52 protein-coding genes and 1 pseudogene (2 of these 53 running past the window's edge) are annotated in these 56,040 nt (G+C 67.8%); 26 read left to right on the forward strand and 27 right to left on the reverse strand.

Annotated features, from left to right (window positions below):
- From gspF to ilvA, 15 genes are all read right to left on the reverse strand, one after another.
- Positions 1-1,209, reverse strand: the 5' portion of a protein-coding gene (gene gspF, locus MMF98_RS17090; RefSeq protein ID WP_243307915.1) for a type II secretion system inner membrane protein GspF. 30 nt of this gene lie to the left of the window's left edge; 1,209 of the gene's 1,239 nt are visible here — the first part of the coding sequence; it begins with the start codon at positions 1,207-1,209; its stop codon lies beyond the left edge, outside the window.
- 16 nt (positions 1,210-1,225) lie between these two features.
- Positions 1,226-2,614: a GspE/PulE family protein gene (locus MMF98_RS17095; RefSeq protein ID WP_243307916.1), complete on the reverse strand. Its 1,389-nt coding sequence runs from the start codon at positions 2,612-2,614 to the stop codon at positions 1,226-1,228.
- A gap of 12 nt (positions 2,615-2,626) precedes the next feature.
- Positions 2,627-4,738 (reverse strand): type II secretion system secretin GspD, encoded by a 2,112-nt coding sequence (gspD, locus tag MMF98_RS17100; protein WP_243307917.1) that lies wholly within the window; start codon positions 4,736-4,738, stop codon positions 2,627-2,629.
- Positions 4,739-4,748: 10 nt separating this feature from the next.
- Positions 4,749-5,546 carry a type II secretion system protein N gene (gene gspN / locus MMF98_RS17105; RefSeq protein ID WP_423837651.1) on the reverse strand — a complete coding sequence of 266 codons (798 nt, stop codon included), beginning with the start codon at positions 5,544-5,546 and terminating at the stop codon, positions 4,749-4,751.
- Between the two features lie 23 nt (positions 5,547-5,569).
- Positions 5,570-6,055: a type II secretion system protein GspM gene (gene gspM / locus MMF98_RS17110; protein WP_243307920.1), complete on the reverse strand. Its 486-nt coding sequence runs from the start codon at positions 6,053-6,055 to the stop codon at positions 5,570-5,572.
- On the reverse strand, positions 6,052-7,263 hold the full coding sequence (gspL, locus tag MMF98_RS17115) for a type II secretion system protein GspL (protein WP_243307921.1): 1,212 nt from the start codon (positions 7,261-7,263) through the stop codon (positions 6,052-6,054). Before gspL ends, gspM begins: the two co-directional genes overlap by 4 nt.
- 46 nt (positions 7,264-7,309) lie before the next feature.
- Positions 7,310-8,293 carry a type II secretion system minor pseudopilin GspK gene (gspK, locus tag MMF98_RS17120; RefSeq protein WP_243307923.1) on the reverse strand — a complete coding sequence of 328 codons (984 nt, stop codon included), beginning with the start codon at positions 8,291-8,293 and terminating at the stop codon, positions 7,310-7,312.
- Positions 8,290-8,949 (reverse strand): PulJ/GspJ family protein, encoded by a 660-nt coding sequence (locus MMF98_RS17125; RefSeq protein WP_243308661.1) that lies wholly within the window; start codon positions 8,947-8,949, stop codon positions 8,290-8,292. Before MMF98_RS17125 ends, gspK begins: the two co-directional genes overlap by 4 nt.
- Positions 8,950-9,003: 54 nt before the next feature.
- Entirely contained in the window at positions 9,004-9,369 is a 366-nt protein-coding gene (gene gspI / locus MMF98_RS17130; protein WP_243308662.1) for a type II secretion system minor pseudopilin GspI, read from the reverse strand.
- 11 nt (positions 9,370-9,380) lie between these two features.
- A complete protein-coding gene (locus MMF98_RS17135; RefSeq protein ID WP_279343713.1) occupies positions 9,381-9,908 on the reverse strand; it encodes a prepilin-type N-terminal cleavage/methylation domain-containing protein in 528 nt (175 codons plus the stop codon).
- 27 nt (positions 9,909-9,935) lie between these two features.
- On the reverse strand, positions 9,936-10,373 hold the full coding sequence (gspG, locus tag MMF98_RS17140; RefSeq protein WP_243307924.1) for a type II secretion system major pseudopilin GspG: 438 nt from the start codon (positions 10,371-10,373) through the stop codon (positions 9,936-9,938).
- Between the two features lie 484 nt (positions 10,374-10,857).
- On the reverse strand, positions 10,858-11,436 hold the full coding sequence (locus tag MMF98_RS17150; protein WP_243307926.1) for a histidine phosphatase family protein: 579 nt from the start codon (positions 11,434-11,436) through the stop codon (positions 10,858-10,860).
- 17 nt (positions 11,437-11,453) lie between these two features.
- A complete protein-coding gene (locus tag MMF98_RS17155; protein WP_243307928.1) occupies positions 11,454-12,254 on the reverse strand; it encodes an adenosylcobinamide-GDP ribazoletransferase in 801 nt (266 codons plus the stop codon).
- A 47-nt stretch (positions 12,255-12,301) separates the two neighbouring features.
- Positions 12,302-13,252, reverse strand: coding sequence for a DegV family protein (locus tag MMF98_RS17160; protein ID WP_243307930.1), 951 nt, complete (start codon positions 13,250-13,252; stop codon positions 12,302-12,304).
- 127 nt (positions 13,253-13,379) lie between these two features.
- A complete protein-coding gene (gene ilvA, locus MMF98_RS17165; RefSeq protein WP_243307932.1) occupies positions 13,380-14,924 on the reverse strand; it encodes a threonine ammonia-lyase, biosynthetic in 1,545 nt (514 codons plus the stop codon).
- 233 nt (positions 14,925-15,157) lie between these two features.
- On the opposite strand from ilvA, the gene MMF98_RS17170 reads away from it, so the two are divergent.
- Positions 15,158-15,592 carry an OsmC family protein gene (locus MMF98_RS17170; RefSeq protein ID WP_243308664.1) on the forward strand — a complete coding sequence of 145 codons (435 nt, stop codon included), beginning with the start codon at positions 15,158-15,160 and terminating at the stop codon, positions 15,590-15,592.
- Between the two features lie 84 nt (positions 15,593-15,676).
- Here the strand turns inward: MMF98_RS17170 and coq7 are convergent, their stop codons facing one another.
- The gene (gene coq7, locus MMF98_RS17175; RefSeq protein WP_243307934.1) at positions 15,677-16,306 is read right to left on the reverse strand and encodes a 2-polyprenyl-3-methyl-6-methoxy-1,4-benzoquinone monooxygenase; all 630 of its coding nucleotides are present in this window, start codon (positions 16,304-16,306) and stop codon (positions 15,677-15,679) included.
- A gap of 352 nt (positions 16,307-16,658) precedes the next feature.
- Between coq7 and MMF98_RS17180 the strand changes: the two genes are divergently transcribed.
- The 8 genes from MMF98_RS17180 to MMF98_RS17215 all read left to right on the forward strand — a co-directional run bounded on the left by MMF98_RS17180 (position 16,659) and on the right by MMF98_RS17215 (position 25,713).
- Entirely contained in the window at positions 16,659-17,753 is a 1,095-nt protein-coding gene (locus MMF98_RS17180) for a porin (RefSeq protein WP_243307936.1), read from the forward strand.
- Positions 17,754-18,005: 252 nt separating this feature from the next.
- Positions 18,006-18,683 carry a DUF3047 domain-containing protein gene (locus MMF98_RS17185; protein WP_243307937.1) on the forward strand — a complete coding sequence of 226 codons (678 nt, stop codon included), beginning with the start codon at positions 18,006-18,008 and terminating at the stop codon, positions 18,681-18,683.
- A 213-nt stretch (positions 18,684-18,896) separates the two neighbouring features.
- The gene (locus MMF98_RS17190; RefSeq protein ID WP_243307938.1) at positions 18,897-19,877 is read left to right on the forward strand and encodes an ABC transporter permease; all 981 of its coding nucleotides are present in this window, start codon (positions 18,897-18,899) and stop codon (positions 19,875-19,877) included.
- Positions 19,877-21,124: a M20 aminoacylase family protein gene (locus MMF98_RS17195; protein ID WP_243307939.1), complete on the forward strand. Its 1,248-nt coding sequence runs from the start codon at positions 19,877-19,879 to the stop codon at positions 21,122-21,124. The genes MMF98_RS17190 and MMF98_RS17195 overlap by 1 nt, the downstream gene beginning before the upstream one ends.
- 24 nt (positions 21,125-21,148) lie before the next feature.
- Positions 21,149-22,729: an ABC transporter substrate-binding protein gene (locus tag MMF98_RS17200; RefSeq protein ID WP_243307940.1), complete on the forward strand. Its 1,581-nt coding sequence runs from the start codon at positions 21,149-21,151 to the stop codon at positions 22,727-22,729.
- A gap of 89 nt (positions 22,730-22,818) precedes the next feature.
- The gene (locus tag MMF98_RS17205; RefSeq protein WP_243307941.1) at positions 22,819-23,739 is read left to right on the forward strand and encodes an ABC transporter permease; all 921 of its coding nucleotides are present in this window, start codon (positions 22,819-22,821) and stop codon (positions 23,737-23,739) included.
- Positions 23,740-23,752: 13 nt separating this feature from the next.
- Positions 23,753-24,721 carry an ABC transporter ATP-binding protein gene (locus MMF98_RS17210; RefSeq protein ID WP_243307942.1) on the forward strand — a complete coding sequence of 323 codons (969 nt, stop codon included), beginning with the start codon at positions 23,753-23,755 and terminating at the stop codon, positions 24,719-24,721.
- Positions 24,718-25,713, forward strand: coding sequence for an ABC transporter ATP-binding protein (locus tag MMF98_RS17215; protein ID WP_243307943.1), 996 nt, complete (start codon positions 24,718-24,720; stop codon positions 25,711-25,713). The genes MMF98_RS17210 and MMF98_RS17215 overlap by 4 nt, the downstream gene beginning before the upstream one ends.
- 104 nt (positions 25,714-25,817) lie before the next feature.
- Here the strand turns inward: MMF98_RS17215 and MMF98_RS17220 are convergent, their stop codons facing one another.
- Both MMF98_RS17220 and zwf read right to left on the reverse strand, forming a co-directional pair.
- On the reverse strand, positions 25,818-26,663 hold the full coding sequence (locus MMF98_RS17220) for a MurR/RpiR family transcriptional regulator (RefSeq protein ID WP_243307944.1): 846 nt from the start codon (positions 26,661-26,663) through the stop codon (positions 25,818-25,820).
- 139 nt (positions 26,664-26,802) lie between these two features.
- The gene (gene zwf, locus MMF98_RS17225; protein WP_243307945.1) at positions 26,803-28,257 is read right to left on the reverse strand and encodes a glucose-6-phosphate dehydrogenase; all 1,455 of its coding nucleotides are present in this window, start codon (positions 28,255-28,257) and stop codon (positions 26,803-26,805) included.
- A 174-nt stretch (positions 28,258-28,431) separates the two neighbouring features.
- On the opposite strand from zwf, the gene MMF98_RS17230 reads away from it, so the two are divergent.
- The 7 genes and pseudogenes from MMF98_RS17230 to MMF98_RS17260 all read left to right on the forward strand — a co-directional run.
- Positions 28,432-29,445 (forward strand): ABC transporter substrate-binding protein, encoded by a 1,014-nt coding sequence (locus MMF98_RS17230; RefSeq protein ID WP_243307946.1) that lies wholly within the window; start codon positions 28,432-28,434, stop codon positions 29,443-29,445.
- A complete protein-coding gene (locus MMF98_RS17235) occupies positions 29,445-31,712 on the forward strand; it encodes an ABC transporter permease (RefSeq protein ID WP_243307947.1) in 2,268 nt (755 codons plus the stop codon). The genes MMF98_RS17230 and MMF98_RS17235 overlap by 1 nt, the downstream gene beginning before the upstream one ends.
- A 45-nt stretch (positions 31,713-31,757) precedes the next feature.
- Complete coding sequence (locus MMF98_RS17240; protein ID WP_243307948.1) at positions 31,758-32,801, forward strand: ABC transporter ATP-binding protein; 1,044 nt, start codon at positions 31,758-31,760, stop codon at positions 32,799-32,801.
- Between the two features lie 45 nt (positions 32,802-32,846).
- A complete protein-coding gene (gene tal, locus MMF98_RS17245; protein ID WP_243307949.1) occupies positions 32,847-33,794 on the forward strand; it encodes a transaldolase in 948 nt (315 codons plus the stop codon).
- Positions 33,795-33,804: 10 nt separating this feature from the next.
- Positions 33,805-35,373, forward strand: coding sequence for a glucose-6-phosphate isomerase (gene pgi, locus MMF98_RS17250; RefSeq protein WP_243307950.1), 1,569 nt, complete (start codon positions 33,805-33,807; stop codon positions 35,371-35,373).
- Positions 35,374-35,430: 57 nt separating this feature from the next.
- The gene (locus MMF98_RS17255) at positions 35,431-36,087 is read left to right on the forward strand and encodes a phosphatase PAP2 family protein (protein ID WP_243307951.1); all 657 of its coding nucleotides are present in this window, start codon (positions 35,431-35,433) and stop codon (positions 36,085-36,087) included.
- A 228-nt stretch (positions 36,088-36,315) separates the two neighbouring features.
- Positions 36,316-36,624, forward strand: a pseudogene (locus tag MMF98_RS17260) (DUF805 domain-containing protein); the annotation flags it as partial.
- Between the two features lie 208 nt (positions 36,625-36,832).
- Here the strand turns inward: MMF98_RS17260 and groL are convergent.
- A complete protein-coding gene (groL, locus tag MMF98_RS17265) occupies positions 36,833-38,482 on the reverse strand; it encodes a chaperonin GroEL (protein ID WP_243307952.1) in 1,650 nt (549 codons plus the stop codon).
- A gap of 65 nt (positions 38,483-38,547) precedes the next feature.
- Complete coding sequence (locus MMF98_RS17270) at positions 38,548-38,841, reverse strand: co-chaperone GroES (RefSeq protein WP_243307953.1); 294 nt, start codon at positions 38,839-38,841, stop codon at positions 38,548-38,550.
- Positions 38,842-39,099: 258 nt separating this feature from the next.
- Here MMF98_RS17270 and MMF98_RS17275 point away from each other — a divergent pair, with 258 nt between their 5' ends.
- Positions 39,100-39,537, forward strand: a complete 438-nt coding sequence (locus MMF98_RS17275) for a YciI family protein (protein ID WP_243307954.1) — start codon at positions 39,100-39,102, stop codon at positions 39,535-39,537.
- Between the two features lie 97 nt (positions 39,538-39,634).
- On the opposite strand, the gene metK is transcribed toward MMF98_RS17275, so the two are convergent.
- Positions 39,635-40,822 carry a methionine adenosyltransferase gene (gene metK, locus MMF98_RS17280; protein ID WP_243307955.1) on the reverse strand — a complete coding sequence of 396 codons (1,188 nt, stop codon included), beginning with the start codon at positions 40,820-40,822 and terminating at the stop codon, positions 39,635-39,637.
- 133 nt (positions 40,823-40,955) lie between these two features.
- Between metK and MMF98_RS17285 the strand changes: the two genes are divergently transcribed.
- Positions 40,956-41,798 (forward strand): lysophospholipid acyltransferase family protein, encoded by an 843-nt coding sequence (locus MMF98_RS17285; RefSeq protein WP_243307956.1) that lies wholly within the window; start codon positions 40,956-40,958, stop codon positions 41,796-41,798.
- Between the two features lie 12 nt (positions 41,799-41,810).
- Positions 41,811-42,677, forward strand: coding sequence for an LpxL/LpxP family acyltransferase (locus MMF98_RS17290; RefSeq protein WP_243307957.1), 867 nt, complete (start codon positions 41,811-41,813; stop codon positions 42,675-42,677).
- A gap of 49 nt (positions 42,678-42,726) precedes the next feature.
- Here MMF98_RS17290 and MMF98_RS17295 read toward each other — a convergent pair whose 3' ends face one another.
- Together MMF98_RS17295 and yihA are read right to left on the reverse strand one after the other, a co-directional pair.
- On the reverse strand, positions 42,727-43,641 hold the full coding sequence (locus MMF98_RS17295; protein ID WP_243307958.1) for an alpha/beta fold hydrolase: 915 nt from the start codon (positions 43,639-43,641) through the stop codon (positions 42,727-42,729).
- A gap of 87 nt (positions 43,642-43,728) precedes the next feature.
- Positions 43,729-44,403, reverse strand: a complete 675-nt coding sequence (gene yihA / locus MMF98_RS17300; protein ID WP_243307959.1) for a ribosome biogenesis GTP-binding protein YihA/YsxC — start codon at positions 44,401-44,403, stop codon at positions 43,729-43,731.
- A 79-nt stretch (positions 44,404-44,482) separates the two neighbouring features.
- Between yihA and MMF98_RS17305 the strand changes: the two genes are divergently transcribed.
- The 5 genes from MMF98_RS17305 (at position 44,483) to MMF98_RS17325 (ending at position 50,408) form a co-directional block, all read left to right on the forward strand.
- Positions 44,483-45,136 (forward strand): c-type cytochrome, encoded by a 654-nt coding sequence (locus MMF98_RS17305; protein WP_243307960.1) that lies wholly within the window; start codon positions 44,483-44,485, stop codon positions 45,134-45,136.
- 105 nt (positions 45,137-45,241) lie between these two features.
- Complete coding sequence (locus MMF98_RS17310; protein WP_243307961.1) at positions 45,242-47,359, forward strand: cytochrome c biogenesis protein ResB; 2,118 nt, start codon at positions 45,242-45,244, stop codon at positions 47,357-47,359.
- Positions 47,356-48,696, forward strand: a complete 1,341-nt coding sequence (gene ccsB / locus MMF98_RS17315) for a c-type cytochrome biogenesis protein CcsB (RefSeq protein WP_243307963.1) — start codon at positions 47,356-47,358, stop codon at positions 48,694-48,696. Before MMF98_RS17310 ends, ccsB begins: the two co-directional genes overlap by 4 nt.
- 69 nt (positions 48,697-48,765) lie before the next feature.
- Positions 48,766-49,761: a protein-methionine-sulfoxide reductase catalytic subunit MsrP gene (gene msrP / locus MMF98_RS17320; protein ID WP_243307965.1), complete on the forward strand. Its 996-nt coding sequence runs from the start codon at positions 48,766-48,768 to the stop codon at positions 49,759-49,761.
- Positions 49,761-50,408, forward strand: coding sequence for a protein-methionine-sulfoxide reductase heme-binding subunit MsrQ (locus MMF98_RS17325; protein WP_243307966.1), 648 nt, complete (start codon positions 49,761-49,763; stop codon positions 50,406-50,408). The genes msrP and MMF98_RS17325 overlap by 1 nt, the downstream gene beginning before the upstream one ends.
- Here the strand turns inward: MMF98_RS17325 and MMF98_RS17330 are convergent.
- The 3 genes from MMF98_RS17330 to lptM form a co-directional block, all read right to left on the reverse strand.
- A complete protein-coding gene (locus MMF98_RS17330; RefSeq protein ID WP_243307968.1) occupies positions 50,398-51,228 on the reverse strand; it encodes an oxygen-binding di-iron domain-containing protein in 831 nt (276 codons plus the stop codon). The genes MMF98_RS17325 and MMF98_RS17330 overlap by 11 nt on opposite strands.
- Before the next feature lie 84 nt (positions 51,229-51,312).
- Positions 51,313-52,593, reverse strand: a complete 1,281-nt coding sequence (gene lysA / locus MMF98_RS17335) for a diaminopimelate decarboxylase (protein WP_243307969.1) — start codon at positions 52,591-52,593, stop codon at positions 51,313-51,315.
- Positions 52,594-52,734: 141 nt separating this feature from the next.
- On the reverse strand, positions 52,735-52,956 hold the full coding sequence (gene lptM / locus MMF98_RS17340) for an LPS translocon maturation chaperone LptM (protein WP_243307972.1): 222 nt from the start codon (positions 52,954-52,956) through the stop codon (positions 52,735-52,737).
- Positions 52,957-52,968: 12 nt separating this feature from the next.
- Here lptM and cyaY point away from each other — a divergent pair, with 12 nt between their 5' ends.
- Entirely contained in the window at positions 52,969-53,298 is a 330-nt protein-coding gene (cyaY, locus tag MMF98_RS17345) for an iron donor protein CyaY (protein WP_243307973.1), read from the forward strand.
- 9 nt (positions 53,299-53,307) lie between these two features.
- Here cyaY and MMF98_RS17350 read toward each other — a convergent pair whose 3' ends face one another.
- Positions 53,308-55,716 (reverse strand): penicillin-binding protein 1A, encoded by a 2,409-nt coding sequence (locus MMF98_RS17350; protein ID WP_243307974.1) that lies wholly within the window; start codon positions 55,714-55,716, stop codon positions 53,308-53,310.
- Positions 55,717-55,985: 269 nt separating this feature from the next.
- Here MMF98_RS17350 and MMF98_RS17355 point away from each other — a divergent pair, with 269 nt between their 5' ends.
- Positions 55,986-56,040 carry the 5' end (the start) of a pilus assembly protein PilM gene (locus MMF98_RS17355; RefSeq protein WP_243307976.1) on the forward strand. 1,025 nt of this gene lie beyond the right edge of the window, so only the first 55 of its 1,080 coding nucleotides appear in the window; the start codon lies at positions 55,986-55,988; its stop codon lies off the right edge, out of view.

Raw genomic sequence — 56,040 nt, forward strand, 5'->3', positions numbered from 1 at the left:
CGGCAGCAGCACGGCCAGCACGATCAGCATCACGACCAGGCCCATGGCCACGATCAGCAGCGGCTCCAGGATGGTGGCCAGCTGCATGGCGCGGCGCTGCACTTCGGTGCTGAGCTGGGTGGCGGCGCGCTGCAGCATCAGCGGCAGCGTGCCGGTCTGTTCGCCGAGCCGGGCAAACATGCCCACCAGCCCGGGAAAGCGCTTCTTCTGCGCCATGGCCGAGGCCAGCGGCGCGCCCTCGCGCACCAGCACCAGCGCGTCCAGCGCATCGGCGCGCATGGCGCGGTTGGACAGCGTCTCGGCCGCGGCCTGCAGGGCCTTGAGGATGGGCACGCCGGCGGCCGCCAGCATGGCCAGCGTGCTGGCGAAGCGCGCCGCGTTGTAGCCGCGCGCCAGCTTGCCCACCAGCGGCAGGTTCAGCCACGCGGCGTCGAATTTCTCGCGGAATGTGTCGATGGTCAAGGCGTAGCGGACGCCGATAGCTATCAAAACTATAGCAATCAGCATGGCCCAGCCGTAGTGGCGCACGCCGTCGCTGACGGCCAGCATGGCCACCGTCAGCACCGGCAGCGCGCGCTTGGTGCCCGCGAACACGTTGGCCACCTGCGGCACCACATAGCCCACCAGGAACAGCACGATCACGATGGCCACCATCGTCACGATGGCCGGATAGAGCGCCGCGCCCACCAGCTTGGCCTTGAGCGCCTGACGCTCTTCGAGGTCGTCCGCCAGGCGTTCCAGCACCAGGCCGAGGTTGCCGCTTTGCTCGCCGGCGCCGATCACGGCGGTGTAGATCGGCGAGAACTCGCGCGGGTGCTGCGACAGCGCCTTGGCGAAGGCGGCGCCGGCATTGACCTCGGCGCGCAGCGCCGCCACCAGGTTGCGCTGCTTCTCGTCCTCGGCCTCGTCGGTCAGCGCCGTCAGGGCGCGCTCCAGCGGCAGGCCGGACGACACCAGGCCCGCGAGCTGGCGCGTCCAGATGGCCAGGCCGGTGGTGCTGAACACGCGCGCGGCGAACAGGGTGCTGTGGAGGCCGAAGCGGCCCTCGTTGGCTGCCTGCGCGCCGCCGGTGGCGACCGGCGCGACCGACAGCGGCACCAGCGACTGCGCGCGCAGCAGGCCGCGCGCCGCCTTGGCGGTGTCGGCCTCCATCACGCCCTTGCGGGTCTGGCCCTGGGCGTCGAGTGCTTCGAAGGAATAGGCGGGCATGGGGCGGACTGCGGGCTCAGTCGCGCGTGACGCGCACCAACTCTTCGCGCGAGGTGATGCCGGCGCGCACCAGGCGCTCGCCGTCGTCGCGCATCAGCGTCATGCCGGTCTTGAGGGCGGTGTTGCGGATCTCCGCCTCCGATGCCTGGTTGTGGATCTGGGCGCGGATGTCCTCGTCGGTCACCAGCATCTCGAACACGCCGGTGCGGCCCGCGTAGCCGGTATGGCCGCATTCCGTGCAGCCCGCGCCCTGGCAATGCACGCACAGCTTGCGCACCAGGCGCTGGGCCAGCACGCCGAGCAGCGACGAGCTCAGCAGGAATGGCTCCACCCCCATGTCGGTCAGGCGCGTGATGGCGCTGGCGGCGTCGTTGGTGTGCAGCGTGGCCAGCACCAGGTGGCCCGTGAGCGAGGCCTGGATCGCGATCTGCGCGGTCTCGAAGTCGCGGATTTCGCCGATCATGATCACGTCCGGGTCCTGCCGCAGGATGGCGCGCAGGGCCTTGGCGAAGGTGAGGTCGATCTTGGCGTTGACCTGGGTCTGGCCGATGCCGGGCAGCTCGTACTCGATCGGGTCTTCCACCGTCATGATGTTGCTGCGCCCGGCGTCCAGGCAGCTCAGCGCGGCGTACAGCGTGGTGGTCTTGCCCGAGCCGGTGGGGCCGGTCACCAGGATGATGCCGTGCGGCTGGGCGATCAGGCCCTTGAAGCGGGCCAGCACGTCGCCCTGCATGCCCACGGCTTCGAGGCTGATCTTCTCGCCCGATTTGTCGAGCAGGCGCAGCACGGCGCGCTCGCCGTGGGCGCTGGGCAGCGTGGAGACGCGCACGTCGACCGCGCGGGTGCCGATGCGCAGCGAGATGCGGCCGTCCTGCGGCAGGCGCTTCTCGGAGATGTCGAGGTCGGCCATGATCTTCAGGCGCGAGATCAGCGCCGCGTGCAGCGCCCGGTTGGGCTGCACCACCTCGCGCAGCGTGCCGTCGACCCGGAAGCGCACCGAGGAATGGCGCTCGTAGGGCTCGATGTGGATGTCGCTGGCACCGTCGCGCGCGGCCTGCGTGAGCAGGGCGTTGAGCATGCGGATGATGGGTGCGTCGTCGGAGGTCTCCAGCAGGTCTTCCACCGCGGGCAGCTCCTGCATCATGCGCGACAGGTCGGCGTCGGATTCGACCTCGCTGACCACCGTGGCGGCGCTCGACTCGCCCTGCGCATAGGCGGCGCTGATGCGCTGCGCCAACGCGGCGGCTTCCGCCTGCTGCAGGCTGCGCACCTCGTACTTGCGCAGGACTTCGCCCCAGGCGCCGGCGTCGGGCGCGGCGGCGTGCCACAGCGTGAGCTCGTGGCCGTCGTCCTCGAGCAGCAGCTGGTGGGTGCGCGCAAAGGCGTAAGGCAGGGGGTGGCGCATCGCAGCGGCCTCTTACTTGGCGGCCGGTGCTGCCGGCGCGGGCACGGCGCGCTGCGGCATCACCGGGGCCTCGTTGACCTGCAGCACCGAACTCTGCACGGGCTGGGCGTTCTGCTGCATGGAGCGCATCAGGCCGTAGCGGTCCAGCGACAGGGCTTCGCTGGTCTGCGCGTCGCGCACCACCACCGGGCGCAGGAACACCATCAGGTTGGTCTTGTTGCGCGTGCGGCTCTGGCTCTTGAACAGGTTGCCGAGCACCGGCACGTCGCCCAGGCCGGGCACCTTGTCCTCGTTGCCCGAGTACTGGTCCTGCAGCAGGCCGCCCAGCACCACGATGGAGCCGTCGTCCACCAGCACGGTGGATTCGATCGATCGCTTGGTGGTGGTGGGGCCGTTGGAGGCGTTCTCGGTGCCGGCCTTGACGGCGGAGGTTTCCTGGTAGATCACCATCTTGATGGTGCCGTTCTCGTTGATCTGCGGCTTGACCCGCAGCGTCAGGCCCACGTCCTTGCGCTCGATGGTCTGGAACGGGTTGACGGTGCCGCTGCCGGTGGCGTTGTTGTTGGTGTACTGGCCGGTCACGAAGGGCACGTTCTCGCCGATCAGGATCTTGGCTTCCTCGTTGTCCAGCGTCAGCAGGTTGGGGGTGGACAGCACGTTGCCGTCGCCGGTGGTCTGCAGGAAGTTGGCCAGCGCACCCAGCACGTAGACGCCGTTGATGTTCTTGAACAGCCCGAAGTTGAAGCCCGACGAGGGCGTGACGCTGCCGCTGGCGCCCTGGGTCGCCAGGCCGATGATGTTGGTGGTGTTGCCGGTGCCGAAGTTGGTGCCGATCACGCCAATGGCGCTGTCGCCCTTGTTGCCCAGCACGCCCTGCCACTGGATGCCGAACTGCGAGGCCTTGTTGGCGTTGACCTCGGCGATCATGCTTTCCACCAGCACCTGGGCGCGGCGCCCGTCGAGCTTGTCGATCACGGCGCGCAACTGCCGGTACTGCGGCTCGGGAGCCGTGATGATGAGCGAGTTGGTCGAGGGGTCGGCCTGGATCTGCCCGCCGGTGGAGGGCTGGTTGCTGTTCTGGTTCAGGCTTGGGCCCGACGATTGCAGGCCGGCGCTGTTCATGCCGCTGGTGTTGCCCACGCCGGTGCTGGACAGCGGCGTGCTGCCGCTGCCGCTCGTCGTGCCGGTGATGCCCGAGGCGCCGCCGATCGATCCGGCCGAGAGGGCCGCGCGCAGCGTGGCCGCCAGCTTCACGGCGTCGGCGTTGCGCAGGTAGACCACATGGATGTTGCCGCCGTCGCCCTGCGCGCCCGGCTGGTCGAGCTGGCTGATCAGCAGGCGCACCTGGGCCAGCCGCGCCGGGTTGGCCGCGCGCAGGATCAGCGAATTGCTGCGCGACTCGGCCACCACGGTGGTCTTGAACGAGGTGTCGGACTGGCCCTGGCCGGCCGCTGCCGCGCCGGCGCCGGCGGCACCGGATTCGATCAGGCGCTGCACCAGCGGCACCAGGTCGGAGGCGATGGCGTTCTTCAGCGGGATGACTTCCACGTCGGAGGCGCTGGACACGTCCAGCGCCGCGATGATGCGGGCCAGGCGCTGCAGGTTGTCGGCGTAGTCGGTGATCACCAGCGAGTTGTTGCCGGGGTTCACGTTGATCGTGTTGTTGGGGCTGATCAGCGGGCGCAGCACCGGCACCAGGTTGTTGGCGGTCTCGTAGTTGAGCTTGAAGATCTGCGTGACGATCAGGCTGCCGCCCTGCGTGACGGGGCCGGCGTTCACCGGGCCGCCCTGCAGCTTGGCGTCGGCCTCGGGCACCACCTTGTACAGGCCGGCGGCTTCCACCACCGTGTAGCCCGACAGCCGCAGCGTCGCGAGGAACTGGTCGAACGCCACCGACGGCGCCACCGGGCGCTCGGTCGAGAGGTTGATCGTGCCCTTCACGCGCGGGTCCACCACCAGGTTGCGGCCGGTGATGGCGGCCATGGTGCGGGCCACCGCCTCGATCTCGGCGTTGACGAAGTTCAGGGTGATGGGCTCACCCGCCTTTTGGGCATGCAAAACCGCGGGGGTCCCCGTCAGCAGGACGCTGACAGCTATGGAAATAATAGCAAGACGATGCTTCATGAGGTGCTTCTTAGCCCACGGTGATGATGGAGCGCGCGCCATTGCGCCGTCCGATGATGTTCAGGAGGTTGGACAGCGCCGCCTCGCGCTCGGGCTCGGCGCTGGCCGTGCCCTCGAAGCGCAGCCGCGAGCCGACCCAGCGGCCGCTGCCGGTGAGCTGGAGGCTGCCTTCCAGCGTGTCCAGTTGAAGGGTCGACACAGGACCTCCGTTGAGGGTGATGCGATAGCTACCCATGGGCCTCAAGGTGGACAGGCGCGACGAGATCCGGGCTGCTTCCAGTTGGGCGCGTCCTGCCATCGCAAGCCGGCCCTCGATCCATTCTACTGAAAGCCCTTGCGTGGACAGCATCAGCGCCCCCTCGGGCTGCAGCGTGTTCCAGGGCGTGCCCAGGCCCGCCAGCAGCGCGGCCGGCCACTGCGACTGGCCGTCGGCCAGCACCAGCCGCAGGCCGCCCCAGCGCGGCGCGGCCTGCAGTTGCAGGGGTTGCGGCGTGCAGCAGGGTGCGCTGAGGAAGGCCGTCAGGCCGGTCCAGCCCGGACGCAGCCGCCAGCTCACGCGGCCGGGTAGCGCCGCGGCATCGCGGCTGCCCGCGCCGCCGGCCAGCACCAGCTGGGCCGAGCCGTCCCAGACCGTGCCGCGCGCCTCGGCCAGCAGCACATGGCCGGCGGAGGCCTGCTGCACGGCGGCCGCCAGCCAGCGGGCGGGCGCGAACAGGACGAGGGCCAGCAGCGCGCCGGCCACCAGGCCGGCCCAGCCCCAGCGCCAAAGAGATGCGGGCAGGGCGGGGGAGGTCAGGCGTGCCACGATGAGCTCATGCGGGGGGCGGTGGATCAGCGGGCGGGCAGGCTCAGCACCAGGGTGCCGTCCCAGCTCGCGCCGGCCGCGGTGCGCGTGAGGCGCGCATCGGTGGGCAGGGCACGGGCATTGATGCGGGCCTGCGCCAGCCACTGCGCAAGCGCATCGGCCGGCGTGCCCCGGAGCGTGACCGTGGCCCGGTCGCCCAGCACGCTGAGCTGGGCGGTGGCGCCCAGCCGCTGCTTGACTGAGGTTTCGAGTGCGCGCAGCGCCTCGTCGTAGCCCAGTTTCGGCTGCGACTGCAGGGCTTGCGCCTGGGCCTGTAGGCTGAGCATGTGCTGCAGCTGCGCGTCGAGGCTGCGGTGCTGCGCTTCGGCGGCGCCCAGCGTGCGCAGCGCCGGGGCCAGCGCGAGCCACCACAGCAGGGCGGCGGCCACCAGCGCGGCGGCGCCCAGCAGCAGGCTCTTTTCCCGGACGGCCAGGGCGTTCCAGCGGGCTTGTACGGCGGGCGGCAGCTTCATGGCGCGGTCTCCTGGCGAACGACCAGGCTGTCGCCGTCGGCGCGCGCGGCATAGCCCTGCGCCTGCAGCTTGCCTGCGAGCGCCGAGATGTCTTCCGCGCTCAGGCCCAGGCCCTTGAGGCGCGTTTCGCCGGCGCTGAATTCGATGGCGCTGGCGGAGCGGTCGGCGGGCACCGCGCTGCTCAGGGCGCCCAGCATGGCTTCGAGGTCGCGGCCCGAGGCGGCGCCCGTGGCCTGGCGCAGCGCGGCCACTTCGCGCTCCATCTGCACCGGGGCGTCCACCACCACCTTGACCTGGGGGAACGTGGTGGTCAGCACCTCGCGAACGGCATCGCGCTTGGACGCCAGCGCCGAGTTCTCTTTCCAGGCCCAGGCGTTGAGGCCGATCAGATTCGCGCCTACCAGCAGAGCGGCGCCCCAGCGCGCGGCCTGCCAGCGCGGCGCGTGCCGCCACTCGTTCCAGCCGGCGGTCAGTTGCTTGAGCGCGCGCGTGCGGCCCGACGAAGCCAGATCGAACTGGGCCAGATCCCAGCCGGCTTGCGCGGCCTCCAGGCTGCGCTGTGCGGCCTGGCGCAGCGTGACCTGGCGCTGCAGCAGTTGCTCGGCCAGCGCGGCGACGCCGGGCTCGGCCATCACCGGGGTGTCTTCGGGCAGGCCCTGCACCAGGGCCAGCGCCGGCGGCGCGAGCGGCACCCGGGTCACGCCCTCGCCGCTGGTGCTCACCAGCCAGGCATCCTGTGGTTCGCCCAGGGCATGCAGCACCGCCGGGCCGGCATCGGGAGCGAACTCCGGCACGATGCGCGAGACCGGGTGGCCTGCGGCCTCCAGGGCCTGCAGCGCGGCGTGCAGCCAGGCCTTGTCGCACACCGCCACCCAGGCCGGCGTGCCGGCCTGGGCCTGCGGCTCGAGCGCGAAGTGCAGCGATTCGGGTTCGTCCAGCAGGCGGTCTTCCAGCAGGCCGTCGAGCACGGCGCGCAGCCGCGTGGTGCTGCCGGTGCTGCCCTTGGGCAGCTCCACCCGGTGCCACGACAGCGCCCGGACCGGCACCACGGCCACCACCTCGGCGCCCGATGTGCCGGGCTGCGGCAACAGGGCCGCCGGGGCGCTGGCATGCGCCGCCATGGTGCGGCCGTCGGGCGTGAGCACGTAGCTGTAGTCCGTGGCCGTGCCGGGTGGCGACAGGGGAAGGGTGACGATCAGTGTGGTCATGGGCAGGCGGTGATTGTAGAGAGGTGCGATGACGCGCCAGGCCGGCTCAGCGCGAGGCCTGGGCCGCGGGGTCGGCCACGCCGCGCTCGCGCCACAGGGTTTTCACGTCGATGCCGTCGCGCTGCAGCACCGAGCGCTCCTGCACCACGGTCTGCTCCAGCCGCAGGCGCCCGTACACCTCGAAGAAGCGCGTGGCCACGGCATGCTGGCCTTCGCTGAGGCGGCTGGCCAGGTCGCCGATCAGCTTGCCCGCGTCGGACAGCGTGCGAAAGTGCGCGCGGTCGCGCTCGGCCACCAGGCGCTGGGCGTCGGCCAGCTCGAGGCCGGGCACGCTGGCGTAGATCACTTCCGCGCTCGCGGTATTGATGTTGACCGGCGTGCGCGCGGGCAGCAGCGTGATGTAGGGCTGCAGCACCGCCACGACCTGGGGCGACAGGCCGAGCCAGACCAACTGCTCCACGCGCTGCGGCGCCAGCGGCGCGGCGGCGCCCGCGCTGCTTTCGGTGCTCAGGGCCAGGCGCAGGTTGCCGGCCAGCGTCATCAGCTGCTGCGGCGGCAGGCCCAGCAGCTCGAACAGCTTGGCGAAGGCCTTGAAGTCCGGCTCCGAGACCTGGTTGTTGTTGACCAGGTTGAACACGTTCAGGCGCGACTGCAGGTCGGTGATCTGGCCCGACAGGAAGGCGTCCTGCATGTCGGTGGTGTTGTCGGCCGCCTTGTCCTGGTCGGCGGCCAGAAAGCTCGACAGGCGCGCCTCCTTCAGCGGCACGGCCCAGGGTTCGGCCAGGTGGTCGGCGCCGCCCGAGCGCGCGTCCTCGCGCAGGATCAGGCGGGCCCAGTCGAGCGCGCCGGTCAGCACCCAGGCGGCCTGCACGCGCGCGCGTTCGGCCGTTTCCACCTCCACGTTGCGCCACTGCTGCCACAGCGCGGCGGCGGCGAAGGTGGCGACCAGCGTCACGGTGAGCATGGCCGCCAGCAGGGCGGCGCCGCGCTGCGCCCGGGCGCGGCCAGCATGGGGGCTGCTTCCCGTCATGACTTGCCTCCTCCCACGATGGGCCGCACCCAGTCGCGCACGAGCGTGCCGCTCAGGGCCTGGCCCGGCGGCAGCGTCAGCACCAGCCGCACGCCATCGGGCACTGCGGCCGTCGTGGTGCCGGTCGTGGGCGGCGTGCCCGGAGGCGTGGTGCCGCCCGAGGGCGGGGTGGTGCCGTCGCTGGACAGCGGGTTGGTCCAGGCGTCGCTGCGGTAATAGAAGATCTGCCACTGCTCCAGCGGCACGATGGCGACTTCGCGCTTCTTTTCTTCGTCGCTGGGGTTTTGCGCCCACAGGGCCGCCCGGTCCCAGGCGTCCTGCAGGTCGCCGCGCGTGAGCAGGGCTGGCGACTGCCAGCGCAGCCACTGGCTGCCGCTGGCCGTGTTGCGGCGCGCCCAGGCCACCACCAGCGCGCCGTCGTAGGGAGAGACGGTGCTGCGCCGCGTCAGGCGCAGCACGCGGCCATCCCAGTTGATGGCGTCGAACTGCGGCAGCTGCACCATCGCGTCGAGGTCGGCGCCCCACTGGTCCAGGCCGGCCTGCAGGGTCAGCACCTCGTCGGCCCGCAGCTGGGTCTGGGCCTGCGCGCGCGTCATGCCGTCCAGGCCGCGCCAGCTCAGCACCGCCAGCAGGGCCATCACGGCGATCGCCACCATGAGCTCGATCAGCGTGAAGCCGCGTTCTGTTCGCGCAGCGCCGTTGGGCTTCACCTAGAACCTTCCAACGATGGTGGACAGCCGCAGCACGGGCGCGGCGCCGTCCAGCACCTGCGCGTCCACGCGCCGGAAGCTGGGGTTGGGGGTGGGCCGCACCGAGACGGTGACGTTGAAGCTGCGCCCGGCCTGCTCGCAGACCCCGCTGCTGTCGCCGACGCCGGGCATCTGGCGCGACAGGCGCACCTTGACCAGCTCGTTTTCGGCGCACAGGTGCGCCAGCAGCGTGTCGGACTGGCGCTGGGCGTTGTGCGTCAGGGCGCTGGTGGCCTGCATCCCGGCCAAAAGCGCGATGGCGACGATGCTCAGCGCCACCAGCACTTCGATCAGGGTGAAGCCCCGTGCGGGGCGCGGCGCGGCCATCATGCGGGGTTCTACGGCGTCACGGCGAACGGCCGCAGTCCGTCCGTGGCCACGCGCAGCGTGCGGCCGCCCTGGGCCTGCGAGCCGAGCACGACTTCCTGCCGGCCGATGATGGGTTCGGGGCCGAGCTGCAGGGTGGCGGAGCCGTTCACGAGGGTATCGGCACCGAGCCAGCGCTCGGGCAGGGCCTGCGCGGGCAGGCCCTCGAACCGGAAGCCCTGCGCCGTGGCGCGCCAGCGCACCGGCACGCCGGTCGCGCGCGACTGGGCCCGGGCCGATTCGAGCAAGGCGGCCAGCCGCTGGGCGTCGCGCTCGAGCTGGGTCTGCGAGGAGTCGCGCAGGGCGAAGCTCACGCCGGCCGTGGCCACCGCGATGATGGACACCACGACCAGCAGTTCGAGAAGGGTAAACCCCCCCACCGCTGCGCGCGGGCGGGCGCCGCCGGCGGGCTGGCGAAGCCCGCTTCGCGGCTGCCACGCACGGGCCTCGCTGCGCTGGCCCTCGGGGGGAGGAGGCGTTGCTCTATGCACGGCGTGCATGACAAGCGGGGATGGGAGGCTAGTGGTTCACTGCCAGCTGCCGATGTCCGCATTCTTGCCTTCGCCGCCCGACTGCCCGTCGGCACCGAAGGACATGACGTCGATCTCGCCCTTCACGCCGGGATTGAGGTACTGGTAGGGACGGCCCCAGGGGTCGTTGGGCAGCTTTTCGAGGTAGGGCTTCCAGTTGGACGGGATCGGGCCGCTGGTGGGCTTGGCAATCAGGGCCTGCAGACCCTGCTCGGCCGTGGGGTAGCGCTGGTTGTCGAGCTTGTAGAGCTTGAGCGCCTGCATCAGGTTGTTGACGTCGGTGCGGGCGGCGGTGGCGCGCGCGTCGTCGGCGCGGTCCAGCACGTTGGGCACGATCAGCGCGGCCAGCACGCCGATGATGACCAGCACCACCATGAGTTCGATCAGGGTGAAGCCGCGCTGCACGCGCTGTCGGAAGGGTTTCAGGTATTTCATGAGGCTCGCGGAATCGGTTGGTTTGCGCTGAATGATAATCGCCGGATGTTGACAAACTCGCAAGGCACCTGGCGGCTGCGTCTGGTCACGTTCCTCATCTGGGCGGTGGCGGCGGCCTGCGTGGTCTATTGGGGCCTCAAGCTGACGGGGCGCTCGACGGCTCCGGCAGCGGCGGTGGTCGCGCCCAGCGTGGCGCAGACCGATGCCGAAGCCGTGGCCCGCCTGCTGGGAATGACGCAAGCCGTGGCGCCCGTGGCGCAGCAGCTGGCCAGCGTGTCGAGCCGGTTCGGCCTGATGGGTGTGGCGGCGGGCCTGTCCCGCGCCGGGGTCGCGCTGATCGCCGTGGACGGCAAGCCGGCCAAGCCGTTTCGGGTGGGCAGCAAGGTCGACGAGGGCTATGTGCTGCAGTCGGTGGGCGCGCGGTTCGCGGTGCTGGCCGCGGGCATGGACGCCCCGGCCGCCGTGACGCTCGAGCTGCGGCCGCTCAGCGGCGGCGCGGCGGCGTCTGGGGTGCGACCTGCAACGGCTGCCACTGCCCCCACGCCAGCCCCTGCGCTGGCCAGTCCCGGGCTTCCAGCTCACGGCCAGCCCTCCCCTGGTTCAGCAGGCCCACGGCCTTGATGACGCCGGCGTGGGTGATCCACGCCCGGTCCTGCGCGCCGCTGCGAGCCTCCTCCAGCGCGGCAGCCACCCGCTCCATGAACTGATGGACTGATTCGCCGGTGCCGCCGGCGCGGTATTGCGCGAACTGCCCGGTCCAGGCGTCGAGTTCGGCGCGTGGAATGGCATCCCAGGCCCGGCCTTCCCAGGCGCCGAAATCCATCTCGGCCAGCCGCGCGTCGCTGCGGGCGCCCAGGTCGGGGCGCCGCGCGAGCAGGGCGTCGGCCAGTTGCCGGCAGCGCTGCAGCGGCGAGGTGATCACGGCCAGGCCCGCCGGCAGCGCATCGGCCAGGGCGTGGGCGGCCTGCGAGGTGGCGGCCGCATCAGCCGGCAGGTCGAGCCTGCCGTAGCAGACGCCGCTGTCGACCTGCGGCCGGGCGTGGCGGATCAGCCAGAGTCGCATGAGGGTGAGCGCGGGCCCTAGACGGCGGCGAAGGCCGCGCCCAGGTAGAACGCGATTTCGCAGACTTGCTGCGTGGCGCCCAGCGCATCGCCGGTGAAGCCCTGCAGCCGGCGCTCGAACAGCCGCCCCATCCAGAACAGGGCCAGCCCGGCGCAGGCGCCGCCTGCTATGAAAAATGTAGCATCCAAGGTCCACGCGACAAGGACCATGGCCCCAAAACACCATAAAAACGCCGCGGCGAGGGCGGGTCCTGAAATCTGGTCGGCCAGCGGCTTGGATTTGGAGCTGGCCGCGTCCCCCACATGGGGCAGCACGCGGATCAGCACCAGCGGCAGGCCGCGCGACAGCACATGGCCGGCCAGCAAGGCGGCGCAGGCCAGCAGCAGGTCGCTGGCGCCCAGCATGGCCAGCAGGCTGACCTTGGCCAGCAGCGCCAGCATCAGCGCCATCGCGCCGAAGGCGCCGACGCGCGAGTCCTTCATGATCTCGAGCGCGCGCTGGCGGTCGGCGCTGCCGCCCAGGCCGTCGGCCACGTCGGCCAGCCCGTCCTCGTGGAAGCCGCCGGTGAGGAGCACGCTGGCCACGGTGCTGAGGACAGCGGCCACCAGCGGCGTGAAGAGGGTGTCGGGCAGCGCCATGAACACCAGCGCATACACGCCGGCCGCCACGCCGCCCACCAGCCAGCCCACGCCCGGAAAGTGGGCGGCGCTGGCGCGCAGCATGGCGGTGCTGAAGCCGGTCCACTGCGCCAGCCGCCCGGTGATGGGGATGCGCGTGAAGAACTGGACGGCCAGCAGGTAGTGGCGGATGAAGTTCATCCGCCGATGTTAGCGGGGCCCGGTGAACGCGGCCCGGCCGGCACGGCCTACAGCTCGGCCTCGTGCGGCTGCCCGATGAAGCCGACCGAGAGCGCGTTGGCGCCCACGTTGACCGAGTTGGTGGGCGACATTTCCTGCAGCGACACCTGCACGCCCTTGGCCTCGGCCTCGCGTACCAGCGCGCGGTATTCGTCGATGGCCTGCACATCGGCGATGTCGCCGGAGTAGCTCACGTTCACGAACGGGGCGAGCAGCCCGCGCTCCAGCTCGCGCCGCGCCAGGTTCAGCACATGCTGGCGCACGGCCGGCACGCCGCGGACCTTGGCCACGGCTTCGGTGCGGCCCTGGAAGCCCCGCAACACGGGCTGGATGCCCAGCATCTTGGCGGCGGCCTGGCCGAGCATGCCGACGCTCTTGTCGCCGCGGGCGCGCGCCCGGGTGAGCAGGAAGTCGAGCTGGCTTGGCGCCATGTAGCCGTAGGCGCTGCGGCTGAGCTCCTGCAGGTGGGTGCGGATGTTGGCCACCAGCGGCTCGGCCTCGAACTTGCGCAGGGCTTCCAGCACCTGCACGCCGTAGCCGGAAAACAGGTTCAGGCTGTCGTAGCACTCCACCAGCAGCGGGCCCTTGATGCCGGCGCGCATGCGCACCGGCATCGAGTCGGTGATCACGCGCGAGGCGGCCGCGAAGGCGCTCTTGAAAATGGGCGAGCGGGTCGAGGCGACGAACAGGCCGAACACGTGGTCGAAGTCGGTCGAGACCTGCTCCAGCAGGAACTTGCGGATCTCCACTTCGTCGGGGGGCAGCGAGCGCGAGACCTCGGCGGTTCTCAGGTCGAGCAGCCTGGCATTGAAGTCGCGCGTAGCGGCGGGCTTGCGCTCGTCCACGTAGCGCTTCTCGTCGATGCCGATCCTGACGGGCAGCAGGCGCACGTGCGGATTGTCCAGAACGGCCTGCGGCACTTCGGCCGCGGAGTCGATCACGATTCCGAGTCTGAGCATGGCCTGTCTCCTCTTTGTTCTTGGCGGCGGAGGACGGCGCGGCTGTGCCTGTCCGCGCGCCCGTTCCAGGCCCGGCGCGCGGTGCCGGTGGCCCGGCAGGGACGCTCAGCGCAAGGCCTGGCCCATGCTACGTCTGCAGGAACAATCGGTAAACAGGGTTGTTGGTTTCTTCCACATAGGGATAACCCAATGTGTCCAGAAACGAATTGAATGCTTTGTGATCACTCGGCGGCACCTGCAGCCCGACCAGGATGCGGCCGTAGTCGGCGCCCTGGTTGCGGTAGTGGAACAGGCTGATGTTCCAGCCCGGCCGCATCAGGCTCAGGAACTTGAGCAGCGCGCCCGGCCGCTCGGGAAAGACGAAGCGCAGCAGGCGCTCGTCCCGCGCCAGGGCGGAGTGGCCGCCAACCATGTGGCGGATGTGCTCCTTGGCGAGTTCGTCGTGCGTGAGGTCCAGCGCCTCGAAGCCGTGCTTGCTGAAATTGGCCGCGATCTTCAGCGACTCGCCCCGGGCCGAGGTGGTCAGGCCGACGAACACGTGGGCGCTGGCGGCGTCGCTGATGCGGTAGTTGAACTCGGTCACGTTGCGCGGGCCGCCGGGCAGCTCGCCGATGAGCTCGCAGAAGCGCCGGAAGCTGCCGCGTTCCTCGGGGATGGTCACGGCGAACAGCGCCTCGCGTTCCTCGCCGACCTCGGCGCGCTCGGCCACGAAGCGCAGGCGGTCGAAATTCATGTTGGCGCCGCACAGGATGGCGGCATAGGTCTCGCCCTTGGTCTTGTGGCTGGCCACGTACTGCTTGATGGCGGCCACCGCCAGCGCGCCCGAGGGCTCGACGATGCTGCGGGTGTCGGTGAAGACGTCCTTGATGGCCGCGCACACGGCGTCGGTGTCGACGGTGATGAACTCGTCCACCAGGTCGCGGCTGATGCGGAACGTTTCTTCGCCCACCAGCTTGACGGCCGTGCCGTCGGAGAACAGGCCCACGTCGGCCAGCGTGACGCGCTTGCCGGCGGTGACCGAGCGGATCATCGCGTCCGAGTCGTTCATCTGCACGCCGATGACCTTGACCTCGGGCCGCACCGCCTTGATGTAGTTGGCCACGCCCGAGATCAACCCGCCGCCGCCGATGGCGACGAACACGGCATGCAGCGGGCCCTGGTGCTGGCGCAGGATTTCCATGGCGATCGTGCCCTGGCCCGCGATCACGTCGGGGTCGTCGAACGGGTGCACGAAGGTCAGGCCCTGCTGCTGCTCCAGTTCGGTCGAATGCTGGTAGGCGTCCGAATAGCTGTCGCCGTGCAGAACGACCTCGCCGCCCAGCGCCTTGACCGCGTCGATCTTGACCTGCGGCGTGGTGACCGGCATCACGATCACGGCGCGCGTGCCGAGCTTGTGGGCGCCCAGCGCCACGCCCTGCGCGTGGTTGCCGGCGGAAGCGCAGATCACGCCCTTCTGGAGCTGCTCCGGCGTCAGCTGCACCATCTTGTTGTAGGCGCCGCGCAGCTTGAAGCTGAACACGGGCTGCTGGTCCTCGCGCTTGAGCAGGACCTTGTTGTGCAGGCGGCGGCTCAGGTTCTTCGCGGGCTCCAGGCTGGACTCCACGGCCACGTCATAGACGCGGGCGGTCAGGATCTTCTTGAGGTAGTCGGCGGGTTGGAGGTGCTTTTTCATGAACGGCTGATGATAGCGACCCAAGAAAAAAGCCCCGAATCTTGCGATTCGGGGCTAAATCCACCAAAGGAGGAGGGTGGAGGAGACAACCGGTGCATGAAAATATGCGATGAGTGCAGTATAGCCAAACTTGCTGCAATGCAACATGAGAGCTGTCTCAACTTGAGACTCTTGCGGCTCTATTAGCTGAATTTATTCTCGCAAAGAGATTTTGATAAAGGTGTGATGAAATGATGGAATGCACGGTGAGTTGGACGGGCGCGACGGGCTCGCGCTCGGGCATGAGTTTTCTGGCGGAAACCGGGAGCGGGCATACGCTGGCGATGGACGGCGCGCCCGACGGCGGCGGCGCCAACCTCGCGCCCCGGCCGATGGAGACCGTGCTGGCCGGCACCGGCGGCTGCACGGCCTATGACGTGGTGCTGATCCTCAAGCGCGGGCGCCATGAGGTGCGGGGCTGCAGCGTCAAGCTCACCACCGAGCGGGCGGAGGCCGATCCCAAGGTGTTCACCAAGATCCATATGCATTTCACGGTGACCGGCCGGGGCATTCCCGCAGCGGCCGTGGAGCGTGCCATCGCCATGAGCCACGACAAGTACTGCTCGGCCAGCATCATGCTGGGCAAGACGGCCGACATCACGACCGGTTTCGAGGTGATTGAGGCCTGAAAGTGCCAAAGGTCCTTGTCGCACGGTCGTCTGGTGCTATCAATTAAATAGCGACCGGGGTGTGACCAGTCTGTTTTGGAGGCGCTAGATATAGTGCGCCGTGGTCGTCATGACCTTGGCTGCCGCCCTCATCAGGGCCTTGGCGGGCGGCGGCAGTTCCAGCGCGCCGGCGTCGAGCGCCTGTGCGGCATGCCGGGCCTCGTCGTCCTTCATCTGCGCGACGATGGCGCGCGAGGCGTGGTCGGCGGCGGGCAGGCGTTCCAGATGGCTCTGAAGGTGCGCTTCCACCTGTTTTTCCGTTTCCACCACGAAACCCAGGCTGACCCGGTCGCCCAGCCGCCCGGCCAGCAAGCCCAGGCCGAAGGCGCCGGCATACCAGAGCGGGTTCAGCAGGGATGGGCGGTCGCCCAGTTCCTCCAGCCGCGTCTGGGTCCAGGCCAGATGGTCGGTTTCCTCGCGCGCAGCCTGTTCCATCTGCGTCCGCAACGCGGGATCCCGGGTGGCCAGGGCCTGCGCCGTGTACAGCGCCTGGGCGCAAACCTCGCCCACATGGTTGACCCGCATCAGCGCCCCCGCTTCCCGCTTCTCGCGCGCCTCCAGCGAACTGGGCTCGGCCGGCAGCGTGGGGCAGGGCTGGCTGGCCTTGGGCGTGGCAAACAGGGTGCGCAATGCCGCATCGGCGGCGGTAAGGAGGGGATCCAAGGGGTGGCTCATGATGCGATACGGGTGGCCGGGGAGGAGATCAATATCTTGGCATTCTGCCGCAGCAGAGGAAAGTGGGTGATTTGGGTACGATTTTTGCTTGGATTTTGCCGAAATAGTGACTGCATCAATCTGTGGTGCAGGTCCCACGTCTGCTCTGCAAGTTGTTGCAGGGGTGCAACGGAATGGCAGTTTCCCGGTTAATTCCTTTGCGAAAGAAGGCCGGCTCTGGTGCAATAACGACAACTTCCCAAAAGGAGGTTGGCCCGGGGAACCGGCGGGAGCATATCGAGAAATGTTGCTTGCAACTCTCACATGAGCCCTTCGCACCGGAGCCCTATGTTTAACCTTGGAGAAACTTGCAATGAAAAAATCTCTGATTGCTCTGGCTGTGCTGGCTGCTGCTGGCGCCGCTTCTGCTCAATCTTCCGTGACCCTGTTCGGCGTGGTTGACGTTGGCCTGCAAAGCGTTCGCGCTGACGGCAGCGGCTCCGTTCTCAAGATGGGCACCGGCCTGAACAGCTCCAGCCGCCTGGGCTTCCGCGGCACCGAAGACCTCGGTGGTGGCATGTCCGCCAGCTTCTGGCTCGAAGCCGGCATGAACTATGACGACGGCTCTGGTCAGGCTGGCCCCAGCCTCAACAACCAAGCTGCCGGCGCTGCCAACGGCGGCGGCCTGTCCTTCCAGCGTCGTTCGACCGTCAGCTTGGCTGGCAACTTCGGTGAACTGCGTCTGGGCCGTGACTATGTTCCGTCGTTCTGGAACCACACCGTGTTCGATCCGTTCGGCACCGTGGGTTCGGGCGCAGCCACGAACCTGCGTCTGAAGCTGGGTAACTCCAACGGGATCCAGACCACCACTCGTGCTTCCAACAGCATCGGCTACTTCCTGCCGGGCAACCTGGGCGGCTTCTATGGCCAGTTCATGTACGCTATGGGTGAGAACAACTCCAACGCTGCCAACTCCAGCGACGGCCGTTACACCGGCCTGCGTCTCGGCTACGCTAACGGCCCGGTCAACGTGGCCTACAGCTATGGTCAAACCAAGGTTCTGGCCCGGAACGACTACAAAGACCAGAGCATCGCAGGCTCCTACAACTTTGGTAGCTTCACGCTGATGGGTCAGTGGGGTCAGGAAAAGCTGGGTAACGCTACTGGCCTCGGTGGCTTCACCAAGAACTCGGCCTGGATGCTGGGTGGTTCCGTGCCGGTTGGCGCTGGCGAGATCAAGGCTTCCTACGGCCGCGCCAAGCTTGATGGCGCCGCTGGCACCCCGAAGGGTTCCCAGTTCGCTGTCGGCTATGTGTACAACCTGTCCAAGCGTACCGCTGTTTACACGACCTACTCCCGCGTTTCCAACGACGCTGGCGTGGGCGCGGTCTTCTTCACCGGCCTCGGAGCGAGCGCGACCGGCACCAGCTCGTCTGGTCTGGACATCGGCCTGCGCCACAACTTCTAATCACTTGCTGGCCTAGTGCCAGCTGTGATGAGAATCTTGAAATCCGCCAAGCCTTCGGGCCTGGCGGATTTTTTCTTTTGAGTGAGAGCGCAAAAACGGCAAGCAGAAGCAACGGCGCCATGGCAGGGATTGCTCGTTTCTGTGGGGTGTTGTGTGCGCATGGTTCATGGTTGTGGATGGCTGCTGGTTTTTTCGGTGCTGCTTCAGTTGGCGGCGTGCTCGTCGGCGCCCAAGCCTGCTGACGGAGCCGCTGTGACCGCCACGCCCTGGGCGTTGGCTTCTGCCAGCACGCGGGATGCATCGCCGCAATGGCAGCATTACAAGCTGCCGGGCAAGCAGCCCACACAGTTCTCCTACATGCGCATGGACGGGCGCGATGCCATGGCCGTGACGGCGGTGTCCTCGGCCAGCATGCTGCGGCATGCCGTGCGGATCGAGCCGGAGGCCCTGGGCCAGGTCCGTTTTTCCTGGAAGGTGCCGGCGCTGATCGCGGAGGCCGACATGTCCCAGCGCGAAACGGACGACTCGCCGGTGCGCATCGTGCTGGCTTTCGAGGGAGATCGCTCGAAGTTCTCGGCCAAGAACGCCATGCTGTCGGAGCTGGCCCATCTGCTGACCGGTGAGGAAATGCCCTACGCCACGCTGATGTACGTGTGGTGCAACAAGCAGGAGCCGGGCAGCGTCATCATCAATCCGCGCACCGACCGCATCCGCAAGCTGGTGATGGAGTCGGGGCCGAAAAAACTCAACCGGTGGCTCGACTACGAGCGCGACATCCGGGCGGACTACGAGAAAGCCTTTGGCGAAGCGCCGGGGGCGCTGGTTGGCATCGGCATCATGACCGATACCGACAACACGCGCACCACGGCACGGGCCTGGTATGGCCCGGTGCGCCTGATGCCGGCGTCGACGGCGGCGCTCGCGAACTGATGTAGGGGCAACAGCGCCTGCCGCCTATGAACGGGTGCCGCAGCAAACGGAAGTCCTTTCGGTGAAGGCGAGGGGCTTGGCGAAAAGCCGCGGCCTGCCGGCCCTGGCGAGGCTCTGCGGACAGCGGTCCTGCCCGCGACTTTATCCAAGGAAACCCCCGTGTCGGCACGGTGCTTGCTCTGCTAGCATGCGCCCTTACTTGTGCCAATCTGAATGTTTGCCTTCATCCTGCGTCGCCTGATTCAAGCCGTGATCGTGATGGTCGTGGTGGCCTTCATTGCCTTCATGCTGTTCCAGTATGTCGGTGATCCGGTGGTGTTTCTGCTGGGGCAGGATGCCAAGCCGGACCAGATCGCGCAGATGCGCGTCGATCTGGGGCTGGACAAGCCCTTTTTCGTGCAGTTCTGGCATTTCCTGCTCAATGCGGCGCAGGGTGAATTCGGTCTCAGCCTGCGCCAGGGAGCCAAGGTGTCGCGGCTGATCGTCGAGCGCCTGCCTGCCACGCTGGAACTGGCGCTGGTGGCGGCGCTGCTGGCGGTGTTGCTGGGCATTCCGATGGGGGTGTATGTGGCGCTGCGGCGCGGCACGGTGATGAGCCAGGTGTTCATGACGCTGTCCCTGCTGGGGGTCTCGCTGCCGACCTTCCTGATCGGCATCCTGCTGATTCTGGGCTTTGCCGTGGGGCTGCACTGGTTTCCGAGTTTCGGGCGCGGCGATGTGGTGATGATCGGCTCCTGGAGCAGCGGCCTGCTCACCCTCAAGGGCTGGCATCACGTCGTCCTGCCGGCGGTGACGCTGGCGATTTTCCAGCTCACGCTCATCATGCGGCTGGTGCGTTCGGAGATGCTGGAGGTGCTGCGCACCGACTACATCAAGTTCGCGCGGGCGCGCGGCCTGAGCAACCGGGCCATCCATTTCGGCCACGCGCTCAAGAACACGCTGGTGCCGGTGATCACCATCACCGGGCTGCAGCTCGGCACGCTGATCGCCTTTTCCATCATCACCGAAACCGTGTTCCAGTGGCCCGGCCTGGGCCTGCTGTTCATCCAGGCGGTGACGTTCGCGGACATTCCTGTGATGTCGGCCTATCTGTGCCTGATGGCCCTGATCTTCGTGATCATCAATCTGGTCGTGGATCTGCTGTACTTTGCCGTGGACCCGCGCCTGCGCGTGGGCAAGGCAGGAGGTCATTGATGCTGGCTCCCGCTTCTCCTGCGCGTTTCAAGGCCAATGGCCGCGCCTTCGCCCATATCGCGGCGTTCCATCCGGAACTCACGGCGCTGCGCCGCGACCTGCACGCGCATCCCGAACTCGGTTTCGAGGAGGTCTACACCTCGGCGCGCGTCAAGGAAGCGCTCAGGCTGTGCGGCGTCGACGAAGTGCATGACGGCATCGGCAAGACCGGCGTCGTGGCCGTGATCAAGGGGCGGAGCCAGAGCAGCGGCCGGATGATCGGCCTGCGCGCCGACATGGACGCCCTGACCATGACGGAACACAACGATTTCGCCTGGAAATCCACCAAGGCCGGCATGATGCACGGCTGCGGCCACGATGGCCACACCACCATGCTGGTGGGCGCTGCGCGCTACCTGGCCGAAACCCGCCATTTCGACGGTACGGCCGTGCTGATCTTTCAGCCCGGCGAAGAGGGCTTTGCCGGTGCCAAGGCCATGATCGAAGACGGCCTGTTCAAGCGCTTTCCGGTGCAGGCGGTCTTCGGCATGCACAACTGGCCGGCCATGCGGCCCGGCATGGTGGGCGTGAACCCGGGGCCCATGATGGCCGCCGCCGACCGCATCACGATCGAGGTCACCGGCCGCGGCGGACACGGTGCGCACGCCTACCTCACGGTCGATCCGGTGGTGGTGACGGCCCACATCATCACCGCGGTGCAGAGCATCGTCTCGCGCAATGTGCGGCCGATCGACAGCGCCGTGATCAGCCTGTGCGCGATGCAGGCCGGCGACCTGGGCGCCATGAGCGTCGTGCCGGGCAAGGCCACGCTGGTGGGCACCGTGCGCACCTTCAATCCCGATGTGCAGGACCTGGTGGAGCGCCGCCTGCACGAGCTGTGCAGCGCCGTGGCCCTGGGCTTCGGCGCCTCGGCCACGATGAAATACGAGCGCATCTATCCCGCCACCATCAACTCCGAGCGCGAAGCGGCGTTCGCCGCCGAGGTGGCGCAGTCGCTGGTGGGCGAGGAGCATGTAGTGCGCGACATGGAACCCAGCATGGGCGCGGAAGATTTTTCGTTCATGCTGCAGGTCAAGCCGGGCGCCTACCTGCGCATCGGCCAGGGCGGCGAGGGCAGTTGCTTTCTGCACAACAGCCGCTACGACTTCAATGACGAGATTCTGCCCCTGGGCTCGGCCTTGCATGCCGGGCTGGCCGAGCAGTTCATGCCGCTGGAGGCGGCGTCGCCGGCGGGTGTTGCCCGCTGATTCATTTTTATGAGGAGCCATCCAATGAAGTTCAAGCCCAATCATCTCGCTGTCGGCGTCTTGCTGGCCTTGTCTGCGACAGCTTTTGTCGCAAACGCCCAGACGGTGCGGATCGCCAACCAGGGCGACACGATGTCGCTGGACCCGCACTCGCTCAACGAATCGCTGCAGCTGAGCGTGACGGGCAATGCCTACGAAGGGCTGGTCGGCCACGACAAGAAGCTGGGCCTCACGCCCGCGCTGGCCACCTCGTGGAAGCAGACCTCGCCCACGGTCTGGCGTTTCGAGCTGCGCAAGGGCGTGCTGTTCCATGACGGCACCCCGTTCACCGCCGACGACGTGCTGTTCAGCCTGGCGCGCGCCACTGGCGATGGCTCCGACATGAAGAGCTACACCAACGACATCAAGGAAGTGCGCAAGGTCAACGACCACACGGTTGACATCGAAACCCTCACGCCGTTCCCGATCCTGCCCGACGTGCTGTCGCTGGTCTACATCATGAGCAAGAAGTGGTGCGAGACCAACCAGGCCACCAAGCCCGTGGACCGCCGCAAGGGCATTGAAAATGCCGCGTCCTTCCGCGCCAATGGCACCGGCCCCTACCGCGTGCGCGAGCGCCAGCCGAACGTGAAAACCACCTTCGTGCGCAACGGCAGCTACTGGGGCAAGATCGAGGGCAACGTCCAGGAAGTCGTGTTCACCCCGATCGGCAACGACGCCACGCGCGTGGCGGCCCTGCTGTCGGGCGAGGTGGATCTGATGGAGCCCGTGCCGGTGCAGGACATTGAGCGCGTCAATGCCTCGCCCACCAACAAGGTGCTGACCGGCCCCGAGCTGCGCACCATCTTCCTGGGCATGGACCAGAAGCGCGACGAACTGCTGTTCTCCAGCGTCAAGGGCAAGAACCCGTTCAAGGACAAGCGCGTGCGCCAGGCCTTCTACCAGGCGATCGACATCGCCGGCATCCAGCGCACCGTGATGCGCGGCGCCTCGCGTCCCACGGCGCTGATGGTCGGCCCCGGCATCAACGGCTGGACCGCCGAGCAGGACAAGCGCCTGCCCTACGATCCCGATGCCGCCAAGAAGCTGCTGACCGACGCCGGCTATCCGAACGGTTTCGAGGTCACGATGAACTGCCCGAACGACCGCTACGTCAATGACGGCCGCATCTGCCAGACGGTGGCGGCCAATCTCGCGCGCATCGGCGTCAAGATCAACCTGGCGGTGGAAACCAAGAACACCTACTTCCCCAAGATCCTGCGCCGCGACACCAGCTTCTACATGCTGGGCTGGACGCCCGCGACCTATGACGCCCACAACGCGCTGAACGCCCTGATGGCCTGCGTGGACGACAAGGGCGCCGGCCAGTTCAACCTGGGCTCCTACTGCAATCCCAAGGTCGACGAGCTGACCAAGAAGATCCAGTCCGAGACCGACAAGGCCAAGCGCACCGCCATGATCAAGGAGGCGTTCGAGCTCCACGCCAACGACATCGGCCACCTGCCGCTGCACCAGCAGACCCTGGCCTGGGGCCTGAACAAGAAGCTCGACGTCGTGCAGCGCGCCGACAACTTCCTCGACTTCAAGTGGATCAGCGTCAAGTAATGGCGATCGGACCGCGCACCTGAGGTGCGCCGGCATGCGGCCCGATCGGGCCGCTGCCGGGACGCTCCGGTCCTCCTTCTCCTCTCACGATGAAAAAACTACTCGCGCGCTGGCTGGACAGCGATGTCGGCTACAGCTTTCGCCACTCGCCCGTGGCGATCCTGGCGGCCGTCATTGCCTTCATCTGCATCTTCTGTTCGGTGTTTGCCGGCTGGATCGCGCCGCACAATCCGTTCGATCTGGCGACGCTCGAGCTCAGCGATGCCAGCCTGCCGCCGGCCTGGAGCGCGGGCGGCACGACCAAGTACCTGCTGGGCACCGACGACCAGGGGCGCGACATCCTGTCCGCGCTCATGTACGGCGCCCGCATCTCGCTCATCGTCGGCGCGGCCTCGGTCGTGCTGTCCATGCTGATCGGCGTGGTGCTCGGCCTGATCTCCGGCTTCGCAGGCAACTGGATCGATGCCTTCCTGATGCGGCTGTGCGACGTGGTGGCCTCGTTTCCGGCCATCCTCGTGGCCCTGCTCATCGCCGGCGTGGGGCGTGCCTTGTTCCCGGACTCCCATGAGGGCGTCGCCTTCGGCGTGCTCATCCTGTCCATCGCCCTGGCCGGCAGCGCCGGCTGGGTGCAGTACGCGCGCACCGTGCGCGGCTCCACCCTGGTGGAGCGCAACAAGGAGTATGTGCAGGCCGCCCGCGTGACGGGCGTGGCGCCGCTGCGCATCATGCTGCGCCATGTGCTGCCCAACGTCATGGGGCCGGTGATGGTGCTGGCCACCATCCAGGTGGCCACGGCCATCATCACCGAGGCCACGCTGTCCTTTCTCGGTGTCGGCGTGCCGCCGACCTCGCCCTCGCTGGGCACGCTGATCAGCATCGGCAACAAGTACCTGTTCGCCGGCGAGTGGTGGATCACCATCTTCCCGGGCCTGATGCTGGTGTTGATCGCCCTGAGCGTGAACCTGCTGGGCGACTGGCTGCGCGACGCGCTCAACCCCCGGCTGCGCTGAGCGCCTGTTTCCCATGAGCCTGCTCGAAGTCAAGAATCTCGTCGTTGAATTTCCGAACCGCCGCGGCACGCTGCGTGCGCTCGATGATGTCTCCTTCAGCATCGCGCCCGGCGAGATCCTGGGTGTGGTGGGAGAGTCGGGGGCCGGCAAGTCGCTCACCGGCGCGGCCATCATCGGCCTGCTGGAGCCGCCCGGGCGGGTGGCCGGCGGGCAGATCCTGCTCGAAGGCCAGCGCATCGACAACCTCGGCTACGAGCAGATGCGCCACATCCGCGGCCGCCGCATCGGCGCCATCTTCCAGGACCCGCTGACCTCGCTGAACCCGCTGTACACCGTGGGCCGCCAGCTGGTGGAAACCATCCAGACGCACCTGCCCGTGAGCGCGGCCGAGGCCCGCCGGCGCGCCATCGGCCTGCTGCAGGACACCGGCATTCCCGCCGCCGAGCAGCGCATCGACCACTACCCGCACCAGTTCAGCGGCGGCATGCGACAGCGCGTGGTGATCGCCCTGGCGCTGGCCGCCGAGCCCAAGCTGATCGTGGCCGACGAGCCGACCACGGCGCTCGACGTCTCGATCCAGGCGCAGATCATCACGCTGCTCAAGACCATCTGCCGGGAGCGCGGCGCCGCCGTCATGCTGATCACGCACGACATGGGCGTGATCGCCGAGACCTGCGACCGCGTGGCCGTGCTCTATGCCGGGCGCCTGGCGGAAATCGGCCCGGTGCACGAGGTCATCAACCAGCCGGCCCATCCCTACACCGCGGGCCTGATGGCCGCGATTCCCGACATGGCCATCGACCGCGAACGCCTCTACCAGATCGACGGCACCATGCCGCGCCTGAACGCCATCCCGCAGGGCTGTGCCTTCAACCCGCGCTGCCCCCGGGTGTTCGACCGCTGCAAGGCCGAGCGGCCCGACCTGCTCGACGCCGGCGCCACGCGCGCGGCCTGCTGGCTGCACGAGTGGGGTGCCGCATGAAGACGCCCCTGGTGCAGGCCCACGATCTGGCCAAGACCTTCGATGTGTCGCCGCCCTGGCTCAACCGCGTGCTCGAGCGCAAGCCCCGGCTGACGCTGCACGCCGTCGACGGCGTGAGCTTCGAGATCGAGAAAGGCCAGACGCTGGCGCTGGTGGGTGAATCCGGCTGCGGCAAGAGCACCGTGGCGCGGCTGCTGGTCGGCCTCTACGAGCCCACGCGCGGCAGCCTGACGTTCGACGGCGTGGACGCGCATGCGGCGTTCAAGACCTCCGAGGGCCGCCAGCTGCGCCGGCGCATCCAGATGATCTTCCAGGACCCCTATGCCAGCCTGAACCCGCGCTGGATCGTGGAAGACATCGTGGGCGAGCCGCTGCGGGAGCATGGCCTGATCACCGACGCGAACGCGCTGCGCACGCGCGTCGAAGAGCTGCTGCAGTCCGTGGGCCTGTCGGCCCAGGACCGGGTGAAATACCCGCACCAGTTCTCCGGCGGCCAGCGCCAGCGCATCTCGATCGCCCGCGCGCTGGCCACCGAACCCGAGTTCCTGGTGTGCGACGAGCCGACCTCGGCGCTCGACGTCAGCGTGCAGGCCCAGGTGCTCAACATCATGAAGGACCTGCAGCGCGAGCGCGGCCTGACCTACCTGTTCATCTCGCACAACCTCGCGGTGGTGCGCCATGTGAGCGACCAGGTGGGCGTGATGTACCTCGGGCGCCTGGTCGAGCTGGCACCCAAGCAGGCGCTGTTCGCCCAGCCGCGGCATCCCTACACCCGCATGCTGCTCGACGCGATTCCGAAGATGCACGACACCGGGCGGGCCCGCACGCCGGTGCAGGGCGAGGTGCCGAACCCGCTGAACCCGCCCACGGGCTGCGCCTTCCATCCGCGCTGCCCGCAGGCCAACGCGCGCTGCAAGTCCGAGCGCCCGGTGCTGCTGGCGCTGCACGGCGTGAAGGTCGCCTGCCACGCGGTGGAAGAGGGCCGGGTCTGAGGATTGCTATCAAAAATATAGCTAAAAAGAACCGCTGCACCTGGACATCAGGCTGATTTGATGCTGAAAATCGGTCCCAGAGCGCCCGCGGCGCCTGAAACGGCTCAGGCGTAGCGCTTGTTCCTGAGGTTGTTCTTCATTTCCTTGAGCAGCGGCTGCAGCTTGCTGCCGATGCGCAGCGCCACGCAGGTGGCCAGCACGTCGATGATCATCAGGTGCAGCAGGCGCGACACCATGGGGCTGTAGCGGTCGTAGCCCTCGGGGTGGTCGGCCGCCAGGTGGATCTGGCCGGCCGAGGCCAGCGGCGAGCCGCTGGCAGTGATGACGATGGTGGTGGCGCCGTTCTTGCGCGCGATGTCGGCCGCGTCCATCAGGTCGCGCGTGCGGCCCGAGTTCGAGATGATCACCACGCAGTCGCCCGGGCCGAGCAGCGAGGCGCTCATCACCTGCATGTGGCCGTCGCTGTAGGCGATGGTGTTGACGCCCAGGCGGAAGAACTTGTGCTGCGCGTCCTGCGCCACGATGCCCGAGTTGCCCGCGCCGAAGAACTCGATGCGCTTGCCCGTCTTGTGGGTGGAGGCCAGCGCCTCGGCGGCGCGCTCGATGGCGAAGGTCGAGGCGTCGTTGCGGTACTTGAGAAAGGCCGCCACCGTGTTGTCGATCACCTTCACCAGCACGTCGCCGGTCTTGTCGTCCACGTCCACGCTGCGGTGGATGAAGGGCACGCCCTCGCTCACGCTGCCCGCGAGCTTGAGCTTGAAATCCGACAGGCCGTCGTAGCCCATGCTGCGGCAAAACCGCACCACGGTGGGCTTGCTCACGTGGGCGCGGTCGGCCAGCTCGCTCACCGGCAGGTTGGCGAAGGCGCGCGGGTCGGTCAGCACCAGCCGGCCAACGCGCTGCTCGGCCGGCGCCAGCGAGGGAAGCGATGCCTTGATACGGTCCAGCATGGTCAGGCTCGCTTTCCTTTTGGGTGCAAGGGCGTGGGCGCGAGATGATGCGAGCCCAGGGCCACCGCGGAACCGGCTTCGCCGGGCCGCCGGTGGCGTCCCCCCTTGGGGGGGATGGCGCGAAGCGCCTCAGGGGGGCTCAACATTCCTCGCTCCAACAGTAGCCATCGCGCGCGATCATCGCGCTGGCGGCACTCGGTCCCCAGGTGCCGGCCGCATAGGGGCGCGGGCCCTGGGTGTCGCTGCGCCAGGCGTCCAGGATCGGCTCGACCCAGCGCCAGGCTTCCTCCTGCTCGTCGCTGCGCACGAACAGGTTCAGCCGGCCGTCGATCACGTCCAGCAGCAGCCGCTCGTAGGCGCCCACGCGCTCGGTGCCGAAGCGCTTGTCGAAATCCAGGTCCAGCTGCACCGGCGCCAGCGCCTGGGCGTTGCGCCGGTTGTCCTGGCCCTGGGCCAGCAGATGCAGCTCCAGCCCGTCCTGCGGCTGCAGCTTGATCACCAGCCGGTTGGCCGAGCCCAGCGGCGAGGTGAAGATGGCATGCGGCGCGGGGCGGAAGTTGACCTCGATGCGCGCGTCGCGCCCGGCCAGCCGCTTGCCGGTGCGGATGTAGAAGGGCACGCCGGCCCAGCGCCAATTGGCGATCTCGGTGCGCAGCGCCACGAAGGTCTCGGTGCGGCTGTGCGAGTCGACGCCCGGCTCCTCCAGGTAGCCGGCCACGCGCCCGCCGTGGACGGTGCCGGCCTGGTACCGGCCGCGCACCACGTGCTGCGACAGGCTCTCGGGCGTCCAGGGCTTGAGCGAGCGCAGCACCTTGAGCTTCTCGTCGCGGATGGCGTCGGCGTGCGCGTTGATCGGCGGCTCCATGCCGATGGCGCACAGCAGCTGCAGCGCGTGGTTCTGCACCATGTCGCGCAGCGCGCCGGTGCTGTCGTAGAAGGCGCCGCGCTTTTCCACGCCGAGGTCTTCGGCGATGGTGATCTGGATGTTGGCAATGGTCTCGCGCCGCCACAGCGGCTCGAACAGCGCGTTGCCGAAGCGCAGCGCGAACAGGTTCTGCACCGAGGGCTTGCCCAGGTAGTGGTCGATGCGGAACACCTGCCGCTCGCCCAGGCAGCGGCGCACCGTGTCATTGATGGCGCGGTTGGAGGCGAGGTCGTGGCCGAGCGGCTTCTCGAGCACCACGCGGGTGTGCGGCCCGTTCAGCCCGGCGGCGGCGATCTGCTCGCAGACCGCGGTGAACAGCGCCGGCGCGGTGGCCACGTACATCACCACGGTGTCGGCATTGCGCTGCTTCAGGCTGGCCGCCAGGCGGGCGTAGTCGTCGGGCTTGGACAGGTCCATGCGCAGGAAATGCAGCAGGGCTCCAAAGCGCGCAAACTCTTCCGCGCTCGGCCGCTTGGCGCCTTCCACGGCTTCGAAGCGGGACTGGATCAGCGCGCGGTACTGGTCGTCGCTCAGGTCGTCGCGCGCCACGCCGATGATGCGGCCGTCGGCTGGCAGGGTGCCATGGCGGAAGGCCTGGAACAGGGCGGGCATCAGCTTGCGCCAGGCCAGGTCGCCGGTGCCGCCAAACAGGACAAGATCGAAACTCATGGTCCTCCGCAAAGGGATGCCGTAATGTAACTTAATTCCATCACCGATGGCAAAGCCGGAACGGGGCCTGGGCTGACGCATCTCGGCCAGTGTTCGGCTAGTGTTTTTCCGGATGTCACGAATCTGTCATATTTGCTACGCTCACGGCGTAATCAAATTACTCCAACATTCGCCATGAAAAAAACACTTCTCTGCGTGGCACTGGCCGCGGCATCGTTCGGCGCGGCAGCGCAAGGCCAGGTCAACGTCATCTGCTCGGTGCAGGCCGACTGGTGCAACATGATCGCCACCGTCTATGCGCGCACCACCGGGGTCAAGATCAACCTTGCGCTCAAGGGCTCGGGCGAGGCGCTCGCGCAGCTGGTGGCCGAGAAGGACAATCCCAAGACCGACGTCTGGTTCGGCGGCACGGGCGACCCGCACCTGCAGGCGGCCGAGCAGGGCCTCACGCTCGAATACAAGTCGCCCACGCTGGCGCAGCTCTACCCCTGGGCGCAGCAGCAGGCCCAGCAGTCGGGCTACAGGACGGTCGGCATCTATTCCGGGCCGCTGGGCTTTGGCTACAACACCGAGCTGCTCAAGAAGAAAAAGATGGCCGTGCCGCGCAGCTGGGCCGACCTGCTCAAGCCTGAGTACAAGGGCGACATCCAGGTCGCCAACCCGGCCTCCAGCGGCACCGCCTACACCATGATCGCCACGCTGGTGCAGCTGATGGGCGAGGACAAGGCCTTCGAGTACCTCAAGGGCCTGCACAAGAACGTCGGCCAGTACACCCGCTCGGGCACCGGCCCGATCAAGGCGGTGGCGCGCGGCGAAACCGCGGTGTCGATCAGCTTCATCCACGATGCGCCGCAGGAGAAGATGCAGGGCTTCCCGGTCGAGACCGTCACGCCGTCCGAGGGCACGGGCGCCGAGATCGGCTCCATGAGCATCGTCAAGGGCGCGCGCAACCTCGATCAGGCCAAGAAGTTCTATGAATGGGCGCTCACGCCGCAGGCCCAGCAGTTCGGCGCCGCGACCAAGCAGTTCCAGCTGCCGTCGAACAAGGGCACGCCGGTCGATGCGAACGTGCCCGACTTCAAGAAGATCAAGATGATCGACTACGACTACAAGAAATACGGTGCCAGCACCGAGCGCCGGCGCCTGATCGCGCGCTGGGAGAAGGACGTCAACTCGCTGCCGCGCTGATGGCCGCGTCACGGCCGCCAGCCGGCGCCGTCGCGGCGCGCCAGCCCAATGCCGCCCTCTGGTTCTGCGTCGCGGCTGGCCTGCTCGGCTACCTGGCGCTGCCCTGGTATGCGATCCAGGACACGAGCTGGTACCAGGCCCTGCCGCAGATCTTCAGCCAGGCCGAGGGTGCCAATGGCCTGATGCAGGCCGCCACGCAGGGCCGGGGCTGGCTGTTCATCGGCCTGCTCGGGCTGTTGCTGTGCGCGGCGGGCGCCCTGCAGCAGCCCGGCCGGGTGCAAGGGCGCTGGCTGCTGGCCGGCGGCCTGGTCGGCAGCGCGGGCCTGGCGGCCAGCGGTTTCCTGATCGGTGCGCGCGGCTGGAGCGTGGTGGTGCTCAACACCTGGTTCGGCGAACTCGCCATCAACCAGTTCGGCATCGGCGCGGGCGGCGCCGTGGCGCTGGCCGCGCTGGTGCTGCTGGCAGCCTTTGGCCTCGCGCGCTGCGGTTTCTTCCGGGGCGACCTGTTCGTCTCGGGCGCGGTGATCGGCTGCGGCGTGATGATGGCGCTGTTCATCGCCTACCCGGTGGCCAAGGCGCTGGCGGGCGCGTTCGTCGATGAAAACGGCCAGTGGTCGTTCGCGGGGTTGTTCGTGCGCATCGGCACCGAGCGCATCTGGGGCCTGGGCTGCCTGGCCGGCGGCCTGCGCTGCGGCGTGGCCTGGAACACGCTGTTCCTGGCGCTGCTGGCGGCGGCCGGCACCACCTTTCTGGGCACGCTGATGGCGCTGATGGCCGAGCGCGGCGGCCGGCGCTGGCAGGGGCCGCTCAAGGTGCTGGCCTTGCTGCCGATCATCACGCCGCCGTTTGTCGTGGGCCTGGGCCTGATCCTGCTGTTCGGCCGCGCGGGCGTGGTCAACCAGGCGCTCGAAGCCTGGTTCGGCATCGAGCCGACGCGCTGGTTCTACGGCCTGCCGGGCGTGCTGGTGGCGCAGCTCTTTGCCTTCACGCCCATCGCCTTCATGATCATGCGCGGCGTGGTGCAGGGCATCGCGCCCAGCCTGGAGGAGGCCGCGCAGATGCTGCGCGCCGACCGCCGGCGCACCTTTCTCACCGTCACGCTGCCGCTGCTCAAGCCGGGCCTGGCCAATGCCTTCCTGGTCGGCTTCATCGAGAGCATCGCCGACTTCGGCAACCCGGTGGTGGTGGGCGGCGATTTCTCGGTGCTGTCCACCGACATCTTCTTCGCCATCGTCGGCGCGCAGAACGACCCGGGCCGCGCGGCCTCGCTGGCCTGGATCCTCACGCTGTTCGCGCTCGCCGTGTTCGCGCTGCAGCGCGGCGTGCTTGGCCGGCAGAACTACACCACCGTCAGCGGCAAGGGCGACGCCGGCATCGCCATGCCGCTGCCCGACGGCGTGCGCCGCACCATCTACGCGATCGCGTTTCCGTGGATCGTGTTCACCGTGGTGGTCTACCTGTTCGCCTTCGCCGGCGGCTTCGTGCAGACCTGGGGCCGCGACTACACCTTCACGCTGAACCACTTCAAGACCGCCTTCGCGCTCGAATGGGGCCAGTTCGGCCTGGTCTGGGCCGGCACCGCGTGGAACTCGCTGATCACCACGCTCAAGCTCGCGGGCCTCTCCGCGCCGATCACCGCCGGCCTCGGCCTGCTGATCGCCTGGCTGCTGGCGCGCAACGAGTTCCGCGGCCAGGGCGCCTTCGAGTTCGGCGCGCTGCTGGCCTTCGCCATTCCGGGCACGGTGCTGGGCGTGAGCTACATCCTGGCCTTCAACGTGCCGCCGTTCGAGCTCACGGGCACCGGCCTCATCATCGTGCTGTGCTTCATGTTCCGCAACCTGCCGGTGGGTGTGCGCGCCGGCACCGCGGCGTTCAAGCAATTGGACCGCTCGCTTGACGATGCCTCGCTGATGCTGCGCGCCTCCACTTCGCAGACGCTGTTCAAGGTGGTGCTGCCGCTGCTCAAGCCGGCGCTGGTGGCCGCGCTGGTCTACAGCTTCGTGCGCGCCATGACCACGGTGAGCGCGGTGATCTTCCTGGTGACGGCCGAGAACGAGCTGGCCACTACCTACATCATCGGCCGCGTCGGCAACGGCGACTACGGCGTGGCGCTGGCCTACTGCACGGTGCTGATCGTGCTGATGTCGCTGGCCATCGCGCTGATCCAGTTCGTGGTCGGCGAGCGCCGGCTGGGCCGAAGAAGGCCCGCCCCCGAAGCGCCTGCGGCGCTTCCCCCTCAAGGGGGCACAGCCAGCGGCCCGGCCTAGCCGGTTCCGCGGCTGTCGCTGGCACCCCATTCACCAAGGCAACTTATGTACGGCATCGAATTTCGCAACGTCACCAAGCGCTATGGCACCGACCCGGACGCGCCGCTGGCGGTCAAGGGCATCAGCTTCGAGGTGCCGCAGGGCACGCTCACCACCATCCTCGGCCCCTCGGGCTGCGGCAAGACCACCACGCTGCGCATGATCGCGGGGCTGGAGTCGCCGAGCGCGGGCACCATCCTGATGGGCGGGCGCGATGTCACCACGCTGGGTCCGGCCGAGCGCAACGTGAGCATGATGTTCCAGAGCTACGCGCTGTTCCCGCACATGAACGTGGTCGAGAACGTGGGCTACGGCCTGCGCATGAGCGGCGTCGGGCGGGACGCGGCCACGGCCCGCGCGCGCGAGGCGCTGCGCAACGTGGGCCTGGTCGGCTTCGACGAGCGGCTGCCGAGCGAGCTCTCGGGCGGCCAGCAGCAGCGCGTGGCGCTGGCGCGCGCGCTGGTGCTGGAGCCGGCGGTGCTGCTGTTCGACGAACCGCTGTCCAACCTCGACGCCCGGCTGCGCCGCGAGATGCGCGAGGAAATCCGCGCGCTGCAGCAGCGCCTGAAGCTCACGGTGGCCTACGTCACCCACGACCAGAGCGAGGCGCTGGCCGTGAGCGACCAGATCATCGTGATGGACCAGGGCCTGATCGCCCAGCGCGGCACGCCGCAGTCGCTCTACGAGTACCCGAAGACCGAGTTCGTCGCCGGCTTCATGGGCGAGGCCATGCTGTTCCCGGGCACGGCCGATGCGGCGGGCACGGTGCACCTGGGGCCGCTGCGCATTGCGCCGCGCCACGCCATGGCGCAGGGCCCGGTGAAGGTGGCGGTGCGCCCCGAGGCCTGGCAGATCGGCGCGCCCGGCGCCGGCCTGGCCGCGCGCCTGGCCAAGGCAGCCTACCTGGGCAGCCTCTACGAGTACACCTTCGAGACCGAACTGGGCTCGATCTTCGTGACCTCGCCGGACCTGGCGCAGGTGCTGGCGCCCGGCGCCGAGGCCGGCTTGAGCCTGGCCGGGCATGGCGTGTCGGTGGTGCAGGTTTCGTAACCCGGATGTCCCCGTGGGGGCATGGCGGCGCGGGATAATCAGGCCATGAACCAACTCGACGCCCTCAAGCAGTTCACCACCGTGGTCGCCGACACCGGCGACTTCAGGCAGCTGGCCGCCTTCCAGCCCCAGGACGCCACCACCAACCCCTCTCTGATCCTCAAGGCGGTGCAGAAGGCCGACTATGCGCCGCTGCTCAAGGACACCGTGGCCGCCTGGCGCCACCAGCCGGTGGACGAGGTGATGGACCGCCTGCTGGTGCGCTTTGGCTGCGAGATCCTGTCGCTGATCCCGGGGCGCGTGTCCACCGAGGTCGATGCGCGGCTGAGCTTCGACACCAACGCCACCGTGGTGCGGGCCGAGCGCATCATCGAGCTGTACCAGGCCCAGGGCGTGCACATCGACCGCGTGCTGATCAAGATCGCCTCCACCTGGGAGGGCATCCAGGCCGCCGCGCAGCTCGAGCGCCGCGGCATCCACACCAACCTCACGCTGCTGTTCTCGTTCTGCCAGGCGGTGGCCTGCGGCCAGGCCAGGGTGCAGCTGATCTCGCCCTTCGTGGGGCGCATCTACGACTGGTACAAGAAGTCGGCCGGCGCGGCCTGGGACGAGGCCGCCCGCGCGGGCGCCAACGACCCCGGCGTGCAGTCGGTGCGGCAGATCTACCAGCACTACAAGCACTTTGGCATCGCCACCGAGGTGATGGGCGCGAGCTTTCGCAACGTGGGCCAGATCATCGCGCTGGCCGGCTGCGACCTGCTCACCATCAGCCCCGAGCTGCTGGCCCAGCTGGCCGCGAGCGAGGCGCCGGTGGCGCGTGCGCTCGACGCGCAGGCGGCCAGGTCGCTCGACCTGCCGGCGGTGAACTTCGACGAAGCGGGCTTTCGCTACGCGCTCAACGAAGACGCCATGGCCACCGAGAAGCTGGCCGAGGGCATCCGGGCCTTCGCCGCCGACGCGGTGAAGCTCGAACAGCTGATGGCCGCAGCCTGAGGCCGCCGCCATGACGCCGCGCCCGCGTTGCGACCAGACGGCGGCCTGGGCTGCGCTGCGCCGGCACTTCGACGGCGGCGCGCGCGACTTCGATCTGCGCCAGGCCTTCGCCGCCGAGGCGGGCCGCTTCGAAGCCTTCAGCCAGCAGGCGCCGCATGTGTTCGCCGACCTCTCGAAGAACCGCATCGACGCCGCCACGCAGGAACTGCTGCTGGCGCTGGCGCGCGAATGCGGCGTGGAGCGGCACCGCGATGCGATGTTCGGCGGCGAGGCGGTCAACGGCACCGAACAGCGCGCCGTTTTGCACTTTTTATTGAGAAATCCGGCGGATGTCCAGGTGCAGTGGTCTTCGGGTGCTATCGAAAACATAGCAGACGAGGCGAGCGAAGCCCTTGCCACGCGAGAGGCGATGCTGGCCTATGCCGAGGCCGTCCGGGCCGACGACGCCATCACCGACATCGTGAACATCGGCATCGGCGGCTCCGACCTCGGCCCGCAGATGGCGGTGCTGGCACTCGACGAATTCACCACGCGGGCCAAGCGCTTTCACTTCGTCTCCAACGTGGACGGGCACGAACTCGCGGCCGTGCTGCGGCAGGTGCGGCCGCACAGCACGCTGTTCCTGATCGCCTCCAAGACCTTCGCCACCCGCGAGACCATGACCAACGCGCACTCGGCGCGGCGCTGGTTCGAGGCCGGCGGCGGGCAGGACATCGCGCGCCACTTCGCCGCGCTGACCACCCACACGGCGGCGGCGCAGGCGTTCGGCATCACCACCTGCTTCGGCTTCCGGGACTGGGTGGGCGGGCGCTACTCGCTGTGGTCGGCCATCGGCCTGGCCCTGGCCATCGCCATCGGCGCCTCGGGCTTTCGCGCGCTGCTGGCCGGCGCGCATGCCATGGACGAGCATTTCCGCACGGCGCCGCCGGCGCGCAACCTGCCGCTGCGCCTGGGCCTGCTCGACGTCTGGTATCGCAACTTCCATGGCTTCACCAGCCGCAGCATCGCGCCCTACCACAGCGCCCTGCGCCGCCTGCCGGCCTACCTGCAGCAACTGGAGATGGAGTCCAACGGCAAGCGGGTGGACGCCCAAGGCCGCGCCTTGCCCTATGCAACCTCGCCCGTGGTCTGGGGCGAGCCGGGCACCAATGGCCAGCACGCCTTTTTCCAGATGCTGCACCAGGGCAGCGACGTGGTGCCGCTGGAGTTCATCGCGGTGAAGCAGGCGGGCCACGAGCTGCCGGGCCACCATCCGCAACTGCTGGCCAATGCGCTGGCCCAGGCCCAGGCCTTCATGCAGGGGCAGGCCGACGCCGGCGGCCACCGGCATTTCCCGGGCAACCGGCCGAGCACCTTCCTCGTGCTCGATCGGCTGGAGCCGGCCTCGCTGGGCGCGCTGATCGCGCTGTACGAGCACCGCGTGTTCGTGAGCGGCTCGCTGTGGGGCCTCAACAGCTTCGACCAGTTCGGCGTGGAACTCGGCAAGCTGCTGGCGAAAGACCTCGAGCCGCGCCTGGCCTCCGGCGACGTGGCGGGGCTAGACGGCTCGACCGCCGGGCTGCTGCGGCGCCTGCGCTAGCGGCTTCGCGAGGCCATCGTGACCTGGCGCTCCGCGATCACCCGCTCCCGGTCGGCCTTGCAAGACCCGGATCACTACCGCCCGCTGATCAGGCCGCTGCTGGCCGGGCTCGCGGCCCTGCTGCTGGCCGTTGTGTTCATCCTCCTGGCGGACGAGGTGACCGAGGGCGATACCCGCGGCTTCGATACCAGCCTGCTGTACGCCGCCCAGGCCTTGAGGGCGGATCACCCGTGGGTTGCCGAGGTCATGCGCGACCTCAGCGGGCTCGGCAGCACCGTCGTGCTGACTGTGTTCACGGTGGCCGCCTGCGGCTACCTGGCGCTGGTCGGCGCCCGCATGGTTTCGGCCCTGGTGGCGATGTCCATCCTCAGCGCCGCCGCGCTGGTGTCCCTGTTCAAGACCCTGTTCGGGCAGCTTCGCCCTGGCGCGGCCTTCGCCGAATTCCTCGCTTCGGGGCTGAGCTTCCCGAGCGGGCACGCGAGCATGTCCGCCGTCGTGTTCCTGACCTTCGGGGCGCTGCTGGCGAGCCGGCACAGCCGGCCGCGCGAGCGCTGGTACATCCTGGGCGCGGCGACCGGGCTGACCCTGCTGGTGGGGCTGAGCCGGGTGGCGCTGGGCGTCCACTGGGCGAGCGATGTGCTGGGCGGCTGGGCCTTCGGAACCGCGTGGGCCGTCATGTGGCTGCTCGTGGCCAGGCACCTGGCCGGCCGCTGACCCCGGGGGCCCGCGTTCTGCCGGGAGCCTGCGGCGCCGCGGCCGCCAACCTGGGGTTTTCTGGCCATTCCGGCTTCAGGTCGTTGTGGGGCGGGCTTGAGGTGCTATCAAAGAATGAGCGGGTGCCGTAAAAAAACCACCGTTTTTGACATATCCGCGCGCCACGCTTGCGCATATCATGTCGCGGGGCCTTCGCCCCGACATGGTCCTGCGAGGAGGAAAAAACCCATGGATTTCCAACAAGCCATCAAGACATGCCTTCGCAAGTACACCGATTTCTCGGGCCGCGCGGCGCGCCCCGAGTTCTGGTGGTTCTTCCTGTTCCAGTTCGTCCTGCTCTTCGTGACATCGATGCTGAGCTACTGGCTCTACTTCATCGCCGCCATCGCCTTGCTGCTGCCAGGGTTGGCGGTCGGCGCGCGCCGCCTGCACGACATCGGCAAGAGCGGCTGGTGGATGCTGGTCGGGTTCATCCCGCTGCTGGGCTGGATTCTGCTGATCTACTGGGCCGCACAGCCTGGCGAGATCGGGCCCAACGCCTATGGCGCCGAGGTGGACAGCGCGCCGCCGGAGCTGGCACGCCGGGACAGCAGTAGCCCGGGGCCTGCGGGCCAGCCTCAAGAAAAAAGGCCGCGTGAGCGGCCTTTTTTCTTGAGCGGGCGCCCCGGAGGGCGCCCTGGCATTGCCGGAAGAAGCCGGGCGGGTTGGTTCCCGCGCCCTGCGCCTTCTCCGGCAGCGCATGGCTTTACATGCCCATGTCGCCCATGCCGCCCATACCCCCCATGCCGCCGGGCATGCCGCCGGCCGGGGCTTCTTCCTTGGGAGACTCGGCCACCATGGCTTCGGTCGTCAGCATCAGCGAGGCCACGGAAGCGGCGTTCTGCAGTGCGGTGCGCGTCACCTTGGTCGGGTCCAGAATGCCCATTTCGATCATGTCGCCATAGGTGTCGTTGGCGGCGTTGAAGCCGTAGTTGCCCTTGCCGTTGAGCACGGCGTTGACCACCACGGAGGCTTCGCCACCGGCGTTGTAGACGATCTCGCGCAGGGGGGCTTCGATGGCCTTCAGCACCAGCTTGATGCCGGCGTCCTGATCGGCGTTGTCACCCTTGATGGCGCCAGCAGCCTGCTTGGCGCGCAGCAGGGCCACGCCGCCGCCGGCCACGATGCCTTCTTCCACGGCAGCGCGGGTGGCGTGCAGGGCGTCTTCCACGCGGGCTTTCTTTTCCTTCATTTCGACTTCGGTGGCAGCGCCAACCTTGATCACGGCCACGCCGCCGGCCAGCTTGGCCACGCGCTCTTGCAGCTTCTCGCGGTCGTAGTCGGAGGTGGCTTCCTCGATCTGCACGCGCACTTGCTTGACGCGGGCTTCGATGTCAGCGGCAGCGCCGGCGCCGTCGATGATGATGGTGTTTTCCTTGCCCACTTCGATGCGCTTGGCCTGGCCCAGGTCGGCCAGGGTCACCTTCTCGAGCGTCAGGCCCACTTCTTCAGCGATGACCTTGCCGCCCGTCAGGATGGCGATGTCTTCCAGCATGGCCTTGCGGCGGTCGCCGAAGCCAGGCGCCTTGACGGCCACGACCTTCAGGATGCCGCGGATCGTGTTCACGACCAGCGTGGCCAGGGCTTCGCCCTCGACTTCTTCGGCAATGATCAGCAGCGGACGGCCGGCCTTGGCCACTTGCTCCAGCGTGGGCAGCAGGTCGCGGATGTTGCTGATCTTCTTGTCGAACAGCAGCACGAAGGGGTTGTCCAGCAGCGCCGATTGCTTCTCGGGGTTGTTGATGAAGTAGGGCGACAGGTAGCCGCGGTCGAACTGCATGCCTTCGACGACGTCGAGTTCGCTGTCCAGCGACTTGCCGTCTTCGACAGTGATCACGCCTTCCTTGCCGACCTTGTCCATCGCGTCGGCGATGATCTTGCCAATGGTCTCGTCGCTGTTGGCCGAGATGGAGCCGACTTGCGCGATTTCCTTGGAGGTGGTGGTGGCCTTGGAGGCCTTCTTGAGCTGCTCGACCAGGGCCGTCACGGCCTTGTCGATGCCGCGCTTGAGGTCCATCGGGTTCATGCCGGCGGCCACGTACTTCATGCCTTCGCGCACGATGGCCTGGGCCAGCACGGTGGCGGTGGTGGTGCCGTCGCCAGCGTTGTCAGAGGTCTTGGAAGCGACTTCCTTGACCATCTGGGCGCCCATGTTCTGCAGCTTGTCCTTGAGTTCGATTTCCTTGGCCACGGACACGCCGTCCTTGGTCACGGTGGGGGCGCCGAACGAACGCTCGAGCACCACGTTGCGGCCCTTGGGGCCCAGGGTCACTTTGACCGCATTGGCCAGGATGTTCACACCCTCGACCATGCGCGCGCGGGCTTCGCCGCCGAAAACTACGTCTTTTGCTGCCATTTGAATAGCTCCAAGAATTAAATGTCTGAATCAATTGGGGCGGGCGCCAGGCCGGCCCCGCAAAATCACTTGGCTTCGACTACGGCGAAGAGGTCTTCTTCCTTCATGACGAGCAGTTCGTCGCCATCGACCTTGACGGTCTGGCCGCTGTACTTGCCGAACAGCACGCGGTCGCCGACCTTCACGCCGACCGGGCTGATGTCGCCCTTGTCGTTCTTCTTGCCGGGGCCCACGGCCAGCACTTCACCCTGGTCGGGCTTCTCGGCGGCGGCGTCGGGGATCACGATGCCCGAAGCGGTCTTGGTTTCGCTGTCAATGCGCTTGACGATCACGCGATCGTGCAGGGGACGAAGTTTCATTGCATCTCCTTGTTCTGAAACAATGGGTTGGGACATCAAAAAGTACCAACCCGAAGGTTGGCACCCGTTAACTTGCCGGATCTCGGCGCTTGTTAGCACTCAATCCTTGCGAGTGCTAATCATAAAGGCTTTTGCCGGGGTTTCAAGATGCGGCCCTGGCCAAGGGTGGAAAAAAGCCGTGCCGATGTCGATACCGCGCCGGCCGGAGCGTCGTGCAGGTGGAGCGAGAATGTTCCGCAACCCAACAAGGAGAGCGATATGAAATTCATGATTCTGATCAAGGCCACCCCGGAAAGTGAAGCCGGCGTGATGCCCAGCGAGCAGCTGCTGACCGACATGGGCCGCTTCAACGAGGAGCTGGTGAAGGCCGGCGTGATGCAGGCCGGGGAGGGCCTGCATCCCAGCGCAAAGGGCGCCCGCGTGCGCTTCTCGGGCCCAAACCGCACGGTGACCGACGGGCCGTTCGCCGAGAGCAAGGAACTGATCGCCGGCTTCTGGATCTGGAAATGCGCCTCGCTGCAGGAGGCGATCGACTGGGTCAGGCGCTGCCCCAACCCGATGCTGGGCGAGTCGGAGGTCGAGATCCGGCAGGTCTTCGAAGCCGAGGACTTCGGCGAGGCCTTCACGCCCGAGCTGCGCGAGCAGGAGGAGCGGCTGCGCGAGCAGATCGCCGGGCAGGGCCAGCCGCCGGCCTGAACCTTGGTGTCAAAGGGGGCTGGGTCGCACCCTCATGAAAAAGCCGCCCGAAGGCGGCTGGCAGGGATGGGGCAGGCGCTGCGCCGGGTGGAACGGCTCAGCCCTTGAGGCCGGCCGCGTTGCGCAGCTGGGCGGCGCGATCGGTGCGCTCCCAGCTGAACTCGGGCTCTTCGCGGCCGAAGTGGCCGTAGGCGGCGGTCTTTTCGTAGATCGGGCGCAGCAGGTCCAGCATCTGGATGATGCCCTTGGGCCGCAGGTCGAAGTGCTCGTTCACCAGCGCGGCGATCTTGTCGTCCGGAATCACGCCCGTGCCTTCGGTGTAGACCGTCACGTTCATCGGCTTGGCCACGCCGATCGCGTAGGCGACCTGGATCTGGCATTGCTTGGCCAGGCCCGCGGCCACGATGTTCTTGGCCACATAGCGCGCGGCGTAGGCGGCCGAGCGGTCGACCTTGCTCGGGTCCTTGCCCGAGAACGCGCCGCCGCCGTGCGGGCAGGCGCCGCCGTAGGTGTCGACGATGATCTTGCGGCCGGTCAGGCCGCAGTCGCCCTGCGGGCCGCCGATGACGAAGCGGCCGGTCGGGTTGATCAGGAAGCGCGTTTCCTTGAGCCATTCCTTGGGCAGCACCGGCTTGATGATCTCCTCGATGATGGCTTCATTGAAGCTGGCCTTCATCTTGGTCGAGGTTTCGCTCTGGTCCGGGCTGTGCTGGGTGGACAGCACCACGGTGTCGATGCTGTGGGGCTTGCCGTCCACGTAGCGCATCGTGACCTGGCTCTTGGCGTCGGGGCGCAGGAAGGGCAGGCGGCCGTCCTTGCGCAGCTGGGCCTGGCGCTCCACGAGGCGGTGCGCATAGTAGATGGGCGCGGGCATCAGCTCGGGCGTTTCGTCGCAGGCGTAGCCGAACATCAGGCCCTGGTCGCCGGCGCCGGTGTTCAGGTGGTCGTCGCTCGCGTGGTCCACGCCCTGGGCGATGTCGTTGGACTGCTTGTCGTAGCAGACCATCACGGCGCAGCCCTTGTAGTCGATGCCGTACTCGGTGTTGTCGTAGCCGATGCGCTTGATGGTGTCGCGCGCGACCTGGATGTAGTCGACGTGCGCGTTGGTGGTGATCTCGCCCGCCAGCACCACGAGGCCGGTGTTGGTCAGCGTTTCGGCGGCCACGCGGCTGCGCGGGTCCTGCTGGAAGATCGCGTCGAGGATTGCATCCGAGATCTGGTCGGCGACCTTGTCGGGGTGGCCTTCGGAAACCGATTCGGACGTGAAGAGAAAATCGTTCGCCATTTTGAATAAACTCCTGTGTTCAGCTTTTGGGCGTTGCCCTGAGCTTCGGAGCCCTGGCGAACGCTTTAGCAGATTTGTTTTACGTCGCCCTGCAAGTTGCTCATTTAACTCAGCGACGCCGTTATTTTACCGCATGCAGTTTCTTTTTCGCCTGAGCGCCCGATTGCCCCTGTCCCTGCTGCATGCTTTGGGGGCGGCGCTGGGCTGGCTGGTGTACCTGGGCTCGCCCACGTACCGGCGGCGCTTTCATGAAAACATCGTCCAGGCCGGCGTACCGTTCGCGCGGGCGCGCGGCGCGATCGCCGGCGCCGGCCGGCTGGCCAGCGAACTGCCCTGGATCTGGCTGCGGCCGCCCGCACACAAGCAGGCGCTGCTTCGCTGGGAGGGGGCGGCGCTGCTGGAGGCCGCGCTGGCGCAGGGCAAGGGCGCCATCCTGATGACGCCCCATCTGGGCTGCTTCGAGGTGATTCCGCAGGCGCAGATGGCGCATTTCGGGACGCAGCGCGGCCCCATGATGGCGCTGTACCGGCCGGCCAAGCGCGCCTGGTTCGACGCGCTGCTCAAGCAGGGGCGCTCGGCCTGCGGCCTGGAGCTGGCGCCCGCCAGCACCGGCGGCGTGCGCATGCTGCTCAAGGCGCTGAAGCAGGGGCGGGTGATCGGCATGCTGCCCGACCAGGTGCCGCCCGAGGGCCTGGGCGTGTGGGCGCCGTTCTTCGGCCGGCCGGCCTACACCATGACGCTGGCCTTGCGGCTGGCGCAGCAGACCGGGGCGCCGCTGCTGATGACCTGGGGCGAGCGGCTGCCGGGCGGGCGGGGCTACGTGATCCATGTCGAGCCGCTGGCGCTGCCGCTGGACCAGCCCGGCGAGGTGGCGGCCGCGGCCCTGAATGCGGCGATGGAGCAGCTCATTCTCAAGCGCCCTGACGCCTATCTGTGGGGCTACGCGCGCTACAAGCAGCCGCGCGAGGACGCCTGAGGAACCCGGCCGATGCTGTCCCACCTCGGAGTCCTGTTCATGCGCCTGCTCAGCGTGCTGCCGCTGGCCTGGGTGCGCGCGCTGGGCTGGCTGCTCGGCTGGGCCCTCTACCTGCTGGCGGTGCCGCGCCGCCGCGTGGTCCAGACCAATCTGGCGCTGTGCTTCCCGGCTTGGACCCCGCAGCGGCGCCAGGCGCTGGCGCGGCAGGTCTTCATCCACTTCGCCCAGGCCTGGCTGGACCGCAGCTGGCTCTGGCACGGCACCCCCGGGGCGGTGCGGCGCCGGCTGCACCTCACGGGCGCGCTGGAGGCGCTGCGGGGCGAGGCCCCCACGGTCATTTTCGCGCCGCATTTCGTGGGCCTGGACGCCGGCTGGACGGCGCTCACGCAGCAGCTGCCGCGCCGCTACACCACCATCTACACCGACCAGGCCAACAAGGTGCTCGACGCCTGGATCCTGGCCGGCCGGCAGCGCTTTGGCGGCGCCCGGCTGTTCGGCCGGGCCGACGGTGTCAAGGCCATCGTGGCGGCGCTGCGCGAGGGCGAGCCGCTGTACCTGCTGCCCGACATGAACTTCGGCCCCGAGGAATCGGTCTTCGTGCCGTTCTACGGGGTGAGCGCGGCCACCGTGCCCTCGCTCTCGCGCTTCGCCCGGCTGGGGCGCGCGCGCGTGGTGCCGGTGGTGACCCGCATGACGCCCACAGGCTACGAGGTGCAGGTGCTGGCGCCCTGGACCGATTTTCCGAGCGACGACCCGCAGGCCGACACCGCGCTGATGAACCAGCGCCTGCAGGGCTACATCGACGCCATGCCGGCCCAGTACTACTGGGTTCACAAGCGTTTCAAGTCGCGCCCGCCGGGCGAGCCGCCGGTGTACTGAAATTCAGGGTCAAATGGCCCGGATGTCCTCGTCAGGCGGTCATTGGATGCTATTGATTCTGTAGCAAAAAATCACCCAGCAGCCGCGCCACGAGCTGCGGCTGCTCGTGCACGATCCAGTGCGTGGCATGTTCCACTGTCCTGAGCGTGAGCCGGGGGATGTAGTCGTCGAGCCCGTCGATCAGCTCGGGCGGCAGCGCGATGTCGTCCAGCGCCCAGACCACCAGCGTGGGCAGGTCCACGGTCAGCATCTCGCGCGGCAGCGCGATGGCCGCGGCGCCCGGGTCGTCGCCGCGCGGCGGCCGCAGCGGCGAGGCGCGGTAGTAGTTGCAGCCGCCGGTCAGGCCGCTGGCGCTGTCGGCGCGCGGACCCCAGACCGCGCGGTACTGGTCCTTGACGTCGTCGGTGAGCCAGGCCGCGCCGCCGCCGTTGGTGAAGAACTCCCAGAGCCGGCGGAAATCGTGCTCGGCCAGCAACGCTTCCGCGTCGGGGCGGATCAGGAAGTTCATGTAGGCGCTGGCGGCCCGCTGCTTCGGGCTGGTCTGCAGTTCGCGCAGGAAGGTGCCCGGGTGCGGCGAGTTGACGATGGCCAGCCGGTGCGCCAGTGCGGGCCACTGGTTGGCCAGGTTCCAGGCCACGGCGCCGCCCCAGTCGTGGGCCACCAGGCATTCGAGCGGAGCCCCCTCGATCCGGATCAGTGCCGCGATGTCCTGCACCAGGTGCTTGGCGCGGTAGGCCGACACCTCGGCGGGCGCGCTCGAGCGCTCGTAGCCGCGCAGGTTGGGTGCGATGCAGCGGTAGCCGCCGTGTTCCGGCCGGGCGAAATGCAGCAGCAATTCGTCCCACACGAACGCAGCCTCGGGAAAACCATGCAGGAACATCAGCACGGGCTGCCCGCGCCGTCCGGCGGCACGGCAGCTGAGGGTGATGCCGTGCGGCAGGGCCTGCTGGAAGGTTTCAATCATTTGCTGCAAAAATGATAGCGGCTGATGTCCGTCCCACCTGGACATCGGGCCGATCTGGCTTGAAAACCGGGCGCGGGGCGGCGAAACTCAGGCGGCCGGGTCCGAATCCGGATGAGCCCACTGCCACAGCAGCAGCGCCGCTTCATCCACCCCTTTTTTCTTCAGGGCGGAGAACAGTTTGACCTCGCCGCCGCCGGCCTGCAGTCGCGCAATGGACAGCGCCTTGGCCGCCTCGGTCTTGTTGAGCTTGTCGGCCTTGGTCAGCAGCACCAGGAACTTCAGGCCTTCCTCCACGCGCGGGCGGATCACCTCCAGCAGGATCTCGTCCAGCTCGGTCAAGCCGTGGCGCGGGTCGCACAGCAGCACCACGCCGCGCAGGTTCTCGCGCGTCATCAGGTAGTTGGCCATCACCTGCTGCCAGCGCAGCTTGTCGCTCTTGGGCACGGCGGCGTAGCCATAGCCTGGCAGATCGGCCAGCACCGCGTCGGTCACGCCCTGCTTGCCCAGGGTGAACAGGTTGATGCTCTGCGTGCGCCCCGGCGTCTTGGAGGCGAAGGCCAGCCGCTTTTGCTGCGTCAGCGTGTTGATGCAGGTGGATTTGCCGGCGTTCGAGCGTCCCACGAAGGCGATTTCCGGTACCTCGAGCGGCGGCAGGTACTGCAACTGGGGCGCCGTGGTGAGGAACTTGGCGGTGTGCAACCAGCCCAATGCCACGGTGGTGGCGGGTTTGGCGCCGGCGGTATCGCCAGGGGTAGAGTTCATGAGCTGCTTTGGAATTGCGGGGAAACCCGGATCGGCATTGTAGAATCATGGGGTTTTGCGCAATAAATTCGATCCCCCCATGAAGTTGCTTGCCACCCTCACGACCGCTGCCCTGCTGGCAGTGACCGCCGTCTCCGGCTTCGCCGCCGACGAAAAAGCCGCCGAGGCCAAAGTGGAGCCGAAGAAAGCCGCCAAGCCCGACCTGGTCAAGGGCGAAGCCAGCTTCACGGCTGTCTGCGCGGCCTGCCATGGCGCCGACGGCAACTCCGGCACCCCGGCCAACCCCAAGCTGGCCCAGCAGCACCCGGAGTACCTGGTCAAGGAGCTGCAGGACTTCAAGTCGGGCAAGCGCAACAACGCCATCATGAAGGGCTTCGCCACGGCGCTGTCCGATGACGACATGAAGAACATCGCCTACTGGGTCACCGCCAAGAAGGCCAAGCCCGGCTTCGCCAAGGACAAGGAGCTCGTGGCCCTGGGCGAGCGCATCTACCGCGGCGGCATCGCCGACCGCCAGGTCGCCGCCTGCGCCGGCTGCCACAGCCCGAACGGTGCCGGCATCCCCTCGCAGTACCCGCGCCTGTCCGGCCAGCATGCCGACTATACCGCCGCGCAGCTGACCTCCTTCCGCGACGGCGGCCGCAAGAACAGCCCGCAGATGACCGATGTGGCGGCCAAGCTCAATGACCGTGAAATCAAGGCCGTGGCCGACTACATTGCCGGCCTGCGCTGAAAAGCGCGGCGCCAGGTTGAACTAACCGCCGACAACAAACCCTAACAAAGGCGGGCCGATCTTCGGATGGCCCGCCTTTTTTGTTTCATTTTCCCTCCTGCCCCCATGTCAGTTTCCACCCACGGACTCCGCGTCAGAGCCGGCTCGCAGGCCCTGCGCTCGGGCGTGGAACTGCTGTCCTCGATGCGGTTTGCGATTTCCCTGCTGACCGTCATCTGCATCGCCTCCATCATCGGCACCGTGCTCAAGCAGCACGAGCCGCTGGGCAACTACATCAACCAGTTCGGCCCGTTCTGGGCGGCGGTGTTCGAGGCCGTCAGCCTGCCGGCGGTCTACAGCGCCTGGTGGTTCCTGCTGATCCTGGCCTTCCTGGTCATCAGCACCTCGCTGTGCATCGCGCGCAACACGCCCAAGATCCTGGTCGACCTCAAGGCCTACAAGGAAAACCTGCGCGAGCAAAGCCTCAAGGCCTTCGGCCACCGGGCCGAGGCGGTGCTGCCCGATGGCCCCGAAGCCGCCGCGCACCGGCTCGGCAAGACCCTGGTCGGCGGCGGCTGGAAGGTGAAGCTGCAGCAGCGCGAGCATGGCTGGATGCTGGCCGCCAAGGCCGGCGCGGCCAACAAGCTCGGCTACATCGCGGCGCACAGCGCCATCGTGCTGGTCTGCCTGGGCGGCCTGCTCGACGGCGACCTGATCGTGCGCGCCCAGATGTGGTTCAACGGCAAGACGCCGTACACCGGCGGCGGCCTGATCTCCGAAGTCAAGCCCGAGCACCGCCTGAGCGAGCGTAACCCCACGTTCCGCGGCAACCTGCTGGTGGCTGAAGGGGCGCAGTCCTCCACCGCGATCCTGCCGCAGTCCGACGGGGTGATGCTGCAGGATTTGCCGTTCTCCATCGAGCTCAAGAAGTTCGTCGTGGACTACTACTCCACGGGCATGCCCAAGCTGTTCGCCAGCGACATCGTGATCCACGACAAGGCCACCGGCGAGCAGATTCCCGCGCGCGTGGAGGTCAACCACCCGGCCAGCTACCGGGGCGTGGAGATCTACCAGTCGAGCTTCGACGACGGCGGCTCCAGCGTCAAGCTCCGGGCGGTGCCGATGAACGGGCTGGTCCGGCCGTTCGAGATCGAGGGCGTCATCGGCAATTCGTCCCAACTCGCCAAGGGCCAGGGCGACGGGGCCGAGAAGCTCACGCTCGAGTACACCGGCCTGCGCGTGATCAACGTCGAGAACTTCGCGGGCGGCGGCTCGGGCGCCGACGTGCGCAAGGTCGATCTGCGCGAGTCGATCGACGCCCGCCTGGGCGCGGCCAACAAGACCGTGACCAAGAAAGAGCTGCGCAACGTCGGCCCTAGCATCAACTACAAGCTGCGCGACAGCGCGGGCCAGGCGCGCGAATTCCACAACTACATGCTGCCGGTCGACATGGGCGATGGCGGTCCCCCGGTGTTCCTGCTCGGCGTGCGCGACACGCCGGCCGAGCCCTTCCGCTACCTACGCATCCCGGCCGACGACCAGGGCGGGCTCGACGGCTTCATGCGCCTGCGCTCGGCGCTGTCCGACACCGCCCTGCGCGAGCTCGCCGTCAAGCGCTACGCCGCGAAGGCGGTGGACGCCGCCCGGCCCGAGCTGGGCACGCAGCTGGCGGCCTCGGCATCGCGCGCGCTGGCCCTGTTCGCGGGCGCCGAGGGGCCGGAGGCCGGCAAGGTGGCCGGCCTGCAGGCCATCTCCGATTTCATGGAAGCCAACGTGCCGGAGGCCGAGCGGGCCCGGGCCGGCGAAGTGCTGGTGCGCATCCTCAACGGCGTGCTCTTCGAGCTGGCGCAGATCACGCGCGAACAGGCTGGCCTGAAGCCGCTGGAGCCCAGCGAGAAGACGCAGGGCTTCATGACGCAGGCCGTGCTGTCGCTGGGCGATGCGCAGCTGTATCCGGCCCCGATGGCGTTCGAGCTGCAGGACTTCACCCAGGTCCAGGCCAGCGTGTTCCAGGTGGCGCGCGCGCCGGGCAAGAACGTCGTGTACCTGGGCTGTGCCTTGCTCATCCTGGGTATTTTTGCGATGCTCTATGTGCGCGAGCGCCGGATCTGGATCTGGCTGGCGCCGCACGGCGATGGCGGCGCCAGCCACGCCACGATGGCAATGTCGACCAACCGCAAGACGATGGACGGCGACCGGGAATTTGAGCAACTGAAGACGAAACTGTTGCAGGAGACCGCATGAACACCGCAACCCACGCGAGCGACACCCGTGTCGTGACCTTGAACGAGAGTTATTTTTCCAGCCGCACCTGGTTCGACTGGCTGTTCGCCGTGCTGGCGGTGGCCGGTGGCCTGTTCGCCTTCTCGCGCTACAGCGGTGCGATGGACGTCTACGAAAAAGGCATCCTGCTCGCCGCCATGCCCGCGGTCATCTGGCTGGGCTGGTTCTGGCGCCCGCTGCGTGTGCTGATGCTCGTGGTGGCGGCATGCTCGCTGCTGGGCATCCTGTCCTACCAGGGCAGCCTGGCGCGCGCCGACAGCGTGTTCTGGCTCAAGTACTTCCTGTCCAGCCAGTCGGCCATTCTGTGGATGAGCGTGCTGTTCTTCATGAGCACGGCGTTCTACTGGCTCGGCATGGTGGGGCGCGGGCAGAGCGCCACGATGGAAATGATCGGCTCGCGCCTGGCCTGGGCCGCCGTGACGATGGCGCTGATCGGCACCATGGTGCGCTGGTACGAAAGCTACCTGATCGGCTCGGACGTGGGCCACATTCCCGTGAGCAACCTGTACGAGGTGTTCGTGCTGTTCTGCTGGCTCACGGCCGCGTTCTACCTCTACTTCGAGGCCCAGTACAACACGCGCGCGTTGGGCGCCTTCGTGATGCTGGTGGTCAGCGCGGCGGTGGGCTTCCTGCTCTGGTATACCGTGGTGCGCGAAGCCCACGAAATCCAGCCGCTGGTGCCCGCGCTCAAGAGCTGGTGGATGAAGCTGCACGTGCCGGCCAACTTCATCGGCTACGGCACCTTCTCGCTGGCGGCCATGGTGGCCTTCGCCTACCTGATCAAGCAGCAGGCCCATGAAACCCGCTGGCACAAGCTGACGCCGATCTGGCTGCTGGGCGCGGCGCTGTGCTTCGTGCCTATCGCCTTCCGCCAGCGCGGCGTGGCCGAGGCCGGCGGCAGCTACTGGGTCGGCTACGCCCTGATCTCGGCGCTGATCGCCGCGGGCATCCTGCTGGGCCGCAAGCGCATCGCCGCGCGGCTGCCGTCGCCCGAGATCCTGGACGACGTGATGTACAAGTCGATCGCGGTCGGCTTTGCCTTCTTCACCATCGCTACCGTGCTGGGCGCCCTCTGGGCCGCCGAGGCCTGGGGCGGCTACTGGAGCTGGGACCCGAAGGAGACCTGGGCCCTGATCGTCTGGCTCAACTACGCGGCCTGGCTGCACATGCGGTTGATGAAGGGCCTGCGCGGCACCGTGGCGGCCTGGTGGGCGCTGGCGGGGCTGGCGGTGACCACCTTTGCCTTCCTCGGGGTCAACATGTTCCTGAGCGGCCTGCACAGCTACGGAACCTTGTAGCCGCGGGCTGAATCCTTGTAAGAAATTCCCGCGTAGAGCGACGAACGGCACATCTCAAGGAACACGGCCATGCTGATCAAGACCCCTCGCGACGGTTTCATCCATTCGAGCGCCAGCGACATCACGCCGCGGCACGTGTACGAGGGGCGCCGGGACCTGCTCAAGCTCATGGCCACGGGCGTGGCCGGCGCCACGCTGGCCACCTGGGCGGCCCGCGACGCGCGGGCCCAGGTGGCGCGGCCGGGCAAGCTGGCCGCATTGCCCGGCGCGAAGTCGGCGGTGGCGGGTGCGGTGACGATGGAAAAGCTCACCGACTACAAGGACGCCACCTCTTACAACAACTACTACGAGTTCGGCACCGACAAGTCCGACCCGGCCAAGAACGCCCACACGCTCAAGACCACGCCCTGGACGGTGGAGGTCGATGGCCTGGTGAAGAAGCCCGCCAGGTACGCGCTGGAAGACCTGCTCAAGCTCAGTGCCCAGGAAGAGCGCATCTATCGCCTGCGCTGCGTCGAGGGCTGGTCGATGGTGATTCCCTGGGTTGGCTACTCGCTGGCCGAGCTGATCCGCAAGGTCGAGCCGCTGGGCAATGCGAAATACGTCGAGTTCATCACGCTGGCCGATCCCAAGACCATGCCCTTCGTCGGCTCGCGCGTGCTTGACTGGCCCTATGTGGAAGGCCTGCGCCTGGACGAGGCCATGCATCCGCTGACGCTGCTGGCCTTCGGCATGTATGGCGAGGTGCTGCCCAACCAGAACGGCGCGCCGGTGCGCCTGGTGGTGCCGTGGAAATACGGTTTCAAGAGCGGCAAGAGCCTGGTCCGCATCCGATTCACCGACCGGGAGCCGGCCACCGCCTGGAACAAGGCCGCGGCCAACGAATACGGCTTCTACTCCAACGTCAACCCCAACGTGGATCATCCGCGCTGGAGCCAGGCCACCGAGCGCCGCATCGGCGAGGATGGTTTGTTCGCCAAGAAGCGCAAGACCTTGCTGTTCAACGGCTACGAGCCCCAGGTCGGCCAGCTCTATGCCGGCATGGATCTCAAGAAGAACTACTGATGCGCGCCTCCCCGTGGCTGATGCACCCGGCGGCCAAGCCGCTGGTGTTTGCGGCAGCCTTGCTGCCGTTCGCCTGGCTGCTCTATGGCGTACTCACCAACAATCTGGGCGCCAACCCGGCCGAGTACCTGATCCGCGCCACCGGCGACTGGACCCTGCGCTTTCTGTGCCTGGTGCTGGCGGTGACGCCGCTGCGCGTGATCGCAGGCCTGCCGGCGCTGGCGCGTTTTCGCCGCATGCTGGGCCTGTTCATGTATTTCTACGCCGCGCTGCATTTCCTGAGCTATGCCGGCTTCGACATGAGCTTCGCGCTTGACGACATCGCCAAGGACATCGCCAAGCGGCCCTTCATCCTGGTGGGCTTCAGCGCTTTCGTGCTGCTCACGCCGCTGGCGGCGACCTCGTTCAACCGCGCCATCCGGGCGTTGGGGGCGGCGCGCTGGCAGTGGCTGCACCGGCTGGTCTACGGCATCGCCGGCCTGGCCATCCTGCACTTCTTCTGGATGCGCGCGGGCAAGCACAACTTTGCCGAGGTGGCGGTCTATGGCGCCATCCTCGCGCTGTTGCTGGGCTGGCGGGCCTGGCGTGCGCTGGGCCGGTTGATGGACACGCCGGGCGCGGCCGGGATCAAGCCCGTCAGGCGTTGACCACGCGCAGGCTGGGCCGGGTTTGCAGGCTCTGGCCGTCGATGACGGCCGTCGGTAGCTGGTAGGAGCGGTCGTCGAACAGATCCACGCCACACATCAGGTTCTCGATCCAGTCCATGAACTCGCCGATGGCGGCGCCCTGCAGCGGTGCGCCGTGCTGGGGAACGATCATCGAGATGTCGAGCTGGCGCGCCATGCGCGTCCACAGTCGCAGGATCTTGTTGGACACCATGTAGCGCCGGTGGAAGCCTTCCATGCGGGGCAGGTGCGGCTGCAGCCGCGTCACGGGCCGCGCCGCATCGGCGCCAGAGGTCATGGAGACGCCCAGATCGCCGGTGAACAGGATGCGGCTGACCGGATCGTAGAAGTGGAAGTTGCCCTCGGCGTGCATGAAGTGCGCCGGCAGCAGCCACAGTTCGCTCTCGCCCAGAGGCAGGCGTCCGCCGCCATCGGGAACGCCGATGATGCGGCCGTCGGTCTTGCCGACCTTGGTGAAATGCGGGACGAAGCGTTCCCAGACGCGCGAGATCACCAGCTTGGCCGGCGTGGAGGTGAGCCAGCGGTCGAGCGAGGCGATGATGTCCGGATCGGCGTGCGAGGCGATCAGATAGGACAGCCGCTGCGGCGAGAACTCGCGCGAGATCGAGAGGTACATCTCGTTGAACGCCAGGTTGCCGCCGGGGTCGAGCACCGCCCCCGTGCCGTGGTCCACGATCAGGAACTGGTTGGCCTGCACGGCCTGGCCGTCTTCCTCGATGAGGTCGGTGAACATCAGGCAGGCGTGGTGCCGGTCGCGGTAGATCTCGATGGGGGGTGACATGAAGGCCTTCGGGGATGAAGGCGCCACTGTAGGCCGCTGCTGCGCGGCGGGCCTTGACGCAGGTCAAGGCCCCGCATCCAGGGCTCAGCCGGGCAGCAGCTGTTCGTGCGCGAAGGTGTCCGCCGCCGATTCGCGCGTGCGGATCAGGGTGGCCCGGTCGCCGTCCACCAGCACTTCCGCGGCCCGACCGCGGGTGTTGTAGTTGCTGGCCATGCTCATGCAGTAGGCACCGGCCGACAGCACGGCCAGGGCGTCGCCCGGCTGGACGGCCAGCGCCCGGTCGCGGCCGATCCAGTCACCGCTTTCGCAGACCGGGCCGACCACGTCCCAGGTGGCCGCGGCCGAGGCGCGCGGCGACAGCGGCACGATCTGGTGAAACGCCTGGTACATGGCCGGGCGCGGCAGGTCGTTCATGGCGGCATCGATGATGCAGAAGTTCTTCTGCTCGCCGGGCTTGAGGTACAGCACCTCGGTCACGCAGACGCCGGCATTGCCGACCAGCGAGCGGCCGGGCTCGATCATGAGCTGGCGCTGGCCGAAGCCGCGTGCATCGAGCTTGGCCAGCAACTGCGCCCAGAGCGCATCGGCCTGCGGCGGGGTGTCGCCGTTGTAGTCGATGCCCAGGCCACCGCCGAAATCGATGTGGTGGATCGGAATGCCGGCGGCCTCGATCGTCTCCACCAGGTCCAGCACGCGGTCCATCGCGTCGAGGTAGGGCGTCTCCTCGGTGATCTGGGAGCCGATGTGGCAATCGATGCCCACCACCTGCAGCCCCGGCAATGCGGCGGCACGCTGGTAGGTGGCCAGCGCACGCTCGTGGGCCACCCCGAACTTGTTGCCCTTGAGGCCGGTGGAAATGTAGGGGTGGGTCTTGGGGTCCACATTCGGGTTGACGCGGATGCTCACCGGCGCGCGCTGGCCGGCCTGCACCGCCACGCTGCTGAGCACCTCAAGCTCGGCCTCGCTCTCGACGTTGAAGCAGCCGATGCCGGCCTGCAGCGCCTCCTGCATCTCGGCGCGGGTCTTGCCGACGCCGGAAAAAATCACCTTGCGCGGGTCACCGCCCACGGCGAGGACCCGGGCCAGCTCGCCGCCCGACACGATGTCGAAGCCGCAGCCGGCCTGCGCAAACACCTGCAGCACGCCGAGCGAGGAGTTGGCTTTCATCGCATAGCAGATCTGCGCCTGGCGCCCGGCGAAGCCGCGCTGGTAGGCGGCCAGCGCCGCCAGCATGGCGGCCTTGGAGTAGACGAACAGGGGCGTGCCGTGCTGGCGGGCCAGGTCGGCCAGACGCACATCTTCGATGAACAGGTCGTTGCCGCGGTAGGCGACATGGGGATGGCCGGGAAGGGAGCGTGCGGTCATGGGGCGGGCGATGAATGGAAGGAGAATCTTAGGTGCTGGCGCCTGGCGCGGCCAGTGGAAATCCATGCTTGTCGGGCCAGCGGGCCTGGATTTTCAGGGTCCAGGTCCGGCAAGGCTTTCAAATCCGGCGGCTCGGTCGAATCACTGAGTGGCCGGCGCAGAGGCTGCGGGCTTGGCGGGCGCGGCGGGTGAATCCGCTTCACCGGGAAGCCGGGGCCGCAGCGTTTCCGGCAGCGTGGCGCGCTGAGCCGCCGCCGGCCCGGTTGGCAAAAACAGGGCGCCCTTTTGGCCGCAGCCGCTCAGAGCCGCCGCGCTCGCAGCAAGGGCAATGGCGCTGACTAGAATTTGGGGAGCATTCAACATCACGGAATTGTAATGACCGACCCTGAATTCATGGACCGTGCCGAGGCCGTGCTGCGCGCGATCGAGTCCTGCTGCGACCGCATCAACGAGGAAACCGACGTCGACATCGACAACCAGCGGGTGGGCGGCATGATCACGCTGACCTTCCGCAACAGGAGCCAGATCATCGTGAACCTGCAAAAACCGTTGCACGAGATCTGGCTGGCGGCCAAATCAGGTGGCTATCACTATAAATTTGATAGCAAAGAATGGCGGGATACCAAGGACATGGGCGAGTTTTTCGCCAATTTATCGCGCAGCGCCACCGCTCAGGCGGGTCAGCCCCTGCAGTTCAGGGGCTGACGCCGGCACTCAGTTCTTGAACAGGTCGAGAATCCGTTTCTTCTCGTCCGACGGCGGCGGCGCCTGGGTGGGCGCTCCCTCGGGGGCCGCCGGTGCCGAGCCCTTGTCTTCCAGGCCCAGGCTGCTGACGCCCGAGCCCTTGACGTACTCGTCGTAGAACCACTCACCGCCCACGTTCACCACACCTTCGGGAGCGCTGTACTCCTGCACCGGCACGCCCTTGAGGGCAGTCTCCATGAAGCTGACCCAGATCGGCAGGCTCAGGCCGCCGCCGGTCTCGCGGTCGCCCAGCGAGCGCGGCGTGTCGTAGCCCATCCAGACCACCGCGGCCAGCGTGGGCTGGAAGCCGGCGAACCAGGTGTCGATCGAGTCGTTGGTGGTGCCGGTCTTGCCGAACAGGTCGGGACGCTTGAGCATCTGCTGGGTCTTGGCCGCGGTGCCGGAGCGCGCGACTTCCTGCAGCAGCCGGTCCATCACGAAGGCATTGCGCGCGTCGATGGCGCGCGCCGATTCGTTGGGCAGCGGCGGCTGGCTTTCGACCAGCACCTTGCCTTTTTGGTCGGTGACCTTGCTGATCAGCCAGGGGTTGACGCGGTAGCCGCCATTGGCGAACACCGAGTAGGCCGTGACCATCTGCATGGGGGTGACCGAGCCTGCGCCGAGCGCCATGGTCAGGTAGGCGGGGTGCTTGTCGGCGTCGAAGCCGAAGCGGGTGATCCATTCCTGGGCGTTCTGCGCGCCCACGGCCTGCAGCACGCGGATCGACACCATGTTCTTGGACTTGGCCAGCGCGGTGTGCAGCGGCATCGGGCCTTCGAACTTGCCGTCGTAGTTCTTGGGCTCCCAGGGCTGGCCGCCGGTGACGCCCGCGTCGAAGAACAGGGGCGCGTCGTTGACGATGGTGGCCGGCGTGAAGCCTTTCTCCAGCGCTGCCGAGTAGATGAAGGGCTTGAAGCTGGAGCCCGGCTGCCGCCAGGCCTGGGTGACGTGATTGAACTTGTTCTTGTCGAAATCGAAGCCGCCGACCAGCGCCTTGATGGCGCCGTCGCGCGGATCCAGCGCCACGAAGGCGCCTTCCACCTCGGGCAATTGGGTGATTTCCCAGGGGCCCTTGGGGGTCTTGACCACGCGGATCACGGCGCCGCGCCGGATCTTGATCTTGGGCTGGGCCTTGTCTGACAGGCCGGACTGCGCGGGCTTGAGCCCGTCGCCGGTGATCTCGATGGTTTCTCCGTTCTGGCGCACCGCCGCGATCTTCTTGGGATTGGCTTCCAGCACCACGGCCGACATCACGTCGCCGTTGTCGGGATGGTCGACCAGGGCGTCGTCGATTGCATCCTCGGCCTCCTTGGGGTCGGCGGGAATGTCGATGAACTGCTCCGGCCCGCGGTAGATCTGGCGCCGCTCGTAGTTCATGATGCCCTGGCGCAGGGCTTGGTAGGCCGCGTTCTGGTCGGCGGCCTTGAGGGTGGTGTAGACGTTCAGGCCGCGGGTGTAGGTGTCGTTGCCGTACTGCGCATACATCAGCTGGCGCACGGTTTCTGCCACGTATTCGGCGTGGACGCGCCCGTTGTCGGGCCCGGACTTGACGTGCAACTCTTCCTGGCGCGCGGTCTCAGCCTGCTCCTTCGTGATGAAGCCGTTGTCCTCCATCCGGTCGATGATGTAGAGCTGGCGGGAGCGGGCGCGCTTGGGGTTGTTGATCGGGTTGTAGGCCGAGGGCGCCTTGGGCAGGCCGGCCAGCATGGCGGCTTCGGCGACCGTGATGTCCTTGAGCGGCTTGCCGAAATAGGCTTCGGAGGCGGCGGCGAAGCCATAGGCCCGGTTGCCCAGAAAGATCTGGTTCATGTAGATCTCCAGGATCTGGTCCTTGCTCAGCAGGTGTTCCAGCTTGAAGGTCAGCAGAATCTCATAGATCTTGCGGGTGAGCGTTTTTTCGGATGACAGGTAGACGTTGCGCGCCACTTGCATGGTGATGGTGGAGGCCCCTTGGCTCTTGAGCCGCCCCACGTTGGCCAGGCCGGCCCGGATCACGCCGAGGTAGTCCACGCCGCCGTGCGAGTAGAAGCGGGAGTCCTCGATGGCGAGGACGGCGTCCTTCATGACCTGGGGGATGTCCTTGATGGGGGTCAGATTGCGGCGCTCCTCGCCGAACTCGCCGATCAGGGCGCCTTCCGACGAGAACACGCGCAGCGGAAGCTTGGGCCGGTAGTCGGACAGATCCGAGATGTCGGGCAGGTTGGGGTAGGCCACGGCCAGCGCGACCGCCAGCACCATCAGCAGCGACAAGATGCCCGCCAGCAGCAAGCCCCCTCCCCAGAGGGCCAGGCGCAACGACCAGACCACCCACCAGGGGCGAGGGCTGGCCGACGGGCCGGAAGACGAAGAGGAATCGCTGGATGTTGATTTGGAGGGCATAGAAATCTGCGTAAGGTCGCGTCAGCATTATAAAAATCAACGCTTTGCGAATTGGAGGGCCAACCCGGTCCAGATTGTTGCCTTGTTACGGTTGTGAAGCATCGCCTTGGCGGGCTGACTTGAACAGGGGCCGCCACCGTCGGATTTTGACAACGGTGAGGAGGGTCAAAAGTGGAAAAACCCTTTGTTGGACAAGGACCTTACTGATAGCATTCAAGTGAATTCTTAAGTTTTTACAGTTGTTTACATGACTGTTTCGGGGGACTACCTTGATCTCATTGGGGTCGTTATTTAGCCGCCAGCCCGCGCCTTTGCTGGGGCTGG

This window comes from Variovorax terrae, assembly GCF_022809125.1.
Lineage (GTDB): Bacteria > Pseudomonadota > Gammaproteobacteria > Burkholderiales > Burkholderiaceae_C > Variovorax_A > Variovorax_A terrae.

Coding starts and splice junctions, on each gene's coding strand:
- MMF98_RS17155 (WP_243307928.1), bottom strand. CDS start 12,254: ATGAACTTCATCCGCCACTACCTGCTGGCCGTCCAGTTCTTCACGCGC.
- cyaY (WP_243307973.1), top strand. CDS start 52,969: ATGACCGACCCTGAATTCATGGACCGTGCCGAGGCCGTGCTGCGCGCG.
- metK (WP_243307955.1), bottom strand. CDS start 40,822: ATGGCGAACGATTTTCTCTTCACGTCCGAATCGGTTTCCGAAGGCCAC.
- MMF98_RS17215 (WP_243307943.1), top strand. CDS start 24,718: ATGAAGACGCCCCTGGTGCAGGCCCACGATCTGGCCAAGACCTTCGAT.
- gspI (WP_243308662.1), bottom strand. CDS start 9,369: ATGGCCGCGCCGCGCCCCGCACGGGGCTTCACCCTGATCGAAGTGCTG.
- MMF98_RS17290 (WP_243307957.1), top strand. CDS start 41,811: ATGCTGTCCCACCTCGGAGTCCTGTTCATGCGCCTGCTCAGCGTGCTG.
- gspM (WP_243307920.1), bottom strand. CDS start 6,055: ATGAAGCTGCCGCCCGCCGTACAAGCCCGCTGGAACGCCCTGGCCGTC.
- MMF98_RS17325 (WP_243307966.1), top strand. CDS start 49,761: ATGCGCGCCTCCCCGTGGCTGATGCACCCGGCGGCCAAGCCGCTGGTG.
- MMF98_RS17285 (WP_243307956.1), top strand. CDS start 40,956: ATGCAGTTTCTTTTTCGCCTGAGCGCCCGATTGCCCCTGTCCCTGCTG.
- pgi (WP_243307950.1), top strand. CDS start 33,805: ATGACGCCGCGCCCGCGTTGCGACCAGACGGCGGCCTGGGCTGCGCTG.
- MMF98_RS17270 (WP_243307953.1), bottom strand. CDS start 38,841: ATGAAACTTCGTCCCCTGCACGATCGCGTGATCGTCAAGCGCATTGAC.
- groL (WP_243307952.1), bottom strand. CDS start 38,482: ATGGCAGCAAAAGACGTAGTTTTCGGCGGCGAAGCCCGCGCGCGCATG.
- zwf (WP_243307945.1), bottom strand. CDS start 28,257: ATGAGTTTCGATCTTGTCCTGTTTGGCGGCACCGGCGACCTGGCCTGG.
- coq7 (WP_243307934.1), bottom strand. CDS start 16,306: ATGAGCCACCCCTTGGATCCCCTCCTTACCGCCGCCGATGCGGCATTG.
- MMF98_RS17135 (WP_279343713.1), bottom strand. CDS start 9,908: ATGCACGCCGTGCATAGAGCAACGCCTCCTCCCCCCGAGGGCCAGCGC.
- MMF98_RS17205 (WP_243307941.1), top strand. CDS start 22,819: ATGAAAAAACTACTCGCGCGCTGGCTGGACAGCGATGTCGGCTACAGC.
- gspG (WP_243307924.1), bottom strand. CDS start 10,373: ATGAAATACCTGAAACCCTTCCGACAGCGCGTGCAGCGCGGCTTCACC.
- ilvA (WP_243307932.1), bottom strand. CDS start 14,924: ATGAAAAAGCACCTCCAACCCGCCGACTACCTCAAGAAGATCCTGACC.
- MMF98_RS17305 (WP_243307960.1), top strand. CDS start 44,483: ATGAAGTTGCTTGCCACCCTCACGACCGCTGCCCTGCTGGCAGTGACC.
- MMF98_RS17195 (WP_243307939.1), top strand. CDS start 19,877: ATGCTGGCTCCCGCTTCTCCTGCGCGTTTCAAGGCCAATGGCCGCGCC.
- ccsB (WP_243307963.1), top strand. CDS start 47,356: ATGAACACCGCAACCCACGCGAGCGACACCCGTGTCGTGACCTTGAAC.
- MMF98_RS17295 (WP_243307958.1), bottom strand. CDS start 43,641: ATGATTGAAACCTTCCAGCAGGCCCTGCCGCACGGCATCACCCTCAGC.
- MMF98_RS17220 (WP_243307944.1), bottom strand. CDS start 26,663: ATGCTGGACCGTATCAAGGCATCGCTTCCCTCGCTGGCGCCGGCCGAG.
- gspD (WP_243307917.1), bottom strand. CDS start 4,738: ATGAAGCATCGTCTTGCTATTATTTCCATAGCTGTCAGCGTCCTGCTG.
- tal (WP_243307949.1), top strand. CDS start 32,847: ATGAACCAACTCGACGCCCTCAAGCAGTTCACCACCGTGGTCGCCGAC.
- lysA (WP_243307969.1), bottom strand. CDS start 52,593: ATGACCGCACGCTCCCTTCCCGGCCATCCCCATGTCGCCTACCGCGGC.
- MMF98_RS17310 (WP_243307961.1), top strand. CDS start 45,242: ATGTCAGTTTCCACCCACGGACTCCGCGTCAGAGCCGGCTCGCAGGCC.
- MMF98_RS17330 (WP_243307968.1), bottom strand. CDS start 51,228: ATGTCACCCCCCATCGAGATCTACCGCGACCGGCACCACGCCTGCCTG.
- MMF98_RS17160 (WP_243307930.1), bottom strand. CDS start 13,252: ATGCTCAGACTCGGAATCGTGATCGACTCCGCGGCCGAAGTGCCGCAG.
- MMF98_RS17180 (WP_243307936.1), top strand. CDS start 16,659: ATGAAAAAATCTCTGATTGCTCTGGCTGTGCTGGCTGCTGCTGGCGCC.
- msrP (WP_243307965.1), top strand. CDS start 48,766: ATGCTGATCAAGACCCCTCGCGACGGTTTCATCCATTCGAGCGCCAGC.
- MMF98_RS17095 (WP_243307916.1), bottom strand. CDS start 2,614: ATGCGCCACCCCCTGCCTTACGCCTTTGCGCGCACCCACCAGCTGCTG.
- MMF98_RS17125 (WP_243308661.1), bottom strand. CDS start 8,949: ATGGTGGCGATCGCCGTGATGGCCCTGCTGGCGGTGCTGAGCTGGCGC.
- MMF98_RS17235 (WP_243307947.1), top strand. CDS start 29,445: ATGGCCGCGTCACGGCCGCCAGCCGGCGCCGTCGCGGCGCGCCAGCCC.
- MMF98_RS17350 (WP_243307974.1), bottom strand. CDS start 55,716: ATGCCCTCCAAATCAACATCCAGCGATTCCTCTTCGTCTTCCGGCCCG.
- gspL (WP_243307921.1), bottom strand. CDS start 7,263: ATGACCACACTGATCGTCACCCTTCCCCTGTCGCCACCCGGCACGGCC.
- MMF98_RS17150 (WP_243307926.1), bottom strand. CDS start 11,436: ATGCGACTCTGGCTGATCCGCCACGCCCGGCCGCAGGTCGACAGCGGC.
- MMF98_RS17210 (WP_243307942.1), top strand. CDS start 23,753: ATGAGCCTGCTCGAAGTCAAGAATCTCGTCGTTGAATTTCCGAACCGC.
- MMF98_RS17275 (WP_243307954.1), top strand. CDS start 39,100: ATGAAATTCATGATTCTGATCAAGGCCACCCCGGAAAGTGAAGCCGGC.
- MMF98_RS17230 (WP_243307946.1), top strand. CDS start 28,432: ATGAAAAAAACACTTCTCTGCGTGGCACTGGCCGCGGCATCGTTCGGC.
- MMF98_RS17200 (WP_243307940.1), top strand. CDS start 21,149: ATGAAGTTCAAGCCCAATCATCTCGCTGTCGGCGTCTTGCTGGCCTTG.
- MMF98_RS17190 (WP_243307938.1), top strand. CDS start 18,897: ATGTTTGCCTTCATCCTGCGTCGCCTGATTCAAGCCGTGATCGTGATG.
- MMF98_RS17240 (WP_243307948.1), top strand. CDS start 31,758: ATGTACGGCATCGAATTTCGCAACGTCACCAAGCGCTATGGCACCGAC.
- gspK (WP_243307923.1), bottom strand. CDS start 8,293: ATGACGGGAAGCAGCCCCCATGCTGGCCGCGCCCGGGCGCAGCGCGGC.
- lptM (WP_243307972.1), bottom strand. CDS start 52,956: ATGTTGAATGCTCCCCAAATTCTAGTCAGCGCCATTGCCCTTGCTGCG.
- yihA (WP_243307959.1), bottom strand. CDS start 44,403: ATGAACTCTACCCCTGGCGATACCGCCGGCGCCAAACCCGCCACCACC.
- MMF98_RS17170 (WP_243308664.1), top strand. CDS start 15,158: ATGGAATGCACGGTGAGTTGGACGGGCGCGACGGGCTCGCGCTCGGGC.